This window comes from Chitinophaga ginsengisoli (assembly GCF_003014595.1).
In the GTDB taxonomy this organism is placed as follows: domain Bacteria; phylum Bacteroidota; class Bacteroidia; order Chitinophagales; family Chitinophagaceae; genus Chitinophaga; species Chitinophaga ginsengisoli.
In genome coordinates this window covers 519,043-576,713 of sequence record NZ_PYGK01000003.1, presented here as the reverse complement: position 1 = coordinate 576,713, position 57,671 = coordinate 519,043, and the positions used below count along the sequence as shown (strand labels likewise).

Here is a 57,671-nt window from a genome sequence, read left to right as displayed (position 1 = left end):
GTTAGCCGCAACGCTGTCCTGCTTTACAGCGTGTTCACTGAATGTTAGTCGTTCTGACGGCCCCAGGGTAGCCGGTTTATTGCCCTGGCGTTCTACCTGTACCTTACCGGTAGCAACGGCTACCCTTGATATATGTAAGGCGTTACTGGCTTCTATAGTAAAAGATGTCCCCAGTACTGTGGTGCGTACACCGCTATTGTCTGCTACGCTGAATGGCCGTGTATCTTTTATAACATCAAAGAAGGCCTTGCCTTCGGTTAGTTTAACTGGTCTTGTATTGTCCGGAAATTGAGATGGATATTGAATAGTGCTATAAGGACCTAATAATACGACCGTGTTATCCGGTAGTACGATCCGCTGTAATTGTCTGCTGGTATTTTTTACGGTCTGCCAATCCACGGAGACCTGTGCTAACTGCCGGGACGGATGTCGGAGATATTGTTGTGCAAAGTACCCTCCGATGATCAATGGAATCACTACTGCTGCTACACTGGCGATGCGCAGTCCTATGCGGCGGGGACGGAAGGTAGCATCCGGCCATATCTGCTGCTGCATGTTCTTTTTGAACTGCCGCATTTCAATAGCAGATAATGCAGGTACGGTATCGTCCTGTTCCAGTGCATCCAGCCATTTCGATAAAAGTGCCTCTTCTTCCGGCGAGCATTCACCCTGGCGGAATTTTTCCAGTAGTGCTAATAGTGTCCCTTTGTCCAAACTGTTCCTTGGTTTCTAATAAGACACCGGAAACAGGAAGTTTAACTATCGGACTAGCTGTCCTTAACAATTCGGTAACATGGGAGATTAGTTGGCGATGGTTTTCCAGCCATTGCGTAAGCGTTGCATGGCGGTACTGAGCTGGTTCCGGATGGTTTGGGGGGAGGTGCCCAGCTTACCGGCGATCTCGGCAACAGAAAGGTCTTCTATCCGGTGGAGGTAGAATACGTCTTTCATTTTGCCGGGGAGGCGGTTGATGGAATGCAGCAGTTGTTGTTCGGTTTCTTTAAGGTGTAGCTGTTCGGATGAAGAAGGGGCATTGGTGTCGAGTACCTGTGTGAAGATGTCGACATGTTTCTGGTATACGTGCTCGTCGCGGAGGGCGTTCAGCAGTCTGTTTTTAAGGGCGCTACGAAGATATGGCAGTATGGCAGCTACTTCCGGCAGTACGTCATGTTTTTCCCAGAGATGGATAAAGAGGGCCTGTACACTATCCTGCGCCAGGGAGTGGTCCCTGGTGATCTTACAGGCATAGGTGAAGAGAGGTGCCCAGTATTCGTCGAACAACTGGCGGAAGGCGGTTTCATTGCCTGTCCGGATGGAACTCCACAAAGTATGTTGACCTTCTTTTGCCATAGAATAACGTGGTGCAAAGTTATTGGTTGTTATGTACTGCTGTAGCTGCTCTAAATTATGAAATTGTTAAACAGGTTGTAATACAATAAAAAAAATCCCGGGCTATGGGGCCCGGGACTAAGAAGGTAGGTATATAGGGGGAATCGTTTACATCGCGGCCAATTGCACTTTTTGCTGTAGTTCGATGACATTGTCACGGAATGTATTGTCGGTATCCATCAGGTCTTTTACCGTCTGGCAGGAGTGGATAACAGTGGTGTGATCCCGTCCGCCGAAATGTTCTCCGATCGTTTTAAGCGAATTCTTGGTAAATGATTTCGCCAGGTACATGGTGATCTGTCGTGCCTGTACTATTTCACGTTTACGTGTTTTCTGCAACAACTTATCGTAAGGCACATCGAAATATTCGCATACCATTTTCTGTATACTTTCGATGGTGATCTCTTTGGAAGAGGTCTTTACGAAAGATTTCAGTACACGTTTTGCCAGTTCCAGGTCAATCTCTTTTCTGTTGAGAGAGGACTGAGCAAGGAGGGAGATCAGTGCGCCTTCCAGTTCACGTACGTTATTCTGAATATTATAGGCAACATACTTCACCACTTCTTTGGGCATTTCCAGACCATCGTTACGCATTTTCATTTCAAGAATTTCCATACGTGTTTCGAAGTCGGGCATTTGCATGTCGGCGCTTAATCCCCAGCGGAAACGGCTCAGCAGCCTTTCCTGTAAACCGTCCAGATCTTTTGGTGGTTTATCTGAAGTTAAGATAAGTTGTTTACCGGATTGATGCAGGTGGTTGAAGATGGCAAAGAATGCATCCTGAGTTTTTTCTGCACGCGCAAAAAATTGTATATCATCTACGATCAATACATCTATTAACTGATAGAAGTGAATAAAGTCATTGATGATACTATTCTTGGAGTGATCAATAAACTGATTGATGAATTTCTCTGCGCTTACATATAATACAGCTTTGTTAGGATGAATGCGTTTTACTTCATTTCCTATTGCCTGGGCAAGGTGTGTTTTACCAAGACCAACGCTACCATATATCACTAAAGGATTGAATGATGTACCGCCTGGTTTTTCAGAAACAGTTTTACCTGCTCTGCGTGCTACACGATTACAATCACCTTCAATAAAAGATTCCAGTGTATAGTGTGGATTCAGTTGTGAATCGATCTGTACGCGCTTGATGCCTGGAATGACGAATGGGTTCTTTACAGGGTTCTGTATAGTTAAAGGAAAATCTACCTCGCTGTCCTTCTTGCTGTTGGTAAACTGTCCAGGCATGTTTACTGTTTTCGGATGTTGGTGAGGAGTACCGTTTTCCACCACAATGCGATATTCAAGTCGAGCCTCTTTCCCCAGTTCGCGTTTGATTGTTTTTCCAAGCAATCCCACATAGTGCTCTTCCAGGTATTCATAAAAGAACTGGCTGGGCACTTGAATGGTTAAAACATTGTTTTCAAGCTGGATGGGTTTAATGGGTTCAAACCAGGTTTTAAATGGCTGCCATTCCACAATATCCCTAATTATATTAAGACACCTTTCCCAAACTTGTTCGCAAGTTTTATTCATTGAGCTATTGTAAATTAATGTTGTTCTTAAATTAAGGATTGTTCTCGAATTGTAAATCTTATCAACGTGGGGGGTTGATAGATTTTCAGACAGGACGACGAATATCAGTAGAAAATGTTGAAAAAAAAAATTTATCTCCCCTTGTTTTTATTTCTCTGATAACAGTTTGCCGACTCTGTTTTTCGCTGTTTTTATTCTCTTTTTTTTGCTTGTTTTTTTGCCATTTTAATACGATGAAAGTCAGTACTGCACTGCTTTGATAGACAGGCTTTTCCAGTTGACATTAACTTGTTTGTCATAGATATGTGTACTTACTGATAAAATACTATTGTACGCAACTACAAGCTATATTTTGATCATTAAAAATGATCGCTCCGAATGTTGATAATTCCATTGCGGGGGTGCAAAACTATGTTAGTAATTGCATTTAAAAAAATGTCCTTTAGGTTAGCAAATACCATGCAAAATTATTATATACGCGCCCGTACGTTAGGTAACTACTTCTATAACTGCCTGTTTTAAATTTTATTGCGTCGGACTTCTGCTAAAAAACCTATCTTTGGCCCTCTGAACAGCTAAAAATTTTTATATGAGTTTTGAAATAACCGGAAAACTGATCGTGAAGTATAATACGATGCAGCGTAGCGAAACCTTTAAAACCAGGGAGTTCGTTATCGAAAAGTCTGATGATATCAATGGCCGCGTTATAAATAACTACATCAAGTTCCAGGCGGTGCAGGACAGAACTGCTATCGTAGATCGCTTCAACGAAGGAGAAACCGTGAAGGTTTACTTCAACATCAAAGGAACCCGCTGGGAAAAAGACGGCAGGGTGAATTACATCACCAACCTTGATGCATGGCGCATGGAATCTGTTGTGGCAGGCGGATCTTCTACAGACTCAATGCCTAATTATAATACTTCCCAGGAAGTATCTTCCGGAGGTGCTCAGGCTGATGATCTGCCATTTTAATGCCCTGACAATAACAACTCGTTAACAAAATAACTGAAAACGGATACCTGAAATACGGGTATCCGTTTTCAATTGTTAGGATAACTACCTAACCATTGTGCATATGATTCAACAACTCTCTCTCAAATTGTTGCCATCCCAGGCGGCTTCCGACATCACCATTATCGGGGAGGCTGCTGCTGCTCTTGGTGTAAAGTCTTCCGCCATCACCGGCTTCCATCTGCTTAAACGCTCTATTGACGCACGTTCCAGACAGGTCTATTTCATGCTTACCCTGAAAGTATTTGTGAATGAGCCATTCCAGGAAAGAGAACGTATCATACCGATATATGATTCATTGCCGGCAGATGCGCCACAGGCAATTATCGTAGGTGCAGGCCCTGCAGGTTTGTTTGCTGCATTGCGTCTTATAGAAGCAGGTATCAGACCTATAGTACTCGAGCGTGGTAAGGATGTACGGGCAAGAAGGAGAGATCTGGCCGCATTGAATAAAACAGGTACCATTAATCCTGATTCCAACTACTGCTTTGGTGAAGGTGGTGCTGGTACTTATTCTGATGGTAAATTATATACACGCTCCAACAAGCGCGGCGACATCAACCGCATACTCAGCATCTTTGTTCATTTTGGTGCTACGGAAAAGATCCTGTATGATGCACATCCCCATATAGGTACCAATAAATTACCACATATTATTGTAGCCATGCGTGAGCAGATCATTAATAGTGGAGGTATGGTACTATTTGAACAGAAAGTAACTGATATTTTAACTAAGAATAATCAGGTAACAGGTGTACAGACTGCCGGCGGACAAACCTTCTCTGCTTCCCAGGTTATCCTGGCCACGGGCCACTCCGCAAGAGACATCTTCCGTTTGCTACATCAGAAAAATATTCTCATTGCTGCCAAACCATTTGCATTGGGTGTTCGTGTAGAACATCCGCAGGTATTAATTGATAGTGCGCAATATCATTGTCCGACGAGAAATGAGTATTTACCCCCAGCCAGCTACAGTCTTGTAGAGCAGGTAGAAGGAAGGGGCGTGTTCTCTTTCTGTATGTGTCCTGGTGGTATTATTGCGCCAGCGTCTACAGATCCGGGAGAGCTGGTGGTGAATGGATGGTCTCCTTCGAGACGTGATAACCCTTATGCTAACTCCGGAATGGTAGTTACCGTTGATGAAACAGACTTTGCACCTTTTGCAGATAAAGGCCCTTTAGCGGCGATGTATTATCAGCAGATGGTAGAGCGCGATGCTTTTACAGTCGGGGGCGGACAATTTGTAGCGCCCGCTCAACGGATGACGGATTTCGTACACAATAAAGTTTCCACAACACTACCTCCCTGCTCTTATCTGCCCGGCGCAAACAGTGCTGATCTCCGTGAAGTCCTGCCCGTTAGTGTGCACCAAAGGCTGGCGGCAGCCTTTAAAGCGTTTGGCCGTAAGATGAAGGGATATTATACTGCCGACGCTATTCTCGTAGCAACAGAATCCCGCACTTCTTCTCCCGTACGCATTCCCCGTGAAGATGATACGCTTATGCATCCTCAGGTCAGCGGCTTGTACCCTTGCGGTGAAGGCGCCGGATATGCAGGTGGTATCGTGTCTGCCGCCATGGATGGAGAACGGGTAGCAGAGCGGATTGTAGCTTTCTATCACGCATAATATCCGTTTTATCACACTTTTTTAAAAAGTGTAAAAGGGATAGCTATCATTGCTGAAAGTTTTATCCTTATGAACCAGCTAAGAAAAACAGAACTAGGTGTTGCAACAGGGCTTTTCCTGTTGATCATATTTTCTCTTTTATATAAGAGTGTTTCTTATAACGTATTTGATCTGCAACATGAGTATGGTTATAAGTTCTCCAGGTACCACCAGGTATTTGATTATTATAAACATTACCTGTTACCACTGCTTGCTCATATTACAGTTGTATACCTTGCTTTCCTGAGTGTTAACACCTGGATCATTCCTTCTTTTTTTGAAAATGGACGCTGGAAGATAGGAGTCCCCTTGTTAGTGATCACCTGCGGGGTTGTGTTCCTGACCATCATGATTGCTTACACATGGTATAACGGCTATCTGTTTGGTGTATACAAAACTGTGCGTGGTGTACATATGCATTGCGCAAAATCAGCCTTTATCATTACAATATTTTATGCCACCTTATATGCATTGTATTATGCTGTCAGGTATTTATACTTTCAACAACTACATCCAAAGATTGTTAAGAAACCATGGTTCAACCAGGTGATCGTGGAACTGATCACTATGTTGCTCGTGCTGGCAGCCATCACCCTGATATTACCAGGGAGAAGAACGCTTGAAAAAGCGGCTTTCATGTTGTTTGTTGGTTTGTACTTCGGAGGCACCTACCTCATATTACAGTATCGCCTGCTGCCCCGTTACCGCCTGCATCAGAGCATGCGTATATTGATCAGAGATACAGCATTCGCCTGCCTGACAGTTTTAGTATTGCTCCCGCTATTCTGGATCATGGATCACCATGTTGAACCAGGGATACTACTGGCATTTTGCTTTGCTTTATATGCGGGCGCGCTGTTTTTGGTGTTTCCGTTATCACTATGGATCTTCAGCATGCGGCAGTCACGTAACAATACTATCCTCGGACTACGTAAGGCGCTGGATAAGTCTGAAACAGGACTGGACTTTTTACGCTGGCAGATCAATCCACATTTTCTTTTTAATGCATTGAATACTTTATATGGTACTGCGTTGATGGAGAAAGCATCTTCTACCAGTGAAGGCATTCAGAAACTGGGCGACATGATGCGTTTCATGTTGCATGATAATTTGCTGGAACGTATATCTCTCACCAAGGAAATAGCTTACCTGGAAAACTATATTGCACTGCAACGTCTGCGTGTACAGGGTACATCGGATATACAGATCGAAGTCAATATAAATGATACCCATTGCGATCATGAAATTGCACCGATGCTGCTGATCCCTTTTGTAGAGAATGCATTTAAACATGGTATCAGTCTGCGTAGCAGATCGCGTATTACCATATCGTTATCCTGCAAGCCGGACAAGATCTATTTTGATGTTTATAATACTGTTCACGCTAACAGGGCCGTTGAAGTAGAAAAGGATAGTATGGGTATCGGATTGCATAATGTACAGCAGCGCCTGGCATTGTTGTATCCCGACAAACATGAGTTAAACATCCGCGAAACAGCAACAGAATATTTTGTACATCTCACCATTGAAATAGTATGAAGTTAACTGCAATTGCCATAGATGATGAACAGGTGGCATTGTCCGTGATACGTACACATGCTGCGGAAGTCCCTTTCCTGGAGATCAAAGAATATTTCACTGATCCGTTCAAAGCACTGGAATATCTGCAACGGGAAAAAGTAGACCTGTTGTTCCTCGACATACGTATGCCCGACGTCTCCGGCCTGGAACTGATGGCCGCTTTACCCGGTGGACCAATGGTCATATTTACCACCGCCTATTCTGAACATGCTGTACAGAGCTTTGAGCTCGATGCATTGGACTATCTGCTGAAACCATTTTCTTTTGAGCGTTTCCTCAAAGCATGCAACAAAGCAAAGGGATTGCAGGAACTGATACAACAACGTCAGAAATCAGATGTGCCTGCTCATATCATGGTCAAAAGCGGTTATGAACAATACAAGGTGCCGTTTGATGACATCCTGTACCTGGAAAGCGCCGGCAATTATATCAGTTTCGTTTTGAAAGATAAACGCATTCTTTCCCGCCTGTCTATGCAGGAAGCCCTGGCGCTTCTGCCGCCTGATAAGTTTACCCGTGTACACCGGTCGTTCATTGTAGCCAACAACAAAATTGAAAAAGCAGACAGGAACTGTCTGTACATCGGCCAGGTGCCTGTCAGCATCGGCGCAGCCTACGCACACGCAGCAGAGAGCATATTGAGGTAATTTCCTTTCTCTCATATTATTTTTTTACATTTATTCTATGAACCTCATAGAAATAAAACATCTGCGTAAGTACTACGCCACTCACAAGGCGGTAGACGACATCAGTTTTGTTATTCCCAAGGGTAGCATATTCGGATTACTGGGGCCTAACGGCGCTGGTAAGACCACATTGCTGCGTATGATCACCGGTATCTTCTATCCTGATCAGGGGGAAATATTGTTCAACGGTCGTCCATTCGATCCCCGCACAGATATCCATTCCATCGGTTATATGCCGGAAGAAAGAGGTCTGTACAAGAAAATGAAAGTAGGAGAGCAGGCTTTATACCTGGCACAGCTGAAAGGCATGTCAGAAAAGAATGCGAAAGACAAGATCAAATATTGGTTCGATAAATTTGAGATTAACAGCTGGTATAACAAAAAGGTGGAAGAACTGAGTAAAGGGATGCAGCAAAAGGTGCAGTTCATTTCTACTATTATGCATAGTCCGGAACTGCTGATCCTCGATGAACCATTTTCTGGTCTTGATCCTATCAACGCCAATCTTATCAAGCAGGAAATATTTGACCTCAGCCGGACAGGTACCACCATCATTTTTTCCACCCACAGAATGGAACAGGTAGAAGAGATCTGTGACCGTATCGTATTAGTGAACCAGGGTAAGAAGCTGCTGGACGGCGAAGTGAAACAGATCAAGCAGGACTTCAAACAACACCTGTTCCGCATTGGTGTAGGTGTCATGCCGAACTTCGCGCAGATGGCTACCTATCATTTCTCCATCATCAAACAGGAGGGGCTTGCTTATACTGTAAAACTCAGTGAAGGCAGTGCAACCAATGATATTCTGATGCATTTCATCAGGCAGGACATACCGGTTACTTATTTCCAGGAAATACTACCTTCTATCAATGAGGTATTTATTCAGCAGGTCACTTCCATGACGAATGCTGCGGTTGAAACTTCCAGTGAAGGTCAGCCAGCTTATTCCTGATCTTTCCCGAACCTTGACTAAAATTCGTTATTTCTAACCCGTCATTCCTGAATGCTATGAACAAAATCTGGCTCATTATAAAGAGAGAATTCATGACCCGCGTAAGAAAGCGCTCCTTCCTGGTAGTAACACTACTGGTGCCGCTGTTCTTTGCTGCGATGGTGGTGATCCCTATCCTGATTGCAACAAATTCAAAAGAAGAGAAACGTATTGCCGTGATAGATGACAGTCATCTTTTCATGAACCGTTTCCCCGACGATAAAGGCGTATATTATAAATACCTGCTCAATACCGGCGTAGACTCCTTCCAGCACAAATACGCTGACTATGGTTATTCCGGACTGCTGTACATTCCAGAACTGGACATCGACCGTCCATCCGGCATCACTTACTACAGCAATGCTCAGCCAGGTCTTGCCGTTGAAGGTCGTCTTACACGTCGTGTGAACGATCTGATTGAAGAAGAACGACTGAAGAAAAAGAACATAGACGCCAGCGAACTAAAGGCCGTGAAATCGGATATCAGCATTGATTTCAAAACAGGAGAGGAGGGCAAAAAAGGCAGCTCCGCAGTGGCTTACGGTGTCGGATATGCCAGTGGGTTTATTATCTACATTATCCTGATGTTCTTTGGTATGTCAGTAATGCGTGGTGTGATGGAGGAGAAGGTCAGCCGTATCGCAGAGGTGATGATCTCCAGTGTGAAACCTTTCCAGCTGATGATGGGTAAGATCGTTGGTATTGCAGCTGTTGGATTGTTACAGTTCCTGATATGGGTAGTGTTGATCATCTGTGTACAATTAGTATTGCCATTTTTCCTTTCCGGTGATACTGTCAGTGCTATGAGTGAAGGTGGCGCCATGATGCAGAGCAGCAGCAGTGCAGCTGCCATGGAGGCAATGGAGAAGATACAGTTCGTGGTAGGAAGCATCAACTGGACAGTGGTGATCAGCTGTTTTATATTTTACTTCCTCGGGGGATACCTGTTCTATTCCGCTTTATTTGCTGCTGTAGGCAGTCTTGTAAATGAAGATCCCACAGATGCACAGGCATTGACGTTCCCTATTACCTTACCTATCATTATTGGTATTATGGTGATGATCTCCTCGGTACAAAATCCGACAGGGCCACTGGCATTCTGGGGCAGTATCATTCCGTTTACATCACCCATGGTGATGATGGCACGCATCCCTTATGGCGTACCAGGCACCGTGCCTTACTGGCAGCTGGGATTGTCAATTGGCTTGCTGATAGCAGGGTTCCTGTTCACGACGTGGATGGCGGGTAAGATATACCGCACAGGTATATTGATGTATGGTAAGAAGATTACGTGGAAAGAGGCGATTAAGTGGATTGGGAGGAAGGCGTAGCGTCTTGCTGACACAGCTTCTTTCTCGTTACATTAAACTCATCCCATATTTCTTTAACGATATCTCCGGCAGGTTTAAGTGTATGTATCAATGCACTTACCTGCCCGATTTCGAGTTCCCCTTCTTCGAGGTTGCCTTCAAACATGCCAGCCTTTGCACGCGCACGTCCCAGCAGTGCTTTTAATACTTCCTGATCAGCGCCTTTATCTTCAGCTTCTTTCACTGCTTCAAAAAAGTTGTTCTTCAGTAACCTTACAGGAGTGAGTTTTTTCATGGCGACCATAGTGTCTCCTTCTTTGGCATCCAGTATAGCCTGTTTAAATTGAGGATGAGAGGATGCTTCCGGAGAGGCAACAAACCTGCTACCTACCTGCACGCCTTCTGCTCCCAATGCGAATGCCGCTGTCATGGCCTTGCCGGATCCAATACCGCCAGCTGCAATAACAGGTATGTGTACCTTTTCGCATACTGCAGGGATCAACACCAATGTTGTCGTTTCTTCGCGGCCGTTATGTCCGCCGGCTTCAAAGCCTTCTGCTACTACGGCATCAACTCCGGCAGCCTCACTTTTAGCAGCAAACAAGGCACTGGATACAACATGTACGACGGTAATACCAGCTGCTTTCAGTGTGGATGTCCAGGTTTTAGGGTTCCCGGCGGATGTGAATACCACGGGTACCCGTTCTTCTATAACGATATCGATCAGTTTATTAATGTCAGGATACAACAGCGGGATATTGACACCAAATGGTTGTGTTGTTGCCTGTTTACATTTCTGAATGTGCTGCCTTAACGTGTCAGGGTACATGCTACCTGCTCCCAGCAGGCCCAATCCGCCGGCATTGCTCACTGCACTGGCTAATCGCCAGCCGCTGGCCCAGATCATACCGGCCTGGATAATTGGATATTGTATGTGGAATAATTGGGTGACGCGGTTCATGGGAGTGAAAATAGGATGTTTCAATGAAATGGAACAAATGTTAGTGACTGTATTTTAGGGAATATACCAATAACGTCATTAACAAGACATAATAGGACTCCGGTAGGAGTCCTAGTTGTTTGTAGCGGGGGGTGAAACCCCGGGGCCCGTTGTTTGTAGCGCGGGGCAACAACCCCCGGAACACCAAACGTCATTAACAAAACATAATAGGACTCCGGTAGGAGTTCCACTGTTTGTAGCGCGGGGTGAAACCCCGGGAACCCGTTGTTTGTAGCGCGGGGTTTTTAACGCCGGGATTCGTGTTTGTAACACGGAACGCAACCCGGAGCCCATATTGATAACGCGGAGCACACCCAGCTCCGCAGATATAACCATTACCCATCAATAGATTCAAATATGAATCTAGGTTCAAACGGCACTTCAAACTTTTCCAGGAACTCGCGATATTCTTCCTGAAATGTAACCTTCCTATGATGATCTTCCTGGTTTAAAATGTATTTAACGACATTGTCAATATGAGAATGAGAATATGAGAATACGCCGAACCCCTCTTGCCAGTTAAATTTGCCTCTAACCCACTTTTTCGCATTAATAAAAACGTTGGTCTTTGATTTAATATCTTTTACAAAATTCGAAATATGAATATCAGGTCTGAAGCCTACAAATAAATGTAGATGGTCCGGCATACAGTGTACGGCCAGCATCTTAGCATTCCTGGCATGCACTAGTGACGTGATGTATTTGTGTAATTCTTCTTTGTGTTTGCGGTTGATTAGATTCCCCCTGTGCTTTACCGCAAATACGAAATGTAAATAGATTTGTGAATATGTATTAGCCATAAATGGTTGGTTAAGCAAACAGTATTTGAGTTTGTCAGGATATAAATGTATTAATATAAACAGGGACGTATATACGTGTAATAAAAATGAACAAAATGAATATGGCATGTGGGCAAACGGATTGTGACCTTCGGGGAAACGCACGTGTTCCCGGGGGCACCCCATTCCGTTTCCCCGGGGTTTCACCCCGCGCTACAAACAATGGGACTCCTAGCGGAGTCCTATTATGTTTTGTTAATGGCGTTTGATTCCCGGGGTTTCACCCCATTCCGTCTCCCCGGGGTTTCACCCCGCGCTACAAACAATGGGACTCCTAGCGGAGTCCTATTATGTTTTGTTAATGGCGTTTGGTATTCCCGGGGTTTCACCCCATTCCGTTTCCCCGGGGTTTCACCCCGCGCTACAAACAATGGGACTCCTGGCGGAGTCCTATTATGTTTTGTTAATGGCGTTTGGTATTCCCGGGGTTTCCCCCCATTCCGTCTCCCCGGGGTTTCACCCCGCGCTACAAACAATGGGACTCCTAGCGGAGTCCTATTTGTGTTATGTTGAAATTTACCCCAAATCTATCTCCGTATTATCCCCGATATTCAAGCTCTGGCTTAATCCGCGGATATTCGCATCACTGCCGATCAACGACGACTTTAACACTACCTCATACAAATTACTGAAAGAGCCAATGATGGAATCCTTCACGATTGAATAGTTAATAACGGTATTATCACCGATCGCCACATTAGGGCCGATGATAGAGTTCTTGATATTACAGCCTTCTGCAATACTCACCGGAGGGATAATGATCGTATTCTCATAAGGATGCCCCTGATTGCCATGCATTTTATCCTTACTCAGGAGAATGGCATTTGTCTCCAGCAGGGTTTCCTTGCGGCCGCAGTCGAACCAGTTGCTTACCTTGAAGGTCTTGAAAGTGACGCCGTGTTCTATCATGCATTGCAGCGCATCCGTCAGTTGGAATTCGTCATGCGACTTCTTCTGGTTGAGTATATTCTGTTCCAGACAATCGTATAGTTGTGCAGTCTCCTTTATTTTATACACCCCTACGAGAGCGAGGTTGGACTTAGGGATCTGTGGTTTTTCCACTACCCGGATAATGTTGTTATCCTCATTCAATTCTGCCACACCAAAATTGCGTGGATCATCCACTTTTTTCAGGCCGAGCATAGATACCGGTGCGGCAATCAGTTCCTGGAAGTTGCCTTCACAGATCGTGTCTCCTAATACGATCAGGATCTCATCGTCCTGTACTACCTGTCTGGTTAGCAGGATGGCGTGTCCGGTACCTTCACGGCTGTTCTGTTGTACGAAGTGACAGGTCAGGTGCGGGTATTTCTTTTGAACATAGTGCTGGATCTTTTCCCCCAGGTATCCGATGACAAACACAAATTCAGTAATACCAGCTTCTGCCAACTGATCGATGATAATGCTTAGTATAGTTCTGCCCGCAAGGGGAATTAATGCTTTCGGCTGTGTATATGTATGAGGACGTAGCTTGGTGCCAGCACCGGCTACAGGTATAATGGCCTTCATGTACGCAGGTTAGTTTAAATGATCCGTCTCGTCTCGTTCTTCTCGTATCGAGGGCGTGAAGGTAGAACAAAAAATGAAAATAGTCCATAGGGTTGACAGAACTGCTCAGCAGGACCTTGAATTATCGTCTATGGACTATAGACTTTTATAGTATTTATAACTATGGTAATGTGTTTTTGTAGCGAAAAAATCTAGCTACTATCCTTTATTCACTATGCACTATTCGCAAATTCGATTACCTTTGCAGCAAATTTTCAAAGTATATACAATGCAAAGAGATCTGCAAATATTTAATATCATCGGCCAGGAGCTGGAACGCCAGCGTCATGGCATTGAATTGATTGCATCGGAAAACTTTACCAGCCTGCAGGTAATACAGGCAATGGGTACCGTGCTGACCAACAAATATGCGGAAGGCTATCCAGGTCGTAGATATTATGGTGGCTGTGAAATCGTGGACCAGAGCGAACAACTGGCGATTGACAGGGCTAAGCAGATCTTTAATGCAGCATACGCAAACGTACAGCCGCACTCCGGCGCTCAGGCAAATGCCGCAGTAATGCTGGCTATCCTGAAACCAGGTGATAAGATCCTGGGACTGGACCTGAGCATGGGCGGTCACCTGACCCACGGCTCTCCGGTAAACTACTCAGGTAAGTTGTACCAGGCGTTCTCTTATGGCGTAAACAGGGAAACCGGCCTGATAGAGTATGACAAAATGGAAGAAATCGCGCTGAAAGAGAAACCTCAACTGATTGTATGTGGTGCTTCTGCTTACAGCCGTGACTGGGATTACAAACGTATCCGCCAGATCGCTGACCAGGTAGGTGCTTTTGTAATGGCAGATATCGCGCATCCTGCAGGTATGATCGCTAAAGGATTGCTGAACTCTCCATTCGAACATTGTCATTTTGTAACCACTACCACTCACAAAACATTGCGTGGTCCTCGTGGTGGTATGATCCTGATGGGTAAAGACTTTGAAAATCCGTTCGGTCTGAAAACACCAAAAGGTGAGATCCGCATGATGAGCTCACTGATCGATACTGCCGTATTCCCTGGTATCCAGGGTGGTCCGCTGGAGCACGTAATTGCTGCAAAAGCAGTTTCCTTCTTCGAGATCCTGACAGACGAATACGATGCATACGCAAAACAGATGGTTAGAAATGCCCAGGCAATGTCCAAAGCATTCGTTGAGAAAGGTTATCAGATCGTATCCGGCGGTACTGACAACCACCTGATGCTGATCGATCTGCGTAATAAGAACATCTCGGGTAAAAAGGCAGAGCAGGTACTGGTAAAAGCAGATATCACTGTGAATAAGAACATGGTACCTTTCGACGATAAATCTGCATTCGTTACTTCCGGTATCCGTATTGGTGTACCAGCTATCACCACCCGTGGTATGAAAGAAGAGCATATGCAGCAGGTAGTATCCTGGATCGATGAGCTGCTGATGGACGCTGATAATGAAGCGCTTATCACGAAGGTGAGAGGTTCAGTGAACGACTTTATGAAACAGTTCGTACTGTACCCTGAATTGTAAGCTAATCAGAAACGATGATAAAAAAGAAGGGCCTCACGATCTGTGAGGCCCTTCTTTTTTATTGTATACTCCGTGTAATATCTAATTCTTCACCTTCATTGATGGACTTCGCAAAGTTCCGGATGTCTTCATTCCGGATCTTTTTAAACCCGACGACTGACTTTCCCATCTTCGGAATAAGTGAAAACCCCCAGGCCTGGAACATCTCATCGCTGATATCCGAATGACAGAGCGGCATCCCGTTCACCGGATCGAAAACTACAGGCACATGTACCTCCATACTGGGTGTATTACGGTCGAAGGTGGAGAATACACCTGCCGGCACATAAGCAACAACAGTGCTGTCATAAGTATCCTTCCGGATCAGGCTTTCCAGCTCTTCCTGGTTCACATAGCGGATGGGGTAGGGGTAATCCCGTTTGGCAGTATTGGCTTCAAAGGCTTCATCCAACCATTCCCTGCACAGCACCAGGGTCTTACCTTTCATCAGTACTGCATTATGTTTGATCTCTTTCTGCAGCATAATGGAAGATTTACCATCCAGCTGTTCATTGAATACGAAAGTGGCCAGGCGCAGACCTACCGCCAGATCAACAAAATCCGGGAACCTGTCAGACATGTTCTGTATGTAAAAAGGATATTGAGAGTCATTCTCAATAAAGGTCATATTAATGACCGGAATGCTGAGGTCTTTACTATCCTTCTCCCATACCAGTGCACTGGTATAAGTACGCGCATATTTGGCGTAACGGCTTTTGAAGCCGGGTTTGACATGCAGGGACTGACAATCCATCACGATGCTGGTCCTGTCATTCTTCTTGCGGATCTTTTCAATTTCTTTTTCTGTTCGCACTTCAATTGTAGCGCCACTGTTCACTGTCCAGAATTGCCTGACTGCTTCCGGGAAGTCCTGGTTTAATTGTTTGATAGCCTGCTTATAAGCATTTGCCATTTCAGAGGAACTACGGGCGAGTTGCTTTAAGATCTTCTTATCAGGTTTTTCTTTCACCACAAGGATCCTGGTCCTTTTTTTCATCTTCTCGAGGTCTTTCGTCTTTACGAACTGCGCGGATGCCGTAATCGCTGAAAATAAAAGGCTTAAACAAAGCAAGGCTGCTATAGGGCCTTTCATAGGAGTTATATTTTAGTTTAAACCACAAGCAAATATAACCTATTAAAAAGTTCTAATGTGTAGAAATGCTTCTACAGAGAAAAGTTGTTGAAAATTAAACATTAAGAGCGAAATGAGCGCCCAATTGAGGTGTGCTCCGGGGGCGGAACGAACGCTGCGTTGATTGTAAATATGTGTTGTTAATTGTTGGGAATGATGAATTGTTGTATTTCCCGGGGCGGGGAAACGCATGCATGCCCGGCGGGGCAACCCGGTTACAAACCATGAATTTCCCGGGGTTACACCCCGGGCTACAAACAAAGGGACTCCTAACGGAGTCCTATTATGTTTTGTTGATTGCGTTTAATTTCCCGGGGGGGGGCCTGGTAAAACGGAATCCCCTCCCGGAAAATTATTTTTGGAATTATACAAAAAAGCTTCCTACATTTACAGTGTACTAGATAAGTGGTACACTAAATCACTAAGCTATGATATCTATCCAGAATCTCTCATTCAGTTATCGGAAGAACAAACCCCTCTTCGAGAATCTGAACCTGCAACTGGAAGCTGGTCACATCTACGGTTTACTGGGAAAGAACGGAGCCGGTAAATCCAGCCTGCTGAAACATATTGCCGGTTTATTATTTCCGCAACAAGGCCATTGTAAGGTGATGGACTTTGAATCCCGCTACCGCCAGCCTGCTTTTTTGCAGAACCTGTTTATGGTCCCTGAAGAATTTTACCTGCCACAGGTACACATCAAAGGATACCTTAATACCTATGCGCCATTCTATCCCAACTTCGACCGTAAAGCCTTTCATAACTATATGGAAGAATTTCACATCCCTGTAGATCAGCGATTGACTGAAATGTCGTACGGACAAAAGAAGAAGGTGCTGATCAGCTTTGCCCTGGCCGCCAATACGAAAGCGCTGATACTGGATGAACCTACCAATGGATTGGATATCCCCTCCAAAAGCCAGTTCCGTAAAGTGATCGCCGCTGCTGTAAGCGATGATAAATGCATCGTGATATCCACCCACCAGGTGCGTGACCTGGATAACCTGATCGATAATATTGTGATCATCGACGATCATAAGATCATCTTCCGTCAGAATGTGGAAGCTGTTACCGACAGGCTCTGTTTTAAGAACGTGGTGAGTATGGCTGATGCACAGAATGTACTGTTCTCAGATAGTTCTATCCGCGGGCATGCTATTATCACTCCAAATGAAGGTGCAGAGCACAGTCGCATCGATATGGAACTGCTGTTCAATGCTGTGCTTGAAAAACGTGAAAGCATCTCTCAAATCTTTAACTAACCACTGTCATTCCTTATGCAAACAAATAATGTTTTTAGCGCAGGCCGCTTTGGCCTCTATATCAGAAAGCACCTGGTAGATAATTACCGCATCTACGGTATGTCTGTAATCGTTCTGGCTGTGTTGTTGTTAATTATGCTACTGCTTAATTTGTCTGATAATTTCAGGATAGATTCCGATATGAGCAGATTGGTACCATTATATTTCATTGGTATGTTCATGACTGGGCTCATCTTCACAAGCCTCTCCTTCAGTGAGCTAGGCAATAAACCACATGGAATAGACTACCTGTTATTGCCTGCTTCACAGCTGGAGAAATATCTCAGTACATTACTGGTGACCACAATAGGATTCCAGCTGATCTATCACTTTGCATTTTATCTGGCCTATCTCGGCATAGATGCAATACTTATATGGCATAATGGTCAGCATTTGAAAAATGATCTTCATCTCGCGTTCGATGAGACACCTATGGTATATTTCTATCACATTTGGTTTTTCGCACAGGCTGTGATGTTGCTGGGAGCGATCTATTTTCAGAAGTATAGCCTTATCAAAACGGTATTCCTGTTTGCTGTATTTATCCTGTCGTTATACTTTCTGAATACTCTCTTCTCTTATGCCTTCTTTGGCAGCCGTATATCACGCTGGGATGCTCATTTCCCTTTTGTAGGCATCAACGTAATACTGGGTGAAAATCCTTCAGAACACGTTCCCCGAACCGATAAATTTCTGATGTTGCCGGCAAATGTGAGAGACGGACTTTTGTTCTCCGCTAAATACCTCGTTGCTCCCATGCTCTGGACATTAGGATATATGCGGCTAAGAGATAAAGAGATGTAATTAAGGCTATGCCTGTTTAAAAAATTGTTTATGGAATTCAAAGAATCGCAAGCGATATATCTCCAGATCGCAGATCATATGTGTGAGCAGATATTGCTGGATAAGTGGAAGACGGAGGATAGAATTCCTTCTGTGCGGGAACTGGCAGTGCAGCTTGAAGTGAACCCCAATACGGTGATGCGTACCTGCGAATATTTACAGCAATACGAGATCATCTATAACAAAAGAGGAATCGGCTACTTTGTTGCTCCCAATGCAGGAAAGAAAATAAAGCAACTGAAGAAAGAACGTTTCCTGGCCAATGAACTGCCACAATTCTTCCGCAATATCTATTTACTGGATATAGAACTGGATGAATTAAAAACACACTACGAGAAATATAAGAAATCTCATTTCAGATAATTTATTTAAAAAGACATTTATGAAGACCAGTAATAAATTATTACTCTCTTTCGTGGGACTGATCGTGTTGCTGATGTTGCTCTCTGATACAGTGATGTGGGCTAACTATAAAAGAGGCAGAAGCGGAGATGGCCTGCTTACTGACGATAATAATAATAGCAGAGAAAGGATCATTCCTGTCGGTGCATACAAAGTACTGAAGATAGAGGGAGCGACACGCGACCGTCTGACTGTTGACCGGAGTGAAAAATACCAGATTAAATTTTGGGGAGTCAAGGACCAGCAGCTCAATTACTCGACTCGAAATGATACAATGTTTGTCAAATTGAGAGGTGAAAATCCATTTGTGTTGCAATGCCCGGCGTTGCAAGCGGTGATCTTGTCTGAAGGAACCGGCATCTCCCTGCGCGATTTTGACCTGCCTGCGCTGAACATACAGGCAGCTAAATCCTGTGATATTGAACTGATCGATGTGAAGGTAAATGTACTGGATGTAAACGGAGGCGAAGAGAACGAATTCACGGCAATGGGTAACAAAAGCAGGGTTGATTCCATTCACCTGCAATTGGGGAAATCCAGTGTGTTAAAGTCCTTCGAGGTGCCTTATGGTCATGTGTCAATGGCCGTAGACAATTTGCGGGAGCTGCAATTGACTGGTGAGTCATTGACCAGCATGAAACAGATCAGGTAAAACTTTTTTTATAACGAAAGACAAAAAGGCTATGTTGATAGAGGCCCGCTTTCTAGTGGGCCTCTTTTAGTTAAATATTTAAATGAAAGCAATCACTTACTAAAGAAAAAGGCCAGGATCTGCATCCCGGCCCTTTGTAATATCATCAGGTATTGTTATTAAAACTGAGTGGCAAGGTAAGCCATCGTGCCTATCCCTACTTCGATAGCGTTTTCGTCTACATCGAAGGTAGGTGTATGTACGCCGGAAGTGATGCCACGGGCGATATTCCCTGTACCCAGTCTGAAAAAGCAGGCCGGTACGATCTGCGAATAGAATGCAAAGTCTTCCGCTCCCATACGCACCTCCGTATCTTCCACATTCGGTAGTCCCAGGTATTCTTCTGCGATTGAACGGGCTTTACCTGTCACCGTTTCGTTGTTATACAGGCAGGGATAACCTACCAGTATCTCCACCTCTATTTCAGCGCCCATCGCATGGGCCAGTTCTGTTGCCTGTTTCTTGATGATCTCATGGGCCTTAAAGCGCCAGGTTTCATCCATTGCGCGGAAGGTGCCCATCAGTTTTACTTCGCTGGGAATCACATTGGTAGTATATCCTCCGTTGAAGGCACAGATACTCAATACAGAAGGAGAGAAGGGATTATTATTACGGCTGATCACCTGCTGGAGGCTTACCACCAGGTGGGATGCTACCAGGATGGTATCTACCGTGAGGTGTGGCAATGCCGCATGACCGCCTTTTCCTTTGATCGTGATATAGATCTCATCTGCGCTGGCCATATATTGTCCGGCCCTGAAACCCAGTTTACCGGCTTCCATCGTAGGCTGTACGTGCATACCCAGGATAGCGTCAGGACGCGGATTCTCCAGTGCGCCTGCCTGTATCATCAGGCTGGCTCCTCCCGGATGTTTCTCTTCTCCCGGCTGGAATAACACTTTGATGGTTCCTTCAAATTCATCCTTCAGTTGTTGCAGGATGCGGGTAGCACCCAGCACACAGGTGGTGTGTACGTCATGCCCACAGGCATGCATGACACCTTTATTGAGTGATTTATAAGGTACATCATTGGCTTCCGTGATGGGAAGCGCATCCATGTCTGCCCGTAAGGCGATGGTTTTGGAAGATGGATTTTTTCCTTCTATAATAGCGACAATGCCGGTTCCGGCAACACCCGCTGTATAGGACACGCCGAATTCATCCAGTTTCTGTTGGAGGAATTTTGATGTCTCATGTTCCTCAAAAGACAATTCGGGATGGGAGTGGATGTGGCGGCGGATAGCAACGAACTCCGGTGCATATTGATGCGCCAGTTCTTTAATACGATTCTTCATTCCCTTCTTTCTCTGGTGTCACATTAATAATGGCTGGTACTACAAATATGCCGCCTGGGAAGTTGTCGGAGAGTTTGTCCCGCAGGTCGGCTGCTTCTTCCCGGCTCTTAAAATCACCTACACGCACCTTGAAATAGGGTGCCTGGTAATCCAGATAAGTGCGGTAATCGGGAAATAAGTGCATTACACGAGCTTTTATATCGTTGGCCTCATTCCTTTTGTTGGTGGAGATGACCTGTACCCGGAATCCAGGCTGATTACGAATGGCCAGGGTATTGATATAGATCTGTTTCCTGACCAGCAGGTCGAGACGCGGGTCTTTTACAACCTTCACGCCACCTGCGCTGGCTATAGGGGTTTCCTGGGCCATAGCCAGGCCTCCGATCAGCAATCCGGAGAATAATAATATTAAGTGTTTCATATTCATCTGTTTAGGCGGATAATTACGGAGAAGCGGGTACCTTTCCATCATCGCAATTATTCCTTCATGAGTGCTACCCCATTGCTCGTTCCTATCCTTGTAGCGCCAGCGTCAATCAGTTCTTTAGCGAAGGCAAAGGTACGAATACCGCCGGAAGCTTTTATCTGAATATTTGCCGGCAGATTGGCCCTCATCAGTTCTACGGCAGCAACGGTTGCGCCCTTTTCCGCATACCCGGTAGAGGTTTTGACAAAATCCACCTGGTATTTAGCATACAGCTGGCAGCACTGTACGATCTCCTCTTCCAATAATATGCCACTTTCAATGATCACCTTGATCACTTTCTTATGGTTACGGATGATGGGCATGATGGTCGCAATCTCTTTCTCCACATATTCCCAGTCCTTATTCCGGATGGCCAGAATATTGGCTACCATATCGATCTCGTCCGCTCCGTCCACAATAGCCAGCACTGTTTCGGCCACCTTTGCTTCTATAGCAGAATAACCGAAAGGGAATCCGGTAACGGTGGCCACCTTGGTAGTTGTACTGCCTACAAAGGTCTTCGCCAGTTTTACAAAAGGAGGAGGAATACATACTGCAGCAAAATCATATTCTACCGCTTCCATACAGAGTTTCTTAATGTCTTCCAGGGTGGTAGTTGGCTTGAGGACGGTATGGTCTATGTATCTGTTGAGTTTCATTGTGACAGGTTTCGGCCACGAAAGTAAGGGAAATCTGGAAATGGGGTACCATGCCGGGGCACATATTAACAGATCAGGCAGCACTGTACAGTGCTGCCTGAGATCATCGTATACCGTATAAAAATGCAATCAGTTATTGATGCCGGAACCGCAGTTGAATGCCATCACTGGCTTGCCTGCTGCTATTTGGGTTCTCCTGGAAGGTTGATCCGGACAGCATAAATGAACCCAGTTTTGTACCTGTGCAGGGGTGTATAGTGCGGCCCTGTTCATCGACGTATTTAATGTCTCTTACATTGTCAAATGCCAGGTAGAAATAAAGGCGGCGGGCATTAATCAATATACTGTCCGCTCTTATCACGTGCGGATCGATGTCGGGCGTCTGATACCACATACTATTCTGGAAGCCCTGCTGCGCATTATACCTGATATAGGCCCTGAAGTTTGTGGAGGTGAGAGCAGGGGTGGTATCGATATACAGTACAGAGGCTGTCGGCAGCCGCATCGGAGATTGAAATTCCGTATATGTGACGACCTGTGGATTATCAGGACTTCCCAGGCCAAAGTAATCAAAGAGACTCACCGGAGGTCCGTTATAGATCTTGCCCACGTCAGCAACCGGCAACAGCGTGGGAGGTCCACCGGCGTGTAACTGACGGATGATCCGATAGGTGCCATAACCATTCTTTTTATAAGTAAAACTATACCGGCCGGTTTTTACCTTTTTGAAGGTATACGCACCAGTAGAATCGGTGATGGCGCTCAGGTTAGTGGAATCTATTGTTACCACTACGCCGGAATGATTAGACAGCGCTCTGCCCAGTGAATCGTAAATGATCACTTTCCCTGTAATGTCTCCTTTTTTGAGATAGGGCTCCGAATGCTGGTCTTTACTGCATGAGAACAGTACGCCAACTGTTACAAAACAGCATAAGCTGAGTAAGGTTTTGGAGGTCATAATTTAGATTGAAAGGTTATTAAAGAGTATGTTCATCCATGTGCCTGTAAAAATCAGTTATTAACAAATACGCCGGCAGCCAATGCTGACTGGCTGCTTCTGAATGGATAAACCACACTTCCCGTAGCGGGATCCACGTAAGTAATACCAGGCCTGATATTATTAGCCCATCCGACTATCGGCGTATAGAAATATTTAGTCAGCGTGTATACCCTTGCATAAATAGAATCTCCCGGAGTAAAGTAGGTGCCCAGCAATCCTGTAGGCATGTAATATATAAATTCCGTGCTGTACTCGTAGTTAGTAGGACTGACGTTCGCATGGTGAGAAAAATATACTTCATAATTCCGTGAGGTCTGTATAATAGGGGCTGGCGGTAGGCGATACCTCACTGAAAAATATCCGGCTGCGCCGGTGTAGAACCAGGCTGAATCAGCAATAGTCTGGATAGGCAGCTGAACGATGGACACTTCCTGTACTGTAGTATTTAATGTACCTCCGGAAATATGCGTCTGACCAAATACCTTCATCTCACCAAAACCGCTACGGCTGAATGTCAGATTATAGGTGCCTGTGCTAATGCCCTTGAACCGGTAATAGCCGGCTGTATCGGCCATTGTTACGAGTGTGGAATCAGCGCTCAGGTGTAAGGTTATTTTAACACTATCCACCGGCCATATTGGAACTGTAAATTGATTGAAAGTAAATACCCTTCCAACGATAGAAGAGGTATCTGCACCGGGTGGCTTTTGCCCCGGAGGTCCGGGAAGGCCTTCCGGGCCCGCAGGACCAGTAATATCCCAGTTTATGCAGGCTGCCAGAAAAAGGCAGCAGAACAACATTAATATTATCTGTTTCATATAAGACTATTCAGTGTAAGTAATGGTTGTTTTAATGGAATCTCCCAGATACGGATATGGTACCTGCATACCGCTTGTATAATCAAACCATGGTTTTTGGACCCTGACCGGCGGAGCCGCAGCTGCGGTGACATAAAATTGTGTGCCCGAGGGAATCCCCGACGCAGATATCACGAACTCTCCGTACATCTGGCCTTTTACACCATCGATATTACGTATATTGTATATGGAGCCCTCACTAACTATTCTACCGTTTCCCGGAATGGCTGATCTGTCTGCAAAAAACCTGAAACCACATACTGAAGCACTCGATGTATTAGGCGGGTCCGGCCATTCAAATATGACGGTCGCTCCTATACGGATCGAATTATACTCACGGCGGGAAAAGCCGCTTATTGAGACTAATTTGGTCGTTATATGCTTACTTAAAGATGTAGCGCCTGTGAATTTGTCTATCGCCCCGCCGGCATGTTGTACATAAAGATGTAAGGAGTCATATCCTGGTTTTGATATGCCGATGTCATAATTTCCGGGAGGAATAGAATCGAAATGGAAATATCCGGTAGTGTCGGTATAAGTGCTGATGATACTGTCGATATTAGTTATCTGTAACCGCACACTGTCCTTTCTGACAATGAATGGCCATCCGGATTGACTCAGTAAGTCAATATAACCTGTAATATTTCCCGGCGGCCAGGTATATGGTGGACCATCAGGTCCTTTAGGGCCGGGAGGCCCTTCCTTAACACATGCCATGATCAGGCACAAAAAGAATGATAGGAATATGATGTTTTTCATGTGGATGAATTAGGATGGATGATGGTGTTAATGTTGACGTATGTGTGCATTACTTCAAACGGAAGTTCCGCAGCAATGGATAAATGCCATCATTGCTTCGCCTGCCTTGCTCGTACGGCATCGAAAATGTAAATACATCAAGTCCGAAGGAACCCAGTATCGGACCTGTACAGGGGTATATTCTACGACCCTGTTCATCTATGTAGTTAATATTTCTGGGGTTGTCAAATGTCAGCGAGAAAGTAATTTTATCTGCCTTGACGAATACGCTGTCTCCGTATATCGTATAGGGAGAAATTTCTGAGCCGGAATATTCCTGGGGATAATCGTTTATTGAAATATAATCCCGCTGCGTTCTGACAAAGTCTGTCTTGGATGGCCCATGAACACCCATATACAATACAAGCGCCCCAGGTACCTGCATGGGGGCCTGGAACGTCGCGTAAGGATAGATTTCGTGATGCTCAGGACTTCCGAAGCCCATCCAGGTAACGTAGTCCGCCGGTGGACCGTGATAGATCTGTCCTACATCGGCATCTGCCAGTTGTGTGGCCTGTGCTCCGCCCGGATGCAGCTGCCGGATGATCCGGTAAGTACCATAGCCTTCCTTGCTGTAAGAGAAGTTATATCGCCCGGCTGGCACCTGATTGAAATGATAAGCGCCATTGGCATCAGTGGTATCTGCCAGATTGGTGGAATCAATTGTAACTATCACGCCCGAATAATCAGCAAGGGCTTTTCCCGTTGAATCATATACGATCACTTTACCTCTGATGTCGCCTTTAGGAGGAGCATAAACGCCTGTATCACCAGGTGGCCCGGGAGGACCCTGTGGAGCATCTTTGGTGCATGAGAATAATGAATAAACTGCTATAAGGCAGCAAATGCTGAGGATGATTTTGGTGGTCATAACATTAAGAGGTTAATCAAATAGTCAAACAGATTTTACCATGACAGTGCATCCTTGAGTCATATAACAAATAGTCTTGTGTCCCCGTATTTTCTGGCGTAAAAGGCCAACGTAAACTTAAAGCAGCAATAAACGCTGTTGCATGATGATAAGGTTAATGAAAAAGTAAAACTGCTGGTATTTGGGTGGAATCTATGATCTTTTGAGGTTGATCTATGCGCGTGTTCTCATACCATTCTATTGAAGCCTACATGATAGTAAACTAGGTTCGCTCAATCAAATCTAACAAAAAAAAGTCGTTCATCTGCAGAGAACGTGAAAAAAAATTGAAGGTCGATGAAGACCGGCTGCAGATAAGTAAAGAAAATCACCCCGTTGTACGCTCTTTCACGTTATCGGTGTGGGATAACGCCATAGCCCGCTTTGCCAGTGTTCGATGGAATATGCCGGGAGTTCACCGGATCTACAAATTTTTTACCGAGACATGGATAGATCTTGCGCCCCGCTTCATCTATGTAATGAATATCTCTGTCGTTGTCAAACGCCAGGAACCAATAGATAGAAGGTGAATTGTGCAGAATCGGGTTGGCATCTACATAATAGTTAAAGGGATCGTTATCGGTCTGGTAGGACATGTGATCCTCGGGAATAAAGGCGTTGGTATTTCTGCTGCTGACTACGAAGTTTGTTGGAGAGACATCCGGCTTATTACTGAGATACAATACGGATGCCGCAGGAACGCGAATAGGAGCGGCAAATTCAACGTAAAAGAATTGCTGTGTACTATTAGGCCCTCCAATTGCGATATCGAGGAAAAGTGTCACCGGAGGTCCATCGTAGATCTTGCCTACATCTGCGGTATCCAGACGTGTAGCCTGTGGACCGCCGGCATGCTGCTGGTGGATAATACGATAGGTACCATAGCCTTCTTTCTTAAATGAAAAATTATATGTGCCAACGGGCACATGATGGAAAACGTAAGTGCCGCTGGCATCAGTGACGGTTGACAGGCCTGTGGAATCTATTATCACCTGTACACCGGAATAATCGGCAAGCGGCCTTCCGAGTGAGTCATACACGACTACTTTACCGGTAATGTCTCCTTTGCGATGCAGGTCGTCTTTCTTACATGATGATATTGAATAGAGTGCTATCAGACAGCATAAGCTGAGGATGATTTTGGTGGTCATACATACGGAGTTAATAATGGAGTTATACAATATTTTGAGGTGGTTCTGTAGTGTCTTTATACCTTGCTGTTCGTGTCTATAAGCAATAAGACTACGTTGATTAATCAAATCTAACGAAAAAAGACGCTAATCTGTGTAGCAAAAAAATAATTGTGTTTTACCCGCTTTTTATACAATGAAAAAGGGTGTTCACTTTAGATGAACACCCTTCCCTTATATCGTTACGGAATTAAAGATCTTTTCCGTGACATTGTTTATACTTCTTACCACTTCCACAAGGACAAGGATCATTCCTGCCTACTTTCGGACCTGCTTTCACTGGCTCTTGTTTTGCCGGTTCAGCATTGGTAGCATATTCTTCCACCATGGTATGACCGTTACTGTTTTCGAACTCCTGGTGAGAAGCACGCATACGGCTCATATCAGTCTTTTCTTCACGTCCTTCACGGATCTGTGGTTGTGATGGTGGTGGCGCCTGTTGCTGTTCCTGCTGAGGAGGACGGTTGTCTTCCTGAACAGGAATGCCTGATCTGCAGAGGAAGGATACGATCTCTTTGCTGGTTTCAGCATTCAGGTCTTTAAAGAGTTCGAATGCCTCGAACTTATAGATCAGCAATGGATCTTTCTGTTCGTATACGGCTCCCTGAACGGATTGTTTCAGGTCGTCCATTGCACGCAGGTGTTCTTTCCATGCCTCATCGATCAGGGAAAGGGTGATGCTGCGTTCCAGTGCATTGATCGTTTCGTAACCTTTGGTCTCTACTACTTTCTGCAGGTTGGCCAGTACATTCATACCGCGTTTACCATCGGTGAATGGAATGGAGATATTCTCAATATGATGTCCCTGTTCGCGGTGGATCTGCTCAATAACAGGCAGCGTATTCTGCGCCAGTTCAGCTGTTTTACGCTCGTAGCTTTCTTTTGCCTGCTGATAGAGACGGTTAGCCAATGTATTGATGTCTACACGGGCCAGATCTTCCTGGCTGATGTCTGTATCAATGGCGAAGTTGACAATTGCATCCAGTTTGAAGGCTTCATAATCACCGGAGTCTTTGTGAGTGGTGACCAGTTTCTCTGCTACATCATAGAATGCATTGTCGATATCGATAGCCAGACGTTCGCCAAACAGGGCGTGATTACGTTTATTGTAGATCACAGTACGCTGTTTGTTCATTACGTCATCGTATTCGAGGAGACGTTTACGGATACCGAAGTTATTTTCCTCTACTTTACGCTGTGCTCTTTCGATGGATCTGGTGATCATGCTGTGCTGGATCACTTCTCCTTCTTTATAGCCCATACGGTCCATGAGACCGGCAATACGATCAGAACCAAACATACGCATCAGATCGTCTTCGAGAGATACGAAGAACTGTGAAGTACCGGGGTCTCCCTGACGGCCGGCACGACCACGTAACTGACGGTCTACACGGCGGCTTTCATGGCGTTCTGTACCGATGATAGCCAGACCACCTGCTTCTTTCACACCGGGTCCGAGCTTGATATCCGTACCACGACCTGCCATGTTGGTAGCGATGGTCACAGCGCTGGCCAAACCAGCCTCTGCTACGATCTGTGCTTCACGGGCGTGCTGTTTTGCGTTCAATACATTGTGCTGTACCTTTTCGAAGGTGAGCATTTTGCTCAGCAATTCGGATACCTCTACGGAGGTGGTACCTACCAGTACCGGACGACCAGCAGCCTGTAGTATTTTGATCTCTTCTATAACCGCTTTGTACTTATCGCGTTTGGTCTTGTAAACGAGATCTTCCGCATCTTTACGGGTGATAGGCAGGTTGGTAGGGATGGTTACCACATCCAGCTTATAGATCTCCCAGAACTCACCGGCTTCTGTGGTAGCCGTACCGGTCATACCTGCCAGTTTGTGATACATACGGAAGTAGTTCTGCAGGGTTACGGTGGCAAAGGTCTGTGTAGCAGCTTCCACTTTCACATTTTCCTTTGCTTCGATTGCCTGGTGCAGACCATCGGAGTAACGGCGACCATCCAGGATACGGCCTGTCTGTTCGTCTACGATCTTTACTTTACCGTCCATTACCACATATTCCACGTCTTTATCGAAGAGAGTATATGCTTTCAGCAACTGCTGAACGGAGTGGATACGGTCAGATTTCTGAGCGAAGTCCTGCAGGAGGGTTTCTTTACGACGCAGTTTCTCGTCTGCGGATTCTTTGCTTTTTTCTATCTCTGCGATTTCAGAACCAACGTCAGGCATGATGAAGAAGTGTGGATCTTCACCGGCCTTAGTGATCAGGGTGATACCTTTTTCAGTCAGGTCAACGCTGTTGTTCTTTTCATCGATCGTGAAGTACAGTTCTTCATCTACTTTCGGCATTTCACGTTGCTGATCTGCCAGGTAGTAGTTCTCCGCTTTCTGTAACAATACTTTTATACCAGGTTCGCTGAGGTATTTGATCAGGGCGCTGCTCTTTGGCAAACCGCGCCATGCGCGCATCAGGGCCAGGCCACCGGTTTTCGGATCGTCTTTACCTTCAGCGATCAGTTTTCTGGCTTCGATCAGGAACTGGTTGGTTGCCTTACGTTGTGCATCTACCAGTTGCTGGATACGTGGTTTCAGCGTATAGAACTCCTGTTCTTCTCCACGTGGGATAGGACCGGAGATAATGAGCGGGGTACGCGCATCGTCGATCAATACGCTATCCACCTCATCGACCATTGCGAAGTGGTGTTTACGTTGTACCATTTCGTCCGGGCTGTGCACCATGTTATCACGCAGGTAGTCAAAGCCGAACTCATTATTTGTACCATAGGTAATATCCGCGAGGTACGCATTACGACGCTCAGGGGTATTAGGCTGGTGTTTATCAATACAATCTACTGTGATGCCGAGGAATTCGAAGATAGGGCCATTCCATTCGGAGTCACGACGTGCGAGGTAGTCGTTCACCGTTACCACGTGCACACCTTCACCGGCTAAGGCGTTCAGGTAAGCAGGGAGGGTAGATACGAGGGTTTTACCTTCACCCGTAGCCATTTCGGAGATCTTACCCTGGTGGAGCACTGTACCACCTATGAGCTGTACATCATAGTGTACCATGTTCCAGGTAACGATACTACCAGCGGCGGTCCAGCTGTTTTTCCACGTCACATTGTCACCTTCTATAGTGACATAATCCTTTTTCACTGCCAGCTGCCTGTCTAGCGGGGTAGCCGTAGCCGTAATAGTCTCGTTCTGTGAGAAGCGGCGGGCAGTTTCTTTTACAACGGCGAAGGCTTCAGGCAGGATTTCCTTCAGTACTTCTTCCAGTTGCGTATCACGATCTTTCTTTAGTTTATCAATTTCCTGATAGATAGTATCTTTCTCTGCTACGTCATGTACATTTTCAGCCGCAGCTTTCTTTTCAGCAATGGTGTCGTCGATTTTTGACAGATGCGTACTGATGCGCAGGCGGAAATCCTGCGTTTTGTTGCGCAGCTGGTCTACAGGAAGGGATTGCAGTTTTTCATACGCCTCATTGATCTGCCTCACTAAAGGCTCGATGGCTTTGATATCTCTCTCCGACTTGTGCCCGCCAAAAAGTTTAGTTAAAAAACCTAACATGTTGAGTTTATTACGAATGATTGTTAAAACAGTTGTACAGTCAACGGACGGATAGTCCCATCGTGCTGACTACCTTACCCAAATATTGTGCTTATGCAGCATCGGATGACAAGCTGTCAGACTTTAAACCCGGTTTTGGCAAGGCCTGTAAAATTAGGAATTATTTGCACATAGTGAAGGCTAAATGCTGTATTATGGCAGGCCGGAGCGCATTTTTAGGAAGAAAGCAGCAGGAGCGGGGTATTTAAGCGGCGTCAAAATAGGTAAACGGTGCAAAAAAGCCGCCCCGGTTGAGCAGGACGGCTTCAAATGTTAAAATACTGTTATTTAATCCCACCAAAGGAATAAGCGCTTCGTTTGCATCATTTCAGCTGCCAGGTTTTCCACTGTTTCGGCTCCCTGTTCGATCAGGTCCGGACAGAAAGCGGATACTTCTTTCGCAAAGCTCTGCGCTGTAGGATGTGTAATTTTAAGCAGGTGTACTTCCACCCAGTCTGCATCAGCCCCTGTTATTTCAAATGGCTGCTCTGTATACCATTCATGCAGTTTTAACCTGATGCTGTCATTACTGATATTATAGTTTGCGCCGGTAGTGGCCCGGAATTTTACAATATCGAATTGATCTTTACTTTTCAGGACAGCAAATTTATCTGGCGTAGTGCCAAAGTTTTCTTCTGATTTGAACAGCAGATATCCTTGTTTTTTTAACGATGACCTGAGCTGCTCATAATACGCAGCATTTTCCGGATTTACCTCATACTCAAATTGCAGGGCATCACCCAGCTTCGTGTTGTCGATTGCCTCGTCTGTTGTTGCTTTTAATCTGTTAATGTTGCCAGGTACGGTTTCTCTTAGTGCGTCAATAATTGCGTGATCGTAGTGCATTGCGTCTGCCAGTGCATAGTCTTTTGCTGATGAAGGAAATTTCTGTTTACCGGATACGCCACAGCTACACAGCACAGTTGCCAGTGATAAGGATAATAGGATTCTACTCATAGGATTTACTGAAATATTAAATAAAAGTACAAAATGTTTGTATAGCGGACTGATGAAGAATTGTCACTCCTCATAGCGTCGGTTGCACGATTTCAGACAGAACGGCGGTTGGTTTATTCAGTATTACTATCGCTTTAATCTCGCTTTGATAGTGAGAGAACAAGCAGAGAAGATGGAGAGAAGAAGCAGAGAAGAAACCTGGTCCCGGATTTGGGACCAGACCACAGGCTACATATGGTGGCAAATTTGATGGGACATTAGTCCGGGCGTTTGTAGCGTAGGAAGTGATAACGCCGGGAAACAGAAACCTTTGGACAACTCTTGTCTCGTTATATGACAACGGATGAACCTGGAATGGTCAGCCGGTCTAAACACGCTTTATACACGCTTTATACACGACGTATACACGGGACATACACGACGCATCTCCGACGCATCTCCGACGTATACCGGACGTATACCAGACGTATACCGGACGTATACCGGACGCATACCGGACGTATACCGGACGTTTCCCGGGGGATATAATGTAATCATTCATACATATCATCATTCCGCCGCGGGGGGCACCCGTTGATTCCCGGGGTTTCACCCATTGATTCCCGGGGTTTCACCCCGCGCTACAAACAATGGGACTCCTAACGGAGTCCTACCGTTGCGAATGATTACGTTGTGCCATAACGACGTTCGCATTCATACATATCATCGTTCCGCCGCGAGGGGCACCCGTTGATTCCCGGGGGGGCACCCATTGATTCGCGGGGTTTCACCCCGCGCTACAAACAATGGGACTCCTAACGGAGTCCTACCGTTGCGAATGATACGTTGTGCCATAACGACGTTCGCATTCATACATATCATCGTTCCGCCGCGGGGGGCACCCGTTGATTCCCGGGGGCACCCATTGATTCCCGGGGTTTCACCCCGCGCTACAAACAATGGGACTCCTAACGGAGTCCTACCGTTGCGAATGATACGTTGTGCCATAACGACGTTCGCATTCATACATATCATCGTTCCGCCGCGGGGGGCACCCGTTGATTCCCGGGGGCACCCATTGATTCCCGGGGTTTCACCCCGCGCTACAAACAATGGGACTCCTAACGGAGTCCTACCGTTGCGAATGATACGTTGTGCCATAACGACGTTCGCATTCATACATATCATCGTTCCGCCGCGGGGGGCACCCGTTGATTCCCGGGGGGCACCCATTGATTCGCGGGGTTTCACCCATTGATTCCCGGGGTTTCACCCCGCGCTACAAACAATGGGACTCCTAACGGAGTCCTACCGTTGCGAATGATTACGTTGTGCCACAAGGCCCCCCATACGGGTTCATACCCCCCGGTACGGCGGCAACCCAGGGGTACGGGGAAAAACGCGAAATCCCAGACAAATTACCGACGGCGAAGCGTCGAACAAGGTTCGAACAAGCTTCGAACAAGCTTCGAAGAAATATTATTCAACCGGAGCGAACCCATCTTCCAGGGAATTACCTCTCCTTTTAACCCCATCCGGTATATTATCAGCACAGGGGAGAGGGGCGGTCCAGCAAAGGCCATTAGGTGTCGTATTCACCGGAAACGGTGCATTGTGTTGAATGATTTCCATGGGAGCGTAGGGCACAGGCATTAGCAGGATGCCATTGGACGGCGCTGCTGTGATCATCTTTTCCCTGATAAACACTTTATTCAGATGATACCGTAAAACCAGGGTACCTGCCTGAAACAGCAATGTTACGCACAACACGGGAACGTAGACCTGCCGTAGTTGGAGTTTCGGGAAGCAGAATATAGCTGTCAGTAGCACCAGCGGCGCCAGATAGCAATAGCCAAAGCGCGGATCCGGCGCCTGTTTCAGCCAGAAACAGCAGCCCAGTAATAAAAAGATATATAGGGGTACAAAACCTGCAGGCAGCTGTTTACGACGGATGAATACCAGTATTGGAGACGCAGCCGCCGCCAGTACAAGTAGTTTGTCATATATACGGAGGCTATGCAGGAACCATGCACTGAAATGCTGTATCGTGTTCTCTGAAAAGTAACGGGGAATATCTGCTGCCCGGTAAATGGCAAACACCGTGATATCCAGACGGGTGGAGCGTATCACGGCTGTCGGTACTGCCCATCCGGTATGAAAGAGGTCCGGCATTTCCATAGGGAAAAGCAGGTAGCCGGAAAGGATCACATTTCTGACAAGCCAGGGCGCCACTATCACTACCGCGATGCCACAAAGGAGCAGTAACTGCATATAATTTTTCTGACGTAATACCTGCCAGAACATCAGGACCGTCAGGATCAATATCGGGATAGAAGATATTTTTACTGTTAAAAGAAACACAGGCGCCAGCAGCATAAACACACCATTCGCGCTGCTAAGCGGCAATTCTCCTGCCGCACTTTTCTCTAGCCAGCTCACGATCACCAGGCAGCTGATATAGTAAATAGCTGTATCGGCGGCGGGTGCAATGATGTAGTAGGCGCCAAACTGCGGCATATTGATCATCACCAGCAGACCTGCTTTCAGTAAGGCGATGAAGTTAGCGTCCTGCTTGCGGGGCAGGAGGTATAATAACGTGAGCAGGTACAATACACCATTCAGGCGGTTATCCGGAACACCGTTCAGCCAGGAAAAGTTGAACACAGCTGAGAGTACATGCCAATGTGAGTTAAAGCCAAAACGCTCATGCAGATTGGCCAGTCCGGGTACCGCTTTATAGTGCTGCATCCATTTGATGAACTGTGCGTAGTAGAGGCCTTCGTCATAAGTGAAGGGCTGTTGTGCAGACAGGTACAGCACGAATATAACGGCGGCTCCGGCAAACAGCTGCCGGCTTCTTCCTGCCCTGCGTGCCTGCTCAACGTAATCGGATACCTGTTGATGTATAGCTTTTCGCTGGCGCAAATAGCAAAGCAGTCCTGCGCCTAGTATAATACTATGTGCCAGGCCAGCCAGCGGTATGAAAACAGACAGGCAGGAAGCGACAACAGTAATGGCAAAAAAGCCATTGAGTGTGGTGAGTGAGAAATGAGGTTGTGCGGGTATGTTTTTCAGGATCCTGTTATGTAAAAATTGCTGTAGCGTATATCCATACAGGAAAGACAGTATAATAATATACAGGAATTTAACTAACAGGAACAACATGGTATTAGATTATTTATTGAGCTGTACAACTTTTTTCTGCTTCGAGAAGATATTATACTTCAGGATGCAGTAGATGGCACGGAAACCGTCTTTGTAGTTGATCTTTTTTCCTTCTGCATAAGTACGGCCATAATAAGCAATACCTACTTCGTATATACGAATGCCTGGTACACGGCTGATCTTGGCTGTTACCTCAGGCTCAAATCCGAAGCGGTTTTCCTTCAGATCGATCTGTTTGATAACGGAGCTACGAAACAGTTTGTAGCAGGTTTCCATATCTGTCAGATTGAGATTGGTCAGTGCATTAGAAAGGAAGGTCAGCACCTTGTTTCCGATGGTATGCCAGAAGAAGAGGATACGGTGAGGACCATCTCCCATGAAACGGGATCCATACACAACATCAGCTACGCCTTGTAACATGGGCTTCAACAGGCGGTTATACTCTTCGGGGTTATATTCCAGATCAGCGTCCTGGATGATGGTGAAGTCGCCACTGGCCTGCTGAATACCGGTACGCAGGGCAGCGCCTTTACCTTTGTTCACTTCATGACGCACGTATTGCAGTTGCACATGCGGATAGGCCGCACGGAAACGTTCTACTTCTGCACCGGTGTTGTCTTTTGAATGATCATCTACCACAACCAGTTCTTTTTGTACGTCGCCAGCCAGCGTTACAGCCTGCACCCTTTCAAGGATGTCGTATATATACCTCTCTTCATTGTAAGCCGGAATGATCACGGAAAGCAGTTGTGACATAATGACAATTTTCTTGTTGCTGCGGCCATTTAGCCGTAAACGTGTGCAAAGAAGCAAAAAAAGTATGTAGAAAAAAAATATTAATAGGTCAGCTCGTTTGGAAAAAAAATTTATTTATTAACGACCATTTAACACTATCATTTGTTACAACACTTTACCTTTACATTATTAGGGTTTTCATAGGATAGTAAAACAAGAGCCGGATAGTCTTATTTGGCTCTTTCTTTTTTTATAAACATTTGTTTTTTAGCCCATTATTTAGCTTTCTGTTATCTGTTACGCTGCCCCGGAATAATCCTTTTATGTATACTAAAAAGTATCAATTGTAACACTTTCGTAGGACAAAAGTAGTCAATTTTGTAGGTAGTTCTACCTAATATCTTCCTGAAAATATCACACAAAAATGTGGCAGGAGTTTTCTACATTTAAGGTTTTTGCCAGCAAGTTGTACAGCACGTCCATTACAAGCAGGCACCCTTTTGGGGCTTATTGTGCTCAGCCTGGTGGCAGAGCGTGCTATGCAACAGCAACCATTTATATTTTAAAAATGTACAGGTCTGACTTTTCATGCAGGAGCTACGGGGGATGCCCCCATGCTTATGGCATTTTTGCGTATTATATTGATTGTTGCCTGTACTTTTTTATATATTAGACGGCGGAAAAGCTCTTTTCCTGCTCTTCCACGTTAAATGTCATGAAGACAACTCAAAACCTATAAAGAATAAAACGTTTTGCCAATGAACCGTAAGTTAAGAATGGGAATGATCGGAGGCGGTAAGGATGCCTTCATCGGAGCAATCCATCGTATTGCTGCCAATATGGATGGACTGATCGAATTGAAAGCTGGCGCGCTGAGTGTAAATCCTGAAACAGCCCTGGAATCTGGAAAGATGTTATTCCTGGACCCTGCCCGCACGTACACTGATTACAAGACCATGCTGGAAAAAGAGGCTGCATTACCGGAAGATGAAAAGCTGGACTTTATCACCATCGTGACGCCCAACTTTGCACACTTCGAGCCTGCGATGATGGCGCTGGACAAAGGCTTTAACGTAGTGATCGAAAAACCGATCACCTTTAATCTCGATGAAGCCAAGCAATTAAAGGCGAAGGTAGAACAGACTGGTCTGACCCTGTTGTTGACACATACCTACACCGGTTATCCCCTGGTAAAACAGGCCCGCCGCATGGTGGCTGAAGGTGTTATTGGCAAGGTCCGTAAGGTATGGGTGGAATATCCACAGGGATGGCTGAGCAGACCAACAGAAAAAGATAGTGCCGGCGCTGCCTGGAGAACTGACCCTAAACGTTCCGGTAAAAGCGGATGTTTCGGTGATATCGGTACCCATGCTGCTAACCTGGCGGAATATATCAGCGGCTTAAAGATTGAAAAGCTGTGCGCTGACCTGCACATTATGGTAGAAGGCCGTGGTCTGGATGATGATGGAGCTGTATTGCTCCGTTTTGACAATGGTGCTGCAGGTGTGCTGATGGCATCGCAGGTTGCTGCAGGTGAAGAAAATGCACTGAAGATCAGAATATATGGTGAGAAAGGTGGTCTGGAATGGGCACAACAGGAGCCTAACACCCTGCTGGTAAAATGGCTGGATAAACCGGCTGAAATATATCGCGCAGGTGGCAACTATGGTGCTTACCAGAGCAGCTATGCTATTCATAACACCCGTACGCCGGGCGGACATCCTGAGGGATACCTGGAAGCATTCGGTAACCTGTATCGCAACTTCGCGCAGACCTTACAGGCGAAACTGGACGGAAAGACACCAGCTGCGGAATCACTCGATTTCCCTGGTGTAGACGATGGTATCCGTGGTATGGCGTTCATTGACAATGTAGTTCGTTCCAGTCAGAGCACTGAGAAATGGACAACCTTTGACATCTAATTAAAAGGCACGTATGAAAACAATAAAAGGACCTGGAATTTTCCTGGCGCAGTTCCTCGGAGACACTGCGCCTTTCAATAGCCTGGAGAGTATCTGTAAATGGGCGGCAGGATTAGGATTTAAAGGCGTACAGATCCCTACCTGGGATGTCCGTATGATAGACCTGCAAAAGGCTGCTGAAAGCAAGACCTATGCAGACGAGATCAAAGGGATCGTAAATGCGGCTGGTTTGGAGATCACCGAGTTGTCCACGCACTTGCAGGGACAGTTGGTGGCAGTACATCCTGCTTACAATGAACTGTTTGATGGTTTTGCGCCTGCAGATAAAAGGGGCAACGCTGCTGCCCGTACAGAATGGGCAGTAAATCAGCTGAAATATGCGGCAAAGGCAAGCCGTAACCTGGGCCTGAACGCGCATGCTACTTTCAGCGGTGCATTGCTCTGGCACACAGTATATCCATGGCCACAACGTCCTGCAGGACTGGTGGAAACAGGCTTTAAGGAACTGGCCAACCGCTGGTTGCCCATCCTGAATGAGTTTGACGCCAATGGGGTAGACCTCTGTTATGAGATCCATCCGGGTGAAGACCTGCACGATGGTGTTTCTTACGAGCGTTTCCTTGAGGCTACCGGCAATCACAACCGCGCCTGCCTGTTGTATGATCCAAGCCATTTTGTGCTGCAATGCCTGGATTACCTGGAATATATTGATATCTATCACGAGAAGATAAAAATGTTCCATGTAAAGGATGCAGAATTCAATCCTACCGGCCGTTCCGGCGTATATGGCGGTTACCAGGGATGGATTGACCGTCCGGGACGTTTTCGTTCACTGGGAGATGGTCAGGTAGACTTTAAAGGTGTTTTCAGTAAGCTGACCCAATACGATTACAGTGGCTGGGCGGTGATGGAATGGGAATGCTGTATCAAACATCCGGAAGATGGTGCAAAAGAAGGTGCGCCGTTCATCCAGAACCACATTATCCGTGTTACCGAAAAAGCATTTGATGACTTTGCAGGTGGGGGAGCTGATGAAGCCCTCAACAGGAAAGTATTAGGGCTGTAAGGTAAAACGGTCAGCTGCAGATAACGGATCATGAATGGGGAATCATGGGACTGCTCATCACATAATGTATACACCCTTGTATAATGATGAGTATATTACCTTCCGGTCGTTCGTAAAAAGGTGCTGCATTAGCTGGGAATAATATCACAGAGTAATTGAGCATACTTATTGAAGTAGTTTATGTATGCTTTTTTATAGAAGTCAAATTTGTATTTAGGAACTTATAAACGATTGTAAAATGAGAATGCGTTTTTTGGCGCCGGTTGTATTATGTGCTGTAGTGCTGGCCTCCTGCGGTGGCGGCAGCAGCGAAAACAAAACTGAAAAGAAAGAAGAAGCTGCAAGCGAAACGCCTGCGGATAACTCTATGGTAACTCCAGGTGCTGCTGAAGCTGCAGCCTCTAAAGGAGCTGCTCTGATAGAGCAGAAGGATTGCAAAACCTGCCATAAAGTAGATGTGAAGCTGGTAGGCCCTGCTTACAAAGACGTAGCACAGAAATATGAAGCTACAGATGCCAACATCGAAATGCTGGCTAACAAAGTAATCAGCGGTGGTAGCGGTCACTGGGGTGAAGTTGCGATGACGCCTCATGCTGACCTGTCCAAAGAAGATGCTAAGGAAATGGTGAAATATGTACTGTCGCTGAAATAGCAGACAGCATTTTATATTGGTCTCTCAGCTTTCTAAAATTAACTATCATATATAGCCGGTAGTTGCCTGTCCCGCCTTCGGTGGGTCAGTATTGCAACTATCGGCTATAAAAAAACTCAATTTGCAATGAAGCACATTATTCCCGTTCTGGCACTCAGTCTGATCTCTTTATCTACATCCGCACAGGAGCTGAATACCCTCACCGCTAAAGAAAAGAAAGCGGGCTGGAAATTATTGTTCAACGGCAAGAATGCCGAAGGCTGGCACACTTATCTGCAGAAAGATGCAAGTGCTGCCTGGAAAGTGCAGGACGGTGCACTGGCTCTGGACCAGGAAGCTAAAAAGAACGGTGCTCCCGGTGGTGACCTGGTGACCAACGATGAGTACGAAAATTATGAGTTGACCCTGGAGTGGAAAATCTCCGAAGGAGGTAACAGCGGTATCATTTTCGGTGTTCACGAAGATCCGAAATTTCAAGCTACTTACCTGACTGGTCCTGAAATGCAGGTGTTAGACGATGCTAAACATCCTGACGGTAAATTCCCTAAACATAATTCCGGCGATCTGTACGATCTGAAGAAGTCTGAGAAGAATGCCGTAAAACCTACAGGTGAGTGGAACAAGGTAAAGATCCTGAAGAAAGATGGTAAACTGACCTTCTGGCTGAATGGTGTTAAAACCGTAGAAACTACCATGGGCAGCGAAGAGTGGAAAACACTCCTGGCCAACAGTAAATTCAAAAACTGGAAAGGCTTCGGTGAATATGCAAAAGGGCATATCGCGCTGCAGGATCATGGTAATGAGGTATGGTACCGTAACATCAAGATTCACGTATTGTAATACCGCATATCATGAATAAGACCCACGTAAGAAAAACAACCCTTTCGTTCCATACGGAAGAACATTATAACCTTGCTTCTAACAAAGCGGGTAAAATAAGCATGGTCCCCTTCAGGATGGGACCATGCTTTATTGTAGCCCTTCTGCTGGCATTAGTGATCTCTACAGACAGCTATGCTGCATCCTTCAAAAAAACGCCCCGCTTACTGGTATTTTCCAAGACCGCTGGTTTCCGTCATGACTGTATCCCTGTTGCCAAACTGGCAATGATCAAACTGGGACAGGAGAATGGCTTTGCGGTGGATACAACGGAAGATGCCAGCGTGTTCAACGACAAAGAGCTGAAGCGCTATGCCGCTGTATTGTTCCTCAATACCACCGGCAATGTGCTGAACGATGAGCAACAGGCAGCGATGGAGAAATATATTCATAACGGCGGCGGATATATGGGTATCCATGCAGCTACCGATACTGAATATGACTGGCCCTGGTATAATAAGCTGGCTGGAGCATGGTTCACCAGTCATCCGAAACAACAACAGGCTACTTTGCTGGTGGTAGATCGTAACAACGATGCAACCCGTCACCTGCAGGAGAAATGGTCACGCTGGGATGAGTGGTATAACTTTAAAGATCTCAACCCGGATGTACATGTACTGATCAAAATTGATGAAAGCTCTTATGAAGGTGGTAAGAATGGTGACAATCATCCAATGAGCTGGTACCACGATTTTGAAGGAGGCCGTGCTTTTTATACGGAATTAGGCCATACGAAAGAATCCTATGCCGATCCGGTATACTTGCAGCATGTGTTAGGAGGCCTGCGCTACGCGATGAATATTAAAGCAAGAAAATAAAGATAATCCCTATTACGGGATACGGCATACATTGTAGCCGTATCCCGTATTATCAATCAACATAAAAAATATCATGCAAATCAGGTACGTAATGGTGCTGCTGGTATTACTGGGAACAGTAATGTCCGGCTGCCAGAAGAAAACCCGGCCCGGTAATCCGAGAGTACTGGTGTTTACCAAAACTGCGGGTTTCCGGCATGCTTCTATCCCTGCAGGGATACAGGCTATCCAGAAACTTGGAAAGGAAAATGGTTTTGAAGTAGACACTACAGAGAACGCCGCCAATTTTAATGAAGATTCCCTGCAGAAATATGCAGCAGTCATTTTTCTGAATACCACTGGAGATGTACTGAACAATTACCAGGAAGCAGATTTTGAAAGATATATTCAGGCCGGCGGTGGCTTCGTGGGTATCCACGCTGCAACTGACACTGAATATGAGTGGGGCTGGTATGGTGAGCTGGTAGGCGCTTATTTCGATAATCATCCTGCCGGTACACATAAGGCCAAACTGACGGTAAAGGACAAATCTTTCCTGGCCACAGCAACGTTACCTGATACATGGGAACATACTGACGAATGGTACAATTTTAAGAAGATCAGCAAGAACACACATGTGTTGATCACCGTAGATGAAAAGAGCTACGAAGGCGGTACCAACGGTGCTGATCATCCTATCAGCTGGTACCATGATTTTGACGGAGGTCGTGCTTTTTATACAGAGTTAGGTCATACCAACGAATCTTATACAGAACCTCAATATCTCGCACACATCCTGGGTGGTATCAAATACGCTATTGGTAAAAATACCATGCTGGATTACGCACAGGCTACTACATTGCGTGTACCTGAAGAGAACAGGTTTACTAAAAATAACCTCATTACAGGTGAGTTCTTTGAACCTACAGAAATGACCATCCTGCCGGATCTCAGCATCCTGGTGGCACAGCGCAGGGGAGAGATCATGTTCTATAACCCGACCAGCCACCAGCTGACACAGGCGGGTTTCCTGCGGGTATATTATAAAACAGAAACGCCTAATGTAAATGCAGAAGAAGGGGTACTTGGTCTGAGCGCCGATCCTGATTTTGCGAACAACCATTATGTTTATATCTATTATTCTCCGGCGGATACTTCTGTAAATCGCTTATCCCGTTTCAAGTTTGAGAACAATGTACTGGATACGGCATCAGAAAAGATCATCCTCCAGTTATATTCTCAGCGTAATATCTGCTGCCATACAGGTGGTTCTATCACCTTTGGCCCCGGAGGCCTGTTATACCTGTCTACAGGCGATAACAGTACACCATTTGACGAACCTGGACAGAAATATGTGAACAATGGTTATGGTCCGCTGGATGACCGTCCGGGACACCTGCAGTATGACGGTCGCCGTACATCAGCCAATACCAACGACCTGCGTGGAAAGATCCTGCGTTTAAAGATCAATGCAGATGGTACCTACAGTATTCCTGATGGTAACCTGTTCAAACCAGGTACACCTAATACACGTCCTGAGATCTTTGCAATGGGTACACGTAACCCTTACCGTATTTCAGTAGACCGTAAGAACGGATATGTATACTGGGGTGAAGTAGGACCGGATGCTAACAACGACGATCCTAACCGTGGTCCACGTGGTTATGACGAGATCAACCAGGCGAAGAAGCCCGGTAACTTTGGTTATCCGATGTTTGTAGGTAACAACTACGCCTATCATCTGTATGACTATGAAACAGGTAAGAGCGGTCCTGCTTTTGATCCTGCGAAGCCTGTGAACAATTCCCGCAACAATACCGGTATCAAGAATCTGCCGCCTGCACAGCCGGCATTTATCTGGTACCCTTATGCGAAATCGCCTGACTTCCCTTCAATGGGTAGCGGTGGCCGTAACGCCATGGCGGGACCTGTGTACTACAACGAATTCTATCCGAAGGAAACACGTCTTCCGGATTATTATAACAACAAGTTCTTCATCTACGACTGGGTACGTGGCTGGATCAAAGCGGTGACTTTTGATAAAGATTACAACCTGTACAAGACGGAAGATTTCATGCCGCATACAAAATTCAATGCCATCATCGATATGGAAATGGGACCTGATGGCCGCATTTATTTATTGGAATATGGTAATGGATGGTTCAGCAAGAACAAAGATGCAGCACTGTCACGTATAGATTATAACGGTGGTAACCGTGCACCTAAAGCAGAGATCCATGCGGATAAGCTGTCGGGAGGTCTGCCATTTAAAGCGAAACTGAGTGCGAAAGGATCTTCTGATCCGGATGGCGATCAGCTGACATATGTGTGGTACCTGGGTAATGGTAATAAAAAAGAGACCAAAGAGCCTGAAACAGAAGTGACCTTTACTACACCGGGTGAATATGCTGTATCTGTAGAAGTGCTGGATGGTAATGGTGCAAGCACCCGTAGTAGTGGCATAGAGCTGTATGCGGGTAATGAAACACCGGAGGTGAAGGTGAATATCACCGGTAACCAGATGTTCTATTTCCCTGGGAAGCCGGTTGCTTACAGTGTGAATGTGAATGATAAAGAAGATGGTTCTACTGCCAATGGCAAGATCGATGCTGCTAATCTGTATATCAGGGCTGACTATATGGAGGGTAATGACAAGGCAGGTATTCCGCAGCAGGGACACCAGATCATTACGGGTGCTATTGCCGGTAAGAATATAGCAGAAGCCAGCGATTGTAAGACCTGTCATAAGGTAGATGAGAAGTCCATCGGGCCAAGCTTCAAACAGGTAGCAGAGAAATACAAAGATGATCCGAAAGCGCCTGATTATTTGGCAGACAAGATCATCAAAGGTGGTGGCGGTGTATGGGGCGAAACAGCGATGTCTGCGCATCCTACCCTTACACAGTCAGAGGCACATCAGCTGGTAGAATATGTGATGTCATTAGGCGGTAATACCAAAGCTGCGCCATCATTACCTGCAAGCGGTACGGTGGAGGCTACGGCAGGTAAACCGGAAAAAGATAACGGTGTGTTTTACCTGATGGCCAGCTATACAGATAAAGGTGGTCCTGGTATCAAACCGATTACAGGTACGGATGCGATCACACTGAGAAGTCCGAAGATACCTGCAGCGTCATTCGATAAATCAGATGGTGTTTCTACATTTGAATTTGATGGTAAGAAACTGCTGATACCTGCTGGTAATGGATGGGCGGATTATAAGGATCTTGACCTGACAGCAGTCAATGGTATCAACATCAATTATTTCACACAGGAGCCATTACAGCATGGATATATCGTGGAAATATTCCTGGATAAAGCGGATGGTGCGAAACTGGGAGAAGCGACTATTGGCGTGGGTGCTAAAGGAATGGCGCCTAATGCTGCGTTGGTCTCTTTTGCACCGGTGGCGGATGCGAAGCGTCATACTTTGCATGTGACGATTAAGGCGGCTGATCCGGCGGAGAAAACGGGGCTGGGGATATCTTCGTTCCAGTTGATGAGTAAGTAAGAGACGTCAGATAAAAAAGAGAGCCTGGTTGATACAGGCTCTCTTTTTTTTATTGCTAAGTGGTTTTCTTTTCTCGCTAAGTAGCTTCGGTTTCAGTATGGGATGGCGGTCGGCGCCTCTCTGGAATGCTATTGGGCGTTGTCAAGCGAATGGGGGGGCTATTAAGCAGCACCAGTCGTATGGCCGGAGAGCCGAAGGCCCGCCATTCCCATCTGAAACCGGTACTACTTATGCTGTCGCTGTTATTGGTTACGTGCTTGATACTTTATGCCTTCTGAGAGCTTTTGCATAGTGTGCATAGTGATAGACAGTGGTGACAATGATTATCGTTATTAACTACCCCTTGTAAGTGGGGTCTTTATCTTCTTCTGATTTAGGTGGTTTGTTAAACCTATATTCCATTTGTGATTTCACTTTGCGGTACCAGTTGAGGTCATAAGGTAATCTCTCAAACCAGCCCAGCAAGTTTGTCGGTATCAGGTCATATACATCACTGGGTACGGGGAAGATCATGCCATCTACGATCAGTTGCACCGGAGCGGTTTGCTCTACTTCGCCGTCAACAAAGTTTGGTTCCAATGGTGATTCTTCTCCTTTTTTGACACGCCACTCCTTTTTTCTTCCATAGCTGTTTAACTTGGAAATATCATCATTCTTCCAGGTCTTATTAAGCTCTATAAGCTTATCGCGCATTACCTGACCTGGATTGGTGGCAGCAAATAGCTTGGTAAGGAAGATCTTAGCATATTCAGGCGCTCTGTTTATATGTGCGGTATAGACGCGCACCATTTCTTCGGGAGACTCTGTGGTGCCCAAATGCATTTTTGACTGTCCAAAGGGAGTGGGCGTATTGCTGATTGTATCCAGGCCGGCCATGTTATAACCTAAAAGGTCATTAGCATCCCGGTACGGTACGCCTGTTGACGTCAGCAGTTGCTGATGCCCATATTCGCCTATCTGACCATGTATCTTCAGCTCATTCCATTTGGCATTGGTCTTCATATGTTCAGCGATCCGCCCGGGACCGTTCAGGTGCGTTACATATTCATCCTGTTCATCAGTGAGCGGACTGCCGAGAGGGGAGAGCGGATGTAGTTTCGACGCTTTCTGGGCTTCATGCGCAACCCGGTACGCTTCGGCGCCTGCTTCATCCCAGGAATTATACTTATAGGTACCCTTTTCAGCTGCCCATTTTTTTAGTTGTGAGAGCATCTTCGGTACTGAAGGATGTACCCTACGTAATTTCCTGTATACAGATGCCGCGTATAGATACGGGGCGTTTCCTTTGGGCTTTTTTATTCCAAGCCTGACGTAAAAATCGGATCTGTCTTTTTTAGCCTGGATATAGGTCAGCACAAGGTTAAGGTCTGAACGTTTTGTATCCCGGTCCTTAATCCTCAATTTGAGCTGCGCTACATGATTGGGCAGTTGTCGCTGAGCTAGCGGCTGTATAACCGGCGTCCCAAATGCAGGATTGATCTTTGGCTGTACCGCAGGCCTGGCAATGCCGGTTGTGCCAATGTTGTTAGCAGATGCCTGTGAAGCAGTGCGGATACCAGGGGCAACAGCCGGCGTATGTTTGTGAGGGTATGACACAGTATAAGGGAATTAGAATTACCTAAAAATAAGCATTTCCCCTGCGATATCCGGGGAGAATAAACCGGATCGTCTAACGCTTTTTCAATCGGCTGCCTGCGTAGAAATAATTGATCAGTAATACGATGATCAGCAGGAATAATCCGAAGAACTCACGTGTTTCTTCTATCCATGGTTTCGTTGCTTTCATTGTTTCAGCAATGTTCTCACCATGATGCTCAGTAGCCCAGTCTATCACACCGTTTTTATCAAAGAAAAGATAGGCTGCATATGCCAGGTATACGAATATGCCGAAGAGATAAGCGCGCCTGTAAAAGCGGCCACGGGCAGCCAGCAGGCAACATCCTGCACCAAACAGGTAAATAGGCCCCCATACATAAGGATCAGGATCATTGTATTGTAGTCCTGCGAAAATGATGAACAGGATACCCCAGATGATGTTGAATATTTTCATAGAAAAAAAATTATCAGCGATAGAACGAAGATAGTTGATATAATATAGAAAATATATACCTTTGCATCCGAATTCCTTTATTGTTCATCTCTTAAAACGCAAGGAATCATGACAGAACGTATTCACATATCGCCCTTTACGCCCGCTGCCTGATACAGGCAATATTTCCTTTTTTAAATTTACTGGAAAGCGTGTAAACATTGATGATCATTCATCATTAGTGTCTTCCATTATTATGCCTGTATAGACTGGTCTTCTGCGCCCGCGGAAAGGGTATTCTCATGCCTTAATTGTCGTTCGAAATCATCTGAACGATGGACTCATTACTATACAATTTATTACGCACCTATATGGGCAGTTTACGCATAAAAGAACTGAGTAAGATCGGTTATACAAATGACCGTGCAAGAAGTCTGGTCATTAATACTATTTCAAAACATTTTAAGCATCATACCAAAGAAGAACTCATCACACTGTTAACAGGTATTAAAGAAAAGCCTGAGCAATATGTGAATGATGAAGTATTGGGTAAGATCGCATCTACTTTTATCGAGAAAGAAGAAGTTACGCATCATAAGGAGTTCACGTTGCTGGAACAGACAGGACGCCTGAAGATCTATGGTGGTAAGGAGATTGAGCATGCGGCAAAAAAGCAGATGGAGATCGCCATGTCACTGCCTGTGACTGTGCAGGGGGCCTTGATGCCTGATGCACATACGGGTTATGGTTTACCTATCGGTGGTGTGTTAGCTACAGATAACGCTGTTATTCCTTACGCAGTAGGCGTGGATATTGGCTGCCGCATGTCATTGTCCATCTTTGATGAAGGAGAGAGTTTTATCAAACGTTACGGATACCAGATGAAGGTGGCACTGAAAGAGTGGACACACTTTGGTATGGAAGGAGGGTTGGAAGTAGAGCAGGAACATCCTGTGCTGGATGATCCGGCTTTTCAGGCTACCGACCTATTAAAAAAGCTGCAGTCAAAAGCGGCACGGCAGCTGGGAAGTTCCGGCAGTGGCAATCACTTTGTGGAATTTGGTATGATCCGATTGTCTGAAGACAATTCCCTGGGGCTGCCAGCAAAGGAATATGTTGCGCTGTTATCGCATTCCGGTAGCAGGGGATTAGGCGCCAATATAGCGATGCATTATACGAAGATAGCGATGGATACCTGTAAGCTGCCAAGAGAAGCGCAGCAACTGGCCTGGCTGGACATGAACAGCGAGGCAGGGCAGGAGTACTGGCTGAGTATGCAGTTGGCGGGTGACTATGCAAAAGCCTGTCATGACAGGATACATATCAACATGGCCAAAGCGTTAGGTCTGGAGCGGCTCATCACTATTGAGAACCATCACAATTTTGCGTGGGAGGAAATACTGGACGATGGCCGTAAAGTGATCGTGCATCGCAAAGGGGCCACGCCGGCACACAAAGGTGAGCCGGGCATTATTCCCGGCAGTATGACCACTGCCGCCTACCTGGTGACTGGCAAAGGAGTAGACCAGTCCTTATTTTCTGCATCACATGGTGCCGGCAGGATGATGAGCCGGAAGCGGGCAAGGGAAAGTATGACAGTATCAGCATTGAAGAAGATGCTGGCAGATGCGGGTGTTACATTGATTGGTGGTAGTGTGGAAGAGAATCCGCTTGCCTACAAAGACATCGAAACTGTGATAGCAGCGCAGCAGGAATTGGTTACCGTAGAGGGGCGGTTTTTACCCCGGATTGTAAGAATGTATAAAGAGTAACAACATGAACAAGTCAATGATACAGGTAACTGCCGGGAGAGGGCCGGCAGAATGTACACGGGTAGTAGCAAGGGTGGTGGAGCTGATGATGAAGGCGGCCCGTGCACAGGAACTGGACATCCAGTTGCTGGAAAGTAAAAAGGGTGACCTGAAAGGAACACTGTTATCCGCAGTACTAATAGTAAAAGAGAAAGAAAACGCTAAGAAAAAAGTACTTGATGTCTTTATACAAGAGTGGAGAGGTACGGTGCAGTGGATCGCTGAGAGTCCTTACCGTAAGTTCCATAAGCGCAAGAACTGGTTTGTAGGCGTTGAAGTCTTTGATGTGAAAGAACAACTGAAATGGGATCTGAAGGATGTGAAGCTCGAATCGTGCCGCGCATCAGGGCCCGGCGGACAGCATGTGAATAAAGTAGAGACAGCTGTACGGGGTACGCATATTCCTTCCGGCATACAGGTGCTGGCGATGGATAGCCGTTCACAATTGCAGAACAAGCAGCTTTGCCTGGAAAGGCTGGAAGCAAAGTTCATGTCATGGCAAATGGAACAACTGCTGGCGCGCCGGCAGGATCAGTGGCAGGAGCATAATGAACTGGAAAGGGGTAGGGCTGTAAAGGTGATCACAGATAAACTGTGATCACCCTATTCCTTCATTGTTTTGTAAAACTGATAGTAATTTCTTAAATACTGATTAAAAATTTACAAAGTATCTTGTATAAATTGAACGAATGTGTTACCTTGGTCGGCAGTTAACAATTTGAAACTTTAGTGTGTGTTTAAATGTAACCAAGATCTAATCCTTGTTCCCTAAGTTTTTGATGTTAACACGTATGAAAAAACTAAACTGTAGTCCTTAAAAAAAAAATTAAGTACGCCATTCCCATTTTTTAACAGTAAAAAGCCCGGATATATTATTTGCATTGATACCGATGCAATCGGTATCAACATGGATTTGAGCCCGAAAGGAAGGATTTATATAGTGTCCCTCTAAGACCAGGATATTGAATTAACCCGGTCATTTTTCGTGTCTGTAACTGCCGGACGGCGCAGTGTATGGGCTCGAACAGGCTAATTATTAACCAATTTTTAAAAACGTTTCACGTTATGAAGAGACATGTCTACCGCACATTTGCGTGTTGCTGGCTATTGTTGTTGTTGTTTGCCGGCGCTGCATTCGCCCAGACTAAATTCACCGGGAAAGTCACAGACAAGACTTCCGGAAATCCCTTGCCGGGGGTGACAGTGGCAGTAAAGAATTCCGGCCGTGGTACAGCCACAGACCCAGCTGGTAATTTCAGTGTAACTGCCAAAAAAGGAGAGATCCTGGTATTTTCATTTGTAGGCTATTCGCAGCAGGAAGTAGTGCTCGGAGATGCTGCCACTGTTAGTGTAGTACTGAGTGAAAAAGTAGGCTCACTCGATGAAGTAGTGGTAACAGGTTATGCCACTCAACGTAAAAAAGACCTGACAGGTGCTGTATCTGTTGTAAACGTAGAACAGATCAGCCGTCAACCCACCGCCCAGGTGAGCAACCAGTTACAGGGCCAGGTATCTGGTATCACTGTATTGGGTTCTGGTCAGCCGGGTGAAGAACCACAGGTACGTATCCGTGGTGTGAACACTTTTGGTAACAACACTCCCCTCTATGTTATAGATGGAATCCCAACACAGAATATCGTGGATCTGAACCCGTATGATGTGGCGAGCATGCAGGTACTGAAAGATGCAGGATCTGCTTCTATCTATGGTGCAAGAGCAGCTAACGGTGTGATCATCATCACTACCAAAACAGGTAAATCTGATGGTAAGGTAAGAGTGACTTACGACGGCTACTATGGTACCCAGCGTCCTAAAGGTGGTAACGTATGGGACATCCTTTCCCCGCAGGAAATGGCTAACCTGAAATGGATGGCGTTAAAAAATACAGATCCGAACGTTACCTATAACGATGGTCTGTATGGCACCGGCGCTACTCCAAGACTGCCCGATTACATTGCTCCGGGAGGTCTGATGGAAGGCGATCCTGCTGTAGATCCTTCCAAATACAATGTAAATCCTTTCTATAAGAACCCTTCTGATCTGGACAATTTCTACCGTATTAACAAAGCAAATAAAGGCGGTACAGACTGGTTCCATGAGATCTTCAAGCCTGCTATGATCACCAGCCACAACGTATCAGTAAGTGGTGGTAACGATCAGGGAGCTTACTACCTCTCTTTCTATTATTTCAACCAGAAAGGTACTTTACTGGATACTTACCTGAAACGTTACTCTATCCGTTCCAACAGCCATTTTAACGTAGGTAAGCATGTACGTATCGGAGAAAACTTAGAGTTTTCTGTGATAGACAACCCACGTATCACTGCGCTGACAGAAGGAAGTGGTATCGGTATGGCATTCCGCGAGCAGCCTATTATTCCGGTACGTGATATCAAGGGTAACTTTGCTGGTTCATTCAGCACCAACGGCGCTCAGTTAGGTAACGCCCGTAACCCTGTAGCTATACAGGAGCGTACGAAAGATAACAGAGGTCTTGGTAACCGTTTATTAGGTAACGTATATGGTGAGGTGGATTTCCTGCAGCACTTTACCTTCCGTACCAGCTTTGGTGGTGAAGTATATTCTTCTTCCAGCCATAGCTTCACATATCCGGAATATGAGAATGCAGAGAATAACAAGGTAAACTCTTATACGGAGGCTGCTACCAGCGGTTATAACTGGACATGGAGCAATACGCTGACATATTCGCAGAGCTTCAATAGGATACATAATGTAAAAGTACTGTTGGGTACTGAAGCCTTCGACAACCATGGTCGTATGGTAACAGGTACTACGCAGAACTACTTCATCTTCGATCCTAACTTCACTAACCTGGGTACTGGTACAGGTACTGTTACAAACAACAGTAATGCGTTCACCGACGGTCTGTTCTCTGTATTCGGCCGTTTAGATTACAGCCTGATGGATAAATATCTGCTCGGTGCTGTTATCCGTCGGGACGGTTCCAGCAGGTTCGGTGCTAACAACCGTTATGGTACTTTCCCTGCGATCAGTGCAGGATGGCGTATTTCTCAGGAAGAATTCCTGAAAAATGTAGCCTGGATCTCTGACTTAAAGATCAGAGGTGGATGGGGTATCATGGGTAATCAGCTGAACGTTGATCCATCCAATGCATTCACCCAGTATGGTCTGAACAAAGGATCTTCTTTCTATGACATCGGTGGTACTTCCAATTCACTGGCTTCTGGTTTCTTCAGAACAACTATAGGTAATCCGGATGCTAAATGGGAAAGTAATATCAACACCAACATTGGTTTTGATGCGACCCTGTTCAAAGGCAAACTGGAAATTAGTGCAGACTACTACAAGAAACAGGTAAAAGACCTGCTGTTCACACCAGAGGTGTCAGGTACTGCCGGCCGTTCCGCTCCTCCAGCTGTGAACATCGCAGAAATGCAGAACCATGGTATTGATCTGTCTTTGGGCGTCAATGACATTCACATCACCAAAGACCTGGTACTGAAAGCAAATGCGACCTTGACTACTTATAAGAACAAGATCGTAAACATCTCCGGAGACGCGCCTTACTTCGATCTGGAAGCACGTCGTTTCAATGGTAACTTCATCATCCGTAACGCGATCGATCATCCTATCTCCAGCTTCTATGGTTACAAAACTGTAGGTTTCTGGAATAGCGCAGAAGAAATTGCAGCGGCAAATGATCAGGCGCAGAAAGCCACTAACAATCCTAATGCAGTTTATCAGACTGGTATCAAACTGGGACGTTTCCGTTACCAGGATACAAACGGTGATGGTATCATTACAGATGCTGACCGTACGTTCCTGGGTAACCCAAGTCCTAAGTTCAGCTATGGTCTGAACCTGCAGCTGGATTATAAGAATTTTGATTTCACTGTGTTCCTGTATGGTGTACAGGGTAACAACATCTGGAACCAGGTACGTTGGTGGACAGACTTCTATCCATCTTTCGCAGGTGCTAAGAGCAAAACTGCCCTGTATGATTCCTGGAGACCTGACAACCACAACGCAAAAGCACCTATCCAGGAGAACGAAGGTTCCTTCAGTACCAACACTGTACCTAACTCCTTCCTCGTAGAGAATGGTTCTTACCTGCGTGCTAAAAACATGATGCTCGGTTATACTTTACCTAAACCTATTCTGCAGCGTATCGGTATCGAGAGATTCCGCATCTATGTACAGGCAGCTAACCTGTTCACCATCACCAAATACTCTGGTATTGATCCTGAGATCACAGGTGGTACTACCAACTTTGGTCTGGATGAGGGCGCTTATCCTAATCAGCGTCAGTTCCTGGTGGGCGTTAACGTAGGATTCTAATTAACGTGGTGAAATAATTGGAGAACATCAAAAAAATCAAAACATGAAACGGACTTTAGTAAAATCAAAATATATACTTGCGGCAATGGCAGTTGCAGGAGGTCTATTCTTCTTCAATGCCTGTAGCAAAAGCTTTCTGGAACGTGATCCCCGCGGTTCACTTACAGGTGATAACGTGTCTACCAAAGATGGTATAGATGCTTTATTGATTGGCGCGTATGCTGCATTGGATGGCCAGCAGCAGGACGTAGCTGCCATCGGTACTGGTGGTCCCTGGGAAGCAGCACCGAGCAACTGGATCTACGGAAGCGTAGCTGGTGGTGATGCACATAAAGGTAGTGATGCGACTGACCAGCCGCCGATCAGCCTTATTGCTACCGGTCAGTTTGATGCGAGCAATGGCTTCTTCAATACTAAATGGAAAGTATTATTCGAAGGTGTTGTACGTACCAATATCATTCTGTCGCTGTTACCTAACGTAAAAGACATGTCAGATGGACAGAAAACACAGGTGCAGTCTGAAGCCCGTTTCCTGCGTGGTCACTATTACTTTGAGCTGAAGAAAATGTTCGGTAAAGTGCCTTGGGTTGATGAGACACAGATCACAGATTACAAACAGCCTAACAATACAGATATCTGGCCTAAGATCGAAGCAGATTTCAAGTATGCTTACGAGAACCTGCCACCAACACAATCACAGGCAGGCCGTGCCAACAAATGGGCAGCCGCTGCTTACCTGGCTAAGACCTATGTATATCAGAAAAAATGGACAGACGCTAAACCGCTGTTTGACCTGATCACTACACAGGGTGTAACTGCTAAAGGTGTTAAATATGCATTGACAGCAAGATTCGAAGACAACTTTGATTCTGAAACAAAGAACAACAGCGAGTCTGTGTTTGCTATTCAGATGTCTGCCAACAATGGTACCGGTCAGATCTCCAATGGTAACCAGGGTGAAATGCTGAACTTCCCTTACAACAGCCCATTCGGTTGTTGCGGATTCTATCAGCCTACCCAGGACCTGGTAAACTCTTACCGTACAGACGCTAACGGCTTACCTTTCCTGGAAGATTTCAACGATCATGCTGTAAAGAGCGATATGAAGGTATTATCTACTGCGCCATTTACGCCTGATGCAGGTACGCTTGATCCACGCCTTGACTGGACTGTAGGTCGCCGTGGCATCCCTTACCTGGACTGGGGTAATCACCCTGGCCGTAGCTGGGTACGTGACCAGGATTATGCTGGTCCTTACGCTCCTAAAAAGAACGTTTACTGGCAGTACAACCAGGACAAGTACAAAGATGCCAACTCCTGGGCGCCTGGTTCTGCGATCAACCTGGTGTTGATCCGTTACTCAGATGTATTGTTAATGGCGGCAGAAACAGAAGCCGAGTTAACCAACCTGGATGCTGCGCAGACATACGTGAATATGGTGCGTACCAGGGCTGCTAATCCGCAGACGCTTGTATACAAATACATCGATGACACTAAACCAATGGGTGGTTTTACCACTACTCCTGCTGCGAATTATCTGGTAAAGAACTATGCTGCAGGTGCGTTCGCCGCAATGGGTAAAGATGGCGCGCTGAAAGCCATCCGTTTCGAGCGTAAGCTGGAACTGGCGATGGAAGGTCAGCGTTTCTTCGACATTGTTCGTTGGGGAACAGCATCAGCTGAGCTGACAAGGTTCTTCGCTTATGAGTCCAAGATCACTACTGACGTGACTGGCGGTAAGTTTGTTGTTGGCCGTAATGAACACTATCCTATTCCTCAGCGTCAGATTGACCTGAGCTTTAAAAATGGTGCGAAGACGCTGGAGCAGAACGAAGGATATTAAAAATATCGTTATTTTTAACAACGAGGATAAATGGAAGGGCCCTGGTAACAGGGCCTTTCTGCTTTTATAGGTATATTTACAGTATGCCTGAACTTTATATAATAGCTGGATGTAATGGTGCTGGGAAAACTACGGCTAGCTATACAGTACTTCCTGAAATGTTGGATTGCCGGGAGTTTGTAAATGCTGATGGGATTGCGGCTGGGCTTTCTCCATTTAACCCTGAAAAAGTAGCTTTTGAGGCGGGAAGGATTATGCTGCAAAGAATAGAGCATTTATTACTTGAAATGTCAGATTTTGCTTTTGAAACGACTTTATCGACAAGGAGCTATGTGCCTTTGGTCAAAAAGGCCCAACAACAGGGATATAATGTCACGCTCCTTTATTTTTGGCTGAGTTCTCCTGAATTTGCCATACAGCGCGTAGCGCAAAGAGTAGAAGAGGGAGGACATAACATACCAGAAGATGTGATTATACGCAGATATTACAGGGGTATTCATAATTTAATGAATTTGTATATTCCCATTTGTAATAACTGGATTGTGGTGGATAATGGGGAGATGACCCCTCAGATCATTGCAAAAAGTGGGGTTTTTGAAAAAATGATTTTAAATAACGATATTTGGGATACCATTTTGAAACAAAGCGAGCACGATGGAAAATAAGAAAAAGAATATTGACGAGTTATCTGAAAAAGTGCTTCAGGGTATAACAAAAGCCTTGAAAAAATTGGCTGAAAAAAGTGCGGCCAGTAACAAGGAATTGGTAATCGGTGATAAATACGGAAATGTGAAGAGAGTGCCAGCCAAAGAGTTGTTACACAAGTTTAAATGATTTTTACCACTTTATAGCTATCCATTGATTGCCCAACTACCTCCGCTACGATAGAGAAACATCACCACGTTTTACGCAATCCAAACGCACTTGAAAACACTACGCCCTTTCATTTTCATTATTGCATCTATCACCATCTACTCATCCTGTTCTTTGAGTAAACAGGAAAAAGGCAAACTCCTTGCTGAAAAATACTGCGGTAGTTGTCATTTAGCCGTATCTCCAACGATGCTGGATAGAGTCACCTGGACGCAGCATGTGCTGCCTGCAATGGCGCCGAAGCTGGGTATTGGTGTATGGCATGAAAATGAGTATTTCCCTAAACCGACCAAAGAGGCTGCGAATATCAGTATCGAAGACTGGAAGAATATTGTTGCCTATTACCAGGAACTGGCACCTGATAGCCTGGCGCCGGCAAAGGCCTCACTGCCGCTGGCGGAAGACCTGCAGCTGTTTGATGTTTTGCGGCCGGATACGGCAGGACATACACAGACCGCTACAACGACGATGGTCTCAATTAATCCATTTACCGGTGATGTGTATTCTTCTTCCGAATATGGCGCTACTTTATATAAATGGGACGGACAAAAGAAGGTATCGCCAGCTATCAAACTGCAATCTACGGCGGTAGATATGAACTGGCGTGCCGCTGATACGGCTTTGCTGACCTGTATTGGTAACATGCGTGCTGTGGATGCGCCAACGGGCGTATTGTGGGAAGTGCATCCGGGGGAAGCCGAGTCCCGGCAAGTAAAGACTATCGGGATGGGGTTACCTCGTCCTGTACAGAGTATAGCAGCCGACTTTAATAAAGACGGACGGATGGACTACCTCGTATGCGGATTTGGACATAATTACGGTGGATTGTATGTGTTACAGCAAACACCGGAAGAAGAATACACCAAACAGCCGGTGTGGGAAGTGCCGGGTGCTATTCACACTGTTGTAGATGATTTTGATAAAGATGGCTGGCCCGATATCATGGCCTTGTTTGCGTATGGGGATGAGGGCATCTGGCTGTTCAGGAATGATCATAAGGGAGGCTTTAAACAGCAACAGTTGTTACGCTTTCCTCCTGTACAGGGTTCTACCGGATTTCAGGTGGTGGATATGAATAAGGACGGACTACCGGACATCTTATATACCTCCGGAGATAACGGGGACTACTCCATGGAGTTGAAGCCCTTTCATGGTGTGTACCTGTACCTGAATAAGGGCGACTTCAGGTTTGAGCAGGCCTGGTTTTACCCGGTGAATGGCTGTACCAAGGCCATAGCGGCTGACTTTGACCAGGATGGCGACCTGGATATCGCCAGCATCGCGTTCTTCGCTGATCTGAAGCACCGGCCGGCAGAGAAGTTTGTATTATTTAGCCAGGAAAAGCCCATACAGTTTATTCCGCATGTGATGCCGGCACTGACAGGAGCAGGCAGGTGGATCTGTATGGATGTGGGAGATTATGACAGGGATGGTGATGCGGATATAGTGCTGGGAAACTACTCAAAAGGGTTCATTATTCAGGACGATTTTAAGCCGGATTGGGACGTTAACATTCCGTTTATAATGCTCAGAAATAAAACAAAATGAATCAATTACACTTGCTCAGTTTAAAAATAGTAATTGGTGAATCAGTTTTTTGCACATTCGATTGCAGTTGTAACAAATAAATACTTATATTGCATAAGCAATGTCAGGCAAAAATCTAAATCTATGCTGCTTAAACTAATCAGTTTAATCTACGTGTAGCATTTCTTTTTCCCTGTAAACAGTTAGTGAAATATACGAAGCAATAATCTCCGCAGTATTATTGTTTATCAAGATACTCCTGATTGAACTGATCAGGTTTTAGAATGGCGGAAGGAGAGGCACATCGTGCCTCTCTTTTATTTACTACACCACCTATCATAGTTTTCTCTTTTTTTTAATGCTTATTCAGCTAACTTTAGCCTGATAAATTTAGCGGAGCGATGGAACATGCTTACCACTACGACAGGAATAAATTCGACGCGTTATTATACGGGATTATTGAGCAGAATAGTACAGAACAGGCGCTCAATTGGTTACAGCAACAAAAGGAAAAACTGGGAGACCCCGTCAGTGTACAACGCTTTAATCTCACTTTTACAGCTATCCCGCGGTTTATGGGAAAACATCCCTTAAAGTCCGGTACATCATATATTGAACTGTCTGATAATACCAGGTTTTTCATACAGGGTTTTACGTTAGACAAACTGGTGAGGATCTGGTGGTTATTACAGTTTCCGGTAGCAGACAAGGATGCTTACATCAAAGTGATAGAAGGGCTGTTTGACGCTGCTGATATGAATGAGCAGGCTGCTTTATATGCCGCATTGCCATTGCTGGCCTGGCCGGAAGCATGGGTATTCCGTACTACGGAAGGGGTTCGTTCCAACATTGGTCCCGTACAGGAAGCAGTCATGTTATATAATATTTATCCTGCACGTAACCTGGAAGAGGCAGCCTGGAATCAGCTGGTAATGAAAGCGTTTTTCACGGATAAGCCGATCCATCTGATTGCTGGTCTGGACGGAAGGGCTAATGCAAAGCTGGCGGCTACCCTTGTAGACTATGCGCATGAGCGCTGGGCCGCGGGCAGGAAGGTACATCCTATGCTCTGGCGACTGGTAGGGCCTTTTATCGATGCTGACAATTTCCCTGATATACAACGCATATGGCATTCTGAGGTAAATGTTGAAAAAGAAGCCGCAGCCCTGGCCTGTGCCTCCAGTACATATGCTCCTGCAAGACATTTGCTGGAGCAGTCAGCCAATCTTAGAGATGAGATAAGCAGCCAACGTCTGACATGGGACACGATTGCAGCGCGTATAGCATAAACGTGTATCACACCTTCAGTGTATATAATAGTAACTTGCCGGCGGCAACTCAGTCCGACCAGGCAGGTTGTTCATTTAC

Annotated in this window: 46 protein-coding genes (1 of these 46 running past the window's edge); 25 read left to right on the top strand and 21 right to left on the bottom strand. The window is 45.7% G+C overall.

Going from position 1 to position 57,671, the window contains the following annotated elements; all coding sequences use genetic code 11:
• The 3 genes from CLV42_RS10275 to dnaA all read right to left on the bottom strand — a co-directional run.
• Positions 1-714, bottom strand: the 5' portion of a protein-coding gene (locus tag CLV42_RS10275; protein ID WP_106601814.1) for a FecR family protein. The gene continues 246 nt to the left of window position 1, outside the view; the window shows 714 of its 960 coding nt (coding positions 1-714); it begins with the start codon at positions 712-714; its stop codon lies off the left edge, out of view.
• An 87-nt stretch (positions 715-801) separates the two neighbouring features.
• Positions 802-1,350, bottom strand: coding sequence for an RNA polymerase sigma factor (locus CLV42_RS10270; protein ID WP_106601813.1), 549 nt, complete (start codon positions 1,348-1,350; stop codon positions 802-804).
• Between the two features lie 147 nt (positions 1,351-1,497).
• Positions 1,498-2,931, bottom strand: a complete 1,434-nt coding sequence (gene dnaA / locus CLV42_RS10265; protein ID WP_106601812.1) for a chromosomal replication initiator protein DnaA — start codon at positions 2,929-2,931, stop codon at positions 1,498-1,500.
• A 589-nt stretch (positions 2,932-3,520) separates the two neighbouring features.
• Between dnaA and CLV42_RS10260 the strand changes: the two genes are divergently transcribed.
• From CLV42_RS10260 to CLV42_RS10235, 6 genes are all read left to right on the top strand, one after another.
• Positions 3,521-3,904: a DUF3127 domain-containing protein gene (locus CLV42_RS10260; protein WP_106601811.1), complete on the top strand. Its 384-nt coding sequence runs from the start codon at positions 3,521-3,523 to the stop codon at positions 3,902-3,904.
• Positions 3,905-4,007: 103 nt separating this feature from the next.
• Complete coding sequence (locus CLV42_RS10255) at positions 4,008-5,570, top strand: NAD(P)/FAD-dependent oxidoreductase (protein WP_106601810.1); 1,563 nt, start codon at positions 4,008-4,010, stop codon at positions 5,568-5,570.
• Positions 5,571-5,639: 69 nt separating this feature from the next.
• Positions 5,640-7,148 (top strand): sensor histidine kinase, encoded by a 1,509-nt coding sequence (locus tag CLV42_RS10250; protein WP_106601809.1) that lies wholly within the window; start codon positions 5,640-5,642, stop codon positions 7,146-7,148.
• Complete coding sequence (locus CLV42_RS10245; protein ID WP_106601808.1) at positions 7,145-7,837, top strand: LytR/AlgR family response regulator transcription factor; 693 nt, start codon at positions 7,145-7,147, stop codon at positions 7,835-7,837. The genes CLV42_RS10250 and CLV42_RS10245 overlap by 4 nt, the downstream gene beginning before the upstream one ends.
• 37 nt (positions 7,838-7,874) lie before the next feature.
• A complete protein-coding gene (locus CLV42_RS10240) occupies positions 7,875-8,828 on the top strand; it encodes an ABC transporter ATP-binding protein (protein WP_106601807.1) in 954 nt (317 codons plus the stop codon).
• 56 nt (positions 8,829-8,884) lie between these two features.
• Positions 8,885-10,198 carry an ABC transporter permease gene (locus tag CLV42_RS10235; RefSeq protein ID WP_106601806.1) on the top strand — a complete coding sequence of 438 codons (1,314 nt, stop codon included), beginning with the start codon at positions 8,885-8,887 and terminating at the stop codon, positions 10,196-10,198.
• On the opposite strand, the gene CLV42_RS10230 is transcribed toward CLV42_RS10235, so the two are convergent.
• From CLV42_RS10230 to CLV42_RS10220, 3 genes are all read right to left on the bottom strand, one after another.
• Positions 10,173-11,138, bottom strand: a complete 966-nt coding sequence (locus CLV42_RS10230) for an NAD(P)H-dependent flavin oxidoreductase (protein WP_106601805.1) — start codon at positions 11,136-11,138, stop codon at positions 10,173-10,175. The two genes, CLV42_RS10235 and CLV42_RS10230, sit on opposite strands and share 26 nt — an antisense overlap.
• A 374-nt stretch (positions 11,139-11,512) precedes the next feature.
• Entirely contained in the window at positions 11,513-11,977 is a 465-nt protein-coding gene (gene tnpA / locus CLV42_RS10225; RefSeq protein WP_106601804.1) for an IS200/IS605 family transposase, read from the bottom strand.
• A gap of 555 nt (positions 11,978-12,532) precedes the next feature.
• On the bottom strand, positions 12,533-13,525 hold the full coding sequence (locus tag CLV42_RS10220; RefSeq protein WP_106601803.1) for a sugar phosphate nucleotidyltransferase: 993 nt from the start codon (positions 13,523-13,525) through the stop codon (positions 12,533-12,535).
• Between the two features lie 268 nt (positions 13,526-13,793).
• On the opposite strand from CLV42_RS10220, the gene CLV42_RS10215 reads away from it, so the two are divergent.
• Positions 13,794-15,071 carry a serine hydroxymethyltransferase gene (locus CLV42_RS10215; RefSeq protein WP_106601802.1) on the top strand — a complete coding sequence of 426 codons (1,278 nt, stop codon included), beginning with the start codon at positions 13,794-13,796 and terminating at the stop codon, positions 15,069-15,071.
• 58 nt (positions 15,072-15,129) lie between these two features.
• On the opposite strand, the gene CLV42_RS10210 is transcribed toward CLV42_RS10215, so the two are convergent.
• Positions 15,130-16,203 carry a hypothetical protein gene (locus CLV42_RS10210; RefSeq protein ID WP_106601801.1) on the bottom strand — a complete coding sequence of 358 codons (1,074 nt, stop codon included), beginning with the start codon at positions 16,201-16,203 and terminating at the stop codon, positions 15,130-15,132.
• 467 nt (positions 16,204-16,670) lie between these two features.
• Between CLV42_RS10210 and CLV42_RS10205 the strand changes: the two genes are divergently transcribed.
• The 4 genes from CLV42_RS10205 to CLV42_RS10190 are packed head-to-tail and all read left to right on the top strand — an operon-like array spanning position 16,671 to position 19,440.
• Positions 16,671-17,504, top strand: coding sequence for an ABC transporter ATP-binding protein (locus CLV42_RS10205; RefSeq protein ID WP_106601800.1), 834 nt, complete (start codon positions 16,671-16,673; stop codon positions 17,502-17,504).
• A gap of 15 nt (positions 17,505-17,519) precedes the next feature.
• Positions 17,520-18,347, top strand: coding sequence for a hypothetical protein (locus tag CLV42_RS10200; protein WP_106601799.1), 828 nt, complete (start codon positions 17,520-17,522; stop codon positions 18,345-18,347).
• A gap of 30 nt (positions 18,348-18,377) precedes the next feature.
• A complete protein-coding gene (locus tag CLV42_RS10195) occupies positions 18,378-18,749 on the top strand; it encodes a GntR family transcriptional regulator (protein WP_106601798.1) in 372 nt (123 codons plus the stop codon).
• 19 nt (positions 18,750-18,768) lie between these two features.
• Positions 18,769-19,440: a hypothetical protein gene (locus CLV42_RS10190; RefSeq protein WP_106601797.1), complete on the top strand. Its 672-nt coding sequence runs from the start codon at positions 18,769-18,771 to the stop codon at positions 19,438-19,440.
• A 158-nt stretch (positions 19,441-19,598) separates the two neighbouring features.
• Here CLV42_RS10190 and CLV42_RS10185 read toward each other — a convergent pair whose 3' ends face one another.
• From CLV42_RS10185 to CLV42_RS10125, 12 genes are all read right to left on the bottom strand, one after another.
• On the bottom strand, positions 19,599-20,774 hold the full coding sequence (locus CLV42_RS10185) for a M20 metallopeptidase family protein (RefSeq protein ID WP_106601796.1): 1,176 nt from the start codon (positions 20,772-20,774) through the stop codon (positions 19,599-19,601).
• Positions 20,758-21,195, bottom strand: coding sequence for an SPOR domain-containing protein (locus CLV42_RS10180; protein ID WP_170117454.1), 438 nt, complete (start codon positions 21,193-21,195; stop codon positions 20,758-20,760). Before CLV42_RS10180 ends, CLV42_RS10185 begins: the two co-directional genes overlap by 17 nt.
• 56 nt (positions 21,196-21,251) lie before the next feature.
• Positions 21,252-21,899: a deoxyribose-phosphate aldolase gene (gene deoC, locus CLV42_RS10175; protein ID WP_106601794.1), complete on the bottom strand. Its 648-nt coding sequence runs from the start codon at positions 21,897-21,899 to the stop codon at positions 21,252-21,254.
• A gap of 133 nt (positions 21,900-22,032) precedes the next feature.
• Entirely contained in the window at positions 22,033-22,857 is an 825-nt protein-coding gene (locus tag CLV42_RS10170; RefSeq protein WP_106601793.1) for a carboxypeptidase-like regulatory domain-containing protein, read from the bottom strand.
• A 53-nt stretch (positions 22,858-22,910) separates the two neighbouring features.
• Positions 22,911-23,717 carry a carboxypeptidase-like regulatory domain-containing protein gene (locus CLV42_RS10165; RefSeq protein WP_106601792.1) on the bottom strand — a complete coding sequence of 269 codons (807 nt, stop codon included), beginning with the start codon at positions 23,715-23,717 and terminating at the stop codon, positions 22,911-22,913.
• A 6-nt stretch (positions 23,718-23,723) separates the two neighbouring features.
• Positions 23,724-24,515, bottom strand: coding sequence for a carboxypeptidase-like regulatory domain-containing protein (locus CLV42_RS10160; protein WP_106601791.1), 792 nt, complete (start codon positions 24,513-24,515; stop codon positions 23,724-23,726).
• Positions 24,516-24,564: 49 nt separating this feature from the next.
• On the bottom strand, positions 24,565-25,425 hold the full coding sequence (locus CLV42_RS10155) for a carboxypeptidase-like regulatory domain-containing protein (RefSeq protein ID WP_106601790.1): 861 nt from the start codon (positions 25,423-25,425) through the stop codon (positions 24,565-24,567).
• 392 nt (positions 25,426-25,817) lie between these two features.
• On the bottom strand, positions 25,818-26,615 hold the full coding sequence (locus CLV42_RS10150; RefSeq protein WP_106601789.1) for a carboxypeptidase-like regulatory domain-containing protein: 798 nt from the start codon (positions 26,613-26,615) through the stop codon (positions 25,818-25,820).
• A gap of 229 nt (positions 26,616-26,844) precedes the next feature.
• The gene (gene secA / locus CLV42_RS10145) at positions 26,845-30,198 is read right to left on the bottom strand and encodes a preprotein translocase subunit SecA (RefSeq protein WP_106601788.1); all 3,354 of its coding nucleotides are present in this window, start codon (positions 30,196-30,198) and stop codon (positions 26,845-26,847) included.
• A 327-nt stretch (positions 30,199-30,525) separates the two neighbouring features.
• A complete protein-coding gene (locus CLV42_RS10140) occupies positions 30,526-31,194 on the bottom strand; it encodes a DUF4253 domain-containing protein (protein WP_106601787.1) in 669 nt (222 codons plus the stop codon).
• A gap of 1,458 nt (positions 31,195-32,652) precedes the next feature.
• Positions 32,653-34,338, bottom strand: a complete 1,686-nt coding sequence (locus CLV42_RS10130; protein WP_106601785.1) for an LIC_10190 family membrane protein — start codon at positions 34,336-34,338, stop codon at positions 32,653-32,655.
• A gap of 9 nt (positions 34,339-34,347) precedes the next feature.
• Complete coding sequence (locus CLV42_RS10125; RefSeq protein ID WP_106601784.1) at positions 34,348-35,094, bottom strand: glycosyltransferase family 2 protein; 747 nt, start codon at positions 35,092-35,094, stop codon at positions 34,348-34,350.
• A 737-nt stretch (positions 35,095-35,831) separates the two neighbouring features.
• On the opposite strand from CLV42_RS10125, the gene CLV42_RS10120 reads away from it, so the two are divergent.
• The 6 genes from CLV42_RS10120 (at position 35,832) to CLV42_RS10095 (ending at position 43,900) form a co-directional block, all read left to right on the top strand.
• Positions 35,832-36,995 carry a Gfo/Idh/MocA family protein gene (locus CLV42_RS10120; protein WP_106601783.1) on the top strand — a complete coding sequence of 388 codons (1,164 nt, stop codon included), beginning with the start codon at positions 35,832-35,834 and terminating at the stop codon, positions 36,993-36,995.
• A gap of 13 nt (positions 36,996-37,008) precedes the next feature.
• The gene (locus CLV42_RS10115; RefSeq protein ID WP_106601782.1) at positions 37,009-38,061 is read left to right on the top strand and encodes a sugar phosphate isomerase/epimerase family protein; all 1,053 of its coding nucleotides are present in this window, start codon (positions 37,009-37,011) and stop codon (positions 38,059-38,061) included.
• Positions 38,062-38,299: 238 nt separating this feature from the next.
• Entirely contained in the window at positions 38,300-38,713 is a 414-nt protein-coding gene (locus CLV42_RS10110) for a c-type cytochrome (RefSeq protein ID WP_106601781.1), read from the top strand.
• 126 nt (positions 38,714-38,839) lie between these two features.
• Positions 38,840-39,553, top strand: a complete 714-nt coding sequence (locus CLV42_RS10105) for a 3-keto-disaccharide hydrolase (protein ID WP_106601780.1) — start codon at positions 38,840-38,842, stop codon at positions 39,551-39,553.
• An 11-nt stretch (positions 39,554-39,564) separates the two neighbouring features.
• The gene (locus CLV42_RS10100; protein WP_245901583.1) at positions 39,565-40,410 is read left to right on the top strand and encodes a ThuA domain-containing protein; all 846 of its coding nucleotides are present in this window, start codon (positions 39,565-39,567) and stop codon (positions 40,408-40,410) included.
• Between the two features lie 73 nt (positions 40,411-40,483).
• Positions 40,484-43,900 carry a ThuA domain-containing protein gene (locus tag CLV42_RS10095; RefSeq protein WP_106601779.1) on the top strand — a complete coding sequence of 1,139 codons (3,417 nt, stop codon included), beginning with the start codon at positions 40,484-40,486 and terminating at the stop codon, positions 43,898-43,900.
• A 336-nt stretch (positions 43,901-44,236) separates the two neighbouring features.
• On the opposite strand, the gene CLV42_RS10090 is transcribed toward CLV42_RS10095, so the two are convergent.
• Positions 44,237-45,496, bottom strand: coding sequence for a hypothetical protein (locus tag CLV42_RS10090; protein WP_106601778.1), 1,260 nt, complete (start codon positions 45,494-45,496; stop codon positions 44,237-44,239).
• A 73-nt stretch (positions 45,497-45,569) separates the two neighbouring features.
• Positions 45,570-45,950, bottom strand: coding sequence for a transmembrane 220 family protein (locus CLV42_RS10085; RefSeq protein WP_106601777.1), 381 nt, complete (start codon positions 45,948-45,950; stop codon positions 45,570-45,572).
• A gap of 314 nt (positions 45,951-46,264) precedes the next feature.
• Between CLV42_RS10085 and CLV42_RS10080 the strand changes: the two genes are divergently transcribed.
• The 8 genes from CLV42_RS10080 to CLV42_RS10045 all read left to right on the top strand — a co-directional run bounded on the left by CLV42_RS10080 (position 46,265) and on the right by CLV42_RS10045 (position 57,592).
• Positions 46,265-47,701 (top strand): RtcB family protein, encoded by a 1,437-nt coding sequence (locus CLV42_RS10080; RefSeq protein WP_245901582.1) that lies wholly within the window; start codon positions 46,265-46,267, stop codon positions 47,699-47,701.
• 4 nt (positions 47,702-47,705) lie between these two features.
• A complete protein-coding gene (prfH, locus tag CLV42_RS10075; RefSeq protein ID WP_106601775.1) occupies positions 47,706-48,338 on the top strand; it encodes a peptide chain release factor H in 633 nt (210 codons plus the stop codon).
• Positions 48,339-48,805: 467 nt separating this feature from the next.
• Positions 48,806-52,060, top strand: coding sequence for a SusC/RagA family TonB-linked outer membrane protein (locus CLV42_RS10070; protein ID WP_106601774.1), 3,255 nt, complete (start codon positions 48,806-48,808; stop codon positions 52,058-52,060).
• A gap of 43 nt (positions 52,061-52,103) precedes the next feature.
• Positions 52,104-53,903, top strand: a complete 1,800-nt coding sequence (locus CLV42_RS10065; RefSeq protein ID WP_106601773.1) for a RagB/SusD family nutrient uptake outer membrane protein — start codon at positions 52,104-52,106, stop codon at positions 53,901-53,903.
• A gap of 83 nt (positions 53,904-53,986) precedes the next feature.
• On the top strand, positions 53,987-54,568 hold the full coding sequence (locus CLV42_RS10060) for a zeta toxin family protein (protein ID WP_106601772.1): 582 nt from the start codon (positions 53,987-53,989) through the stop codon (positions 54,566-54,568).
• Positions 54,558-54,737 (top strand): hypothetical protein, encoded by a 180-nt coding sequence (locus CLV42_RS10055; protein WP_106601771.1) that lies wholly within the window; start codon positions 54,558-54,560, stop codon positions 54,735-54,737. Before CLV42_RS10060 ends, CLV42_RS10055 begins: the two co-directional genes overlap by 11 nt.
• A gap of 90 nt (positions 54,738-54,827) precedes the next feature.
• Positions 54,828-56,324: an FG-GAP repeat domain-containing protein gene (locus tag CLV42_RS10050; RefSeq protein ID WP_146154359.1), complete on the top strand. Its 1,497-nt coding sequence runs from the start codon at positions 54,828-54,830 to the stop codon at positions 56,322-56,324.
• 380 nt (positions 56,325-56,704) lie between these two features.
• Positions 56,705-57,592 (top strand): EboA domain-containing protein, encoded by an 888-nt coding sequence (locus tag CLV42_RS10045; protein ID WP_106601769.1) that lies wholly within the window; start codon positions 56,705-56,707, stop codon positions 57,590-57,592.
• The last annotated feature ends 79 nt before the right edge of the window (positions 57,593-57,671 follow it).

Coding starts and splice junctions, on each gene's coding strand:
- CLV42_RS10045 (WP_106601769.1), top strand. CDS start 56,705: ATGGAACATGCTTACCACTACGACAGGAATAAATTCGACGCGTTATTA.
- secA (WP_106601788.1), bottom strand. CDS start 30,198: ATGTTAGGTTTTTTAACTAAACTTTTTGGCGGGCACAAGTCGGAGAGA.
- CLV42_RS10115 (WP_106601782.1), top strand. CDS start 37,009: ATGAAAACAATAAAAGGACCTGGAATTTTCCTGGCGCAGTTCCTCGGA.
- CLV42_RS10150 (WP_106601789.1), bottom strand. CDS start 26,615: ATGACCACCAAAATCATCCTCAGCTTATGCTGTCTGATAGCACTCTAT.
- CLV42_RS10200 (WP_106601799.1), top strand. CDS start 17,520: ATGCAAACAAATAATGTTTTTAGCGCAGGCCGCTTTGGCCTCTATATC.
- CLV42_RS10070 (WP_106601774.1), top strand. CDS start 48,806: ATGAAGAGACATGTCTACCGCACATTTGCGTGTTGCTGGCTATTGTTG.
- CLV42_RS10205 (WP_106601800.1), top strand. CDS start 16,671: ATGATATCTATCCAGAATCTCTCATTCAGTTATCGGAAGAACAAACCC.
- CLV42_RS10110 (WP_106601781.1), top strand. CDS start 38,300: ATGAGAATGCGTTTTTTGGCGCCGGTTGTATTATGTGCTGTAGTGCTG.
- CLV42_RS10190 (WP_106601797.1), top strand. CDS start 18,769: ATGAAGACCAGTAATAAATTATTACTCTCTTTCGTGGGACTGATCGTG.
- CLV42_RS10240 (WP_106601807.1), top strand. CDS start 7,875: ATGAACCTCATAGAAATAAAACATCTGCGTAAGTACTACGCCACTCAC.
- CLV42_RS10095 (WP_106601779.1), top strand. CDS start 40,484: ATGCAAATCAGGTACGTAATGGTGCTGCTGGTATTACTGGGAACAGTA.
- deoC (WP_106601794.1), bottom strand. CDS start 21,899: ATGAAACTCAACAGATACATAGACCATACCGTCCTCAAGCCAACTACC.
- CLV42_RS10160 (WP_106601791.1), bottom strand. CDS start 24,515: ATGAAAAACATCATATTCCTATCATTCTTTTTGTGCCTGATCATGGCA.
- CLV42_RS10195 (WP_106601798.1), top strand. CDS start 18,378: ATGGAATTCAAAGAATCGCAAGCGATATATCTCCAGATCGCAGATCAT.
- CLV42_RS10180 (WP_170117454.1), bottom strand. CDS start 21,195: ATGAAACACTTAATATTATTATTCTCCGGATTGCTGATCGGAGGCCTG.
- CLV42_RS10230 (WP_106601805.1), bottom strand. CDS start 11,138: ATGAACCGCGTCACCCAATTATTCCACATACAATATCCAATTATCCAG.
- CLV42_RS10165 (WP_106601792.1), bottom strand. CDS start 23,717: ATGAAACAGATAATATTAATGTTGTTCTGCTGCCTTTTTCTGGCAGCC.
- CLV42_RS10155 (WP_106601790.1), bottom strand. CDS start 25,425: ATGACCACCAAAATCATCCTCAGCATTTGCTGCCTTATAGCAGTTTAT.
- CLV42_RS10220 (WP_106601803.1), bottom strand. CDS start 13,525: ATGAAGGCCATTATACCTGTAGCCGGTGCTGGCACCAAGCTACGTCCT.
- CLV42_RS10250 (WP_106601809.1), top strand. CDS start 5,640: ATGAACCAGCTAAGAAAAACAGAACTAGGTGTTGCAACAGGGCTTTTC.
- prfH (WP_106601775.1), top strand. CDS start 47,706: ATGAACAAGTCAATGATACAGGTAACTGCCGGGAGAGGGCCGGCAGAA.
- CLV42_RS10130 (WP_106601785.1), bottom strand. CDS start 34,338: ATGTTGTTCCTGTTAGTTAAATTCCTGTATATTATTATACTGTCTTTC.
- CLV42_RS10260 (WP_106601811.1), top strand. CDS start 3,521: ATGAGTTTTGAAATAACCGGAAAACTGATCGTGAAGTATAATACGATG.
- CLV42_RS10100 (WP_245901583.1), top strand. CDS start 39,565: ATGAATAAGACCCACGTAAGAAAAACAACCCTTTCGTTCCATACGGAA.
- CLV42_RS10060 (WP_106601772.1), top strand. CDS start 53,987: ATGCCTGAACTTTATATAATAGCTGGATGTAATGGTGCTGGGAAAACT.
- CLV42_RS10210 (WP_106601801.1), bottom strand. CDS start 16,203: ATGAAAGGCCCTATAGCAGCCTTGCTTTGTTTAAGCCTTTTATTTTCA.
- CLV42_RS10170 (WP_106601793.1), bottom strand. CDS start 22,857: ATGACCTCCAAAACCTTACTCAGCTTATGCTGTTTTGTAACAGTTGGC.
- tnpA (WP_106601804.1), bottom strand. CDS start 11,977: ATGGCTAATACATATTCACAAATCTATTTACATTTCGTATTTGCGGTA.
- CLV42_RS10055 (WP_106601771.1), top strand. CDS start 54,558: ATGGAAAATAAGAAAAAGAATATTGACGAGTTATCTGAAAAAGTGCTT.
- CLV42_RS10125 (WP_106601784.1), bottom strand. CDS start 35,094: ATGTCACAACTGCTTTCCGTGATCATTCCGGCTTACAATGAAGAGAGG.
- CLV42_RS10235 (WP_106601806.1), top strand. CDS start 8,885: ATGAACAAAATCTGGCTCATTATAAAGAGAGAATTCATGACCCGCGTA.
- CLV42_RS10105 (WP_106601780.1), top strand. CDS start 38,840: ATGAAGCACATTATTCCCGTTCTGGCACTCAGTCTGATCTCTTTATCT.
- CLV42_RS10120 (WP_106601783.1), top strand. CDS start 35,832: ATGAACCGTAAGTTAAGAATGGGAATGATCGGAGGCGGTAAGGATGCC.
- CLV42_RS10245 (WP_106601808.1), top strand. CDS start 7,145: ATGAAGTTAACTGCAATTGCCATAGATGATGAACAGGTGGCATTGTCC.
- CLV42_RS10255 (WP_106601810.1), top strand. CDS start 4,008: ATGATTCAACAACTCTCTCTCAAATTGTTGCCATCCCAGGCGGCTTCC.
- CLV42_RS10140 (WP_106601787.1), bottom strand. CDS start 31,194: ATGAGTAGAATCCTATTATCCTTATCACTGGCAACTGTGCTGTGTAGC.
- CLV42_RS10270 (WP_106601813.1), bottom strand. CDS start 1,350: ATGGCAAAAGAAGGTCAACATACTTTGTGGAGTTCCATCCGGACAGGC.
- CLV42_RS10065 (WP_106601773.1), top strand. CDS start 52,104: ATGAAACGGACTTTAGTAAAATCAAAATATATACTTGCGGCAATGGCA.
- dnaA (WP_106601812.1), bottom strand. CDS start 2,931: ATGAATAAAACTTGCGAACAAGTTTGGGAAAGGTGTCTTAATATAATT.
- CLV42_RS10215 (WP_106601802.1), top strand. CDS start 13,794: ATGCAAAGAGATCTGCAAATATTTAATATCATCGGCCAGGAGCTGGAA.
- CLV42_RS10085 (WP_106601777.1), bottom strand. CDS start 45,950: ATGAAAATATTCAACATCATCTGGGGTATCCTGTTCATCATTTTCGCA.
- CLV42_RS10185 (WP_106601796.1), bottom strand. CDS start 20,774: ATGAAGAATCGTATTAAAGAACTGGCGCATCAATATGCACCGGAGTTC.
- CLV42_RS10080 (WP_245901582.1), top strand. CDS start 46,265: ATGGACTCATTACTATACAATTTATTACGCACCTATATGGGCAGTTTA.